This window comes from Cohnella zeiphila (assembly GCF_014212055.1).
In the GTDB taxonomy this organism is placed as follows: domain Bacteria; phylum Bacillota; class Bacilli; order Paenibacillales; family Paenibacillaceae; genus Cohnella; species Cohnella zeiphila.
The window spans coordinates 461,373-518,468 of the sequence record NZ_JACJVO010000009.1; the positions used below are offsets into that span (position 1 = coordinate 461,373).

Here is a 57,096-nt window from a genome sequence, read left to right on the forward strand (position 1 = left end):
CGGTGCTGTTCCTGTATCCCCGCGCCCCGGCGTTCGCGCTTCCGGCCGCCGCCTTCGCGGGAGCGTTCGCTGCCTTCGCCCTCCTGCTGACGCTCAGCCGGAGACTGAGACTCGGTCCGGCCGCGCTGGCGCTCGTCGGGGTCGCGGTGGGGGCGGTGTTCCAGGCCGGCACGCAGTATTTGATCGTCCGGCATCCGACGGACATCAATCTGGCGCTGCTCTGGCTTACCGGAAGCCTATGGGGCCGAAGCTGGAGCCACGTCCTGCTGCTGCTGCCGTGGATCGCCGCGCTTCTGCCGCTCGCTTGGTCCGGATTCGCCAAGCTGAACCTGCTTCAGCTTACGGACGAGGTAGCCGTTTCCCTCGGTCTGCGCATCGTCCGCGAACGCCTCTGGCTGATTCTGCTGGCGGTCGCGTTGGCGGGCATCGCGGTGGCGGCCGTCGGCGCGATCGGCTTCGTCGGACTGGTCGCGCCGCACATGGCCCGCCGGATCGTCGGAAGCCGCCACCAATGGCTCATTCCGCTGGCCGCGCTGCTCGGCGCCGACCTGATGCTGCTCGGCGACGTTCTGGGCCGCGTCCTCATCGTGCCGCGCGAAGTCCCGGTCGGCATTATGAGCGCTGTGATCGGCGCGCCTTATTTCGTCTACCTGCTGCGGAAGGCCAAGGATGCCGGCGCGAGGGGACGAACCGGGAATTGACGGACATGCGGACGCTTTTCGGCGGCCATAGGGCGAAACTATGAAAACGATAGCTTTTAGGTATTTTGCCACATGGGCCGAAGTGTGCTACAAATGATATAGTCCATCCATGTGACAATCGCGAAACGGGAGTGAATATCCATTATGGCAGAAGTGAAGAAGATCGCCGTCATCGCGGGCGACGGCATCGGCCCCGAGGTCGTGGGCGAAGCGATTAAAGTATTGAAGAAAACGGAAGAGCTGTTCGGATACAAGTTCGAGCTCGAGCACGGCCTGTTCGGCGGCATCGCCATCGACGAGAAGGGCACGCCGCTGCCGCAGGAGACGCTCGACATCTGCAAGAAAGCGGACGCGGTTCTGCTCGGCGCGGTCGGCGGCCCCAAATGGGACAACAATCCGAAGGAGCTGCGTCCGGAGACCGGCTTGCTCGGCATCCGCAAGGCGCTCGGCCTGTTCTCCAATATCCGTCCCGCGGTCGTGTTCGACTGCCTGAAGGACGCATCCACGCTTAAGCCGGAAGTGCTTGAAGGCACCGACCTGATCGTCGTGCGCGAGCTGACGGGCGGCATCTACTTCGGCGAGAAGTTCCGCCGCGAAGGCGCGAACGGCCAGGAAGCGGTCGACACCTGCGTTTATAATGTGCAAGAAGTGGAGCGCATCGTGCGCCAGGCGTTCGAGATCGCGCAGAAGCGCAGCAAGCGGCTGGCTTCCGTCGACAAGGCGAACGTGCTGGAGACGTCCCGCCTGTGGCGCGAGACGGTCAACCGCATCGCGCCGGAATATCCGGACGTCGAGCTGGAGCACGTGCTCGTCGACAACTGCGCGATGCAGCTGCTCCGCCGTCCGTCCAGCTTCGACGTCATCGTCACCGAGAACATGTTCGGCGACATTCTGAGCGACGAAGCCGCGATGCTGACCGGTTCCATCGGCATGCTGTCCTCCGCTTCTCTCGGCGAAGGAAGCTTCGGCTTGTACGAGCCGGTGCATGGTTCCGCGCCGGATATCGCGGGCCAAGGCATCGCCAACCCGATCGCGACGATTCTGTCCGTGGCGCTCATGTTCCAGCTTACTTTCGGTTATGCTGAAGCGGGGCAAGTCATCGAGCGCGCCGTCAAGAGCGTGCTGGATGCCGGCCATCGCACCGGGGACATCGCCGTCGACAAGAGCAAGGCGATCGGCACGACGGCGATGGGCGATCTGATCGTGGCCGCCATGAGCCGCTAATGCTGATGGCAACAACTTATTTATAATTATTCTAAATAAGTAGTCATTCCATATTGATTTCGGTTCTCAATGATGGTAGGATCATAGTTGAGAAAACAAGCCCGGCTTATGGTCGGATACACAGGAGGTTAAGACTCATGGCAGAACGTTTGGTGGGCCGCCCGGCTCCGGATTTTTCGCTTGAGACCGCTCTTGGAGACGGTCAAGGTTTCGGCAAGGCTTCTCTGTCCGATTACAAAGGCAAATGGCTGGTCTTCTTCTTTTACCCGCTCGACTTCACCTTTGTATGTCCGACCGAGATCGTCGCGCTGTCCGAAGCGGCCGATCAGTTCAAAGCGTTGAACACCGAAATTCTCGGCGCCAGCGTCGACAGCATCCACAGCCACCGTGCGTGGATCAACACGCCGAAGACCGAGAACGGGCTGGGTAAGCTGAACTTCCCGCTCGCTTCCGATATTACGAAGCAGACGGCCAAGGATTACGGCGTTCTGATCGAGGAAGAAGGCGTCGCTCTGCGCGGCCTGTTCATCATCGATCCGGAAGGCGAGCTCAAATACCAAGTCGTCAACCACAACGACGTCGGCCGCAGCGTGGAAGAGACGCTTCGCGTGCTTCAAGCGCTCCAATCCGGCGGGCTGTGCCCGATCAACTGGAAGCCGGGGGACAAGCACCTGGTGGCCAAGTAAATCCTGCGTTACGTCCGGCTTAAGGACGCATGCCTTCGCGCATGCGTCTTTCCTTTTTGCCGGCGATCCGATAAGAACGGGCCATGGTAAAACTTTTCCGGCAGGAATTCCGTCCGATTAGAGAGAATATAGTGAATAACGCATCATTTTATTGGCGCTCAGCCAGGTTTGGGAATGGTTACGGGACTTGTTCCGGGGGAGGAATGACGATGAGTTTCTGCTGCGGGGCCAGCATGATCGGAACGAAAGGAACGCTCAAGCATTACCGGACCAGAATCCATAACGTTCCGATTCTGTTCTGTCCGGTATGCCACCGGGTGGAAGTGCATTACCTGGTGGAGAACGAGTACGAGATTCTGGCGGAGTACGCGCATGGCGACGGTGCATCGGAAGTCGACTTCCACGACTACGTCGACGAGTCGGATAAAGCCCTCAATGAGAATTGCGTCAACAACGAGGACGAAGATCCGATGGCGATCGTGCAGAACCAGATCGATATGTCGCTGGACCTGCTATCGTTCGCGAAGGAGCTTGGCGACGGGGAGTGGGAGCAGCAGCTCAAGAAGAGGCTCGGCATTCTGGCGCAGCGCCGGCACAAGCTGAAAATGAAGCGGACGACCGGCGGCACGCTTTGATGAGAATCGGACGCGGGACGCGGTCCGGCGAGGCAGGGAAATCCATTCCGTCCGGCATCGCCCCTCTAACCGCCATTCACGGCATACCGGTTGTACCGGACTGTCCGGTCGTTTTTTGACGACGAGGCTCCGGGAACGATCGCAAGCTGTTCGAAGGCGGAGGAGGGGCTTTTTTGGCTTGCGCGGCGGTTTAAGTTTCACGGATCGGGATCGCGGGTTATTTCATAAGGGAATTAGGCGGCAGGCATATCTTGCCGCGAAATACATAATTTTCGGGACGGCCCCCTCATCCGGGAGAAGATCGGCGAATGATATGGACGTGGGGTGAGCTTTTGCTACTCTTATTGTGGAGAAAATGGACCGGACAAGGCGGCGCCGCTCCGGCCGCGGACCATGAGGCCCGCACGCCGGAGGAGGTCGTAGCGGCCATTCAGCAAGGGGACGAGGCTCTCCGGAACGACTGGATCCGCCAATATCAGCCTTTCATTGCCAAGACGGCGAGCCGGTTCGGCAAGCGATACATCGATCCTTCCCGCGACGAAGAGTTCAGCATCGCGCTGGCGGCTTTCGACGAGGCGATCGGCAGCTACTCTCCGGAAGGGGGCAGCAGCTTCCTCGGCTTCGCGGGCCAAGTGATTCAGCGCCGGCTGATCGATTACGCGCGCAAGGAGCGGCGCCACTTGACGGCCGTGCCTTACAGTGCGCTGCAGCCGCAAGACGACGAGGCCGGCTCTGTGCTCGCCAAGCTTGAGGCGAAGGAAGCGTTGACCGTTTATTCGCGGGAACGGACGGCGGAAGAGCGGAAGGAAGAGATTGCGTCGCTTCAGGCGGAGCTTGCGCCATTCGGCGTCTCCTTCTACGATCTGAGCGAGCAATCCCCGAAGCATCACGATTCGCGGGAGATGCTGCTTGGGATCGGAGCGAGACTGGCGCAAAACGCCGCTTTATTTGGCATGCTCGTCAAAAAGCGTCAGCTGCCGCTTAAGGAATTGAGCGAATTGGAGCAAGTGTCGAGGAAGACGCTGGAGCGCCATCGTAAATACATCATTGCCGTCACGCTGATCGCGGGCGGCCCGTATCCGATACTGCGGGAGTATATCCGCGTCTCGGCCGCGAAGCAGGAAGGAGAGTCGTCATGATCCGGGCGGTCATCATGTCGTTTAAAGGTTCCCGGGCGATCGTTCTCGCGGAAGGCGGGCGGTTCATGCGCGTTCCGCGCCGGCCCCAGTATGAGATCGGCGACGAGATCGAGCTGGAACCCGAGGAAGCCGCGGGGGACAGGCGGCGCGCCTTCTTGCCTGCGGCGGCCTGGAGGAAACGCGCCTTTTTGCCTGCCGCGGCTTGCTGCGCGGCGGTCATCCTGCTTGCCGCCTCCGTCTGGTGGCCGCATACGCCGCCGGTCGTCGCTTACGTGACGCTGGACGTCAATCCGAGTCTGGAGCTGGGCATTGACGGCAAGGAGAAGGTCAGATCGCTGGATGCGCTCAACGCCGACGCCGAACCGATCGTGGCCGGCATCTCCTCCTTCAAAGGCAAGGACGTCGAGGAGGTCACGGCCGAGCTGGCGCAACAGCTGGCTTCCCGGCACCTGCTGCACGGCGGGACCAGCGAGGTCGTGCTGGCCAGCGTTCCGATGCGGGAAGTCAGCGGACAATGGGAAGCCGAAGTGACGGACAAGATGAAGCGGGCGATCGAAACGGCGGGTTCGAAGCCGGCGGATCCGGGAACGGCGAAGCCGGACGATGGAGACTCGGCCGGCGCTTCCGGGACCGGTAAGGGCGAAGCCTCTGCGTCTCCGTCCGCATCTGCCGGTCCGGGAGGCGGAAACGACGATCAGCGCGCTTCGGGAGGAACGCAGGGTCAGGCGGAACCGGACGAAGCGGACGGCAAGAACGGGTCTTCCGCAGAAGGGGAAGCGCCGGCGACGGTACCGGTCGTGACGACGGTCTCCGTTCCGAAGGAAGTTCGGGACGAGGCTCGCAAGAACGGACTGTCGGCAGGCAAGATGGCGTTCTGGCTGAAGGCGGAGAACGAAGGCCACGACGTGGAATTGGAGACGCTGAAAAAGGAGCCGCTCAAAAAAATTGCCGCCGAATGGGGCGGGGTTCGGGAAGTTTTTGACGAAGACGGGAGTGGGAACGGAGACGGAGACTCGACATCCGCCGACAAGTGGAAGCAGCTGCTCCAGCAGTCGCTTGCCAAGCAGGGCGAGAGCGAGCCGTCGGCGTCCAAGGGAGAGAACGGCGCCAAGGACGCTTCCAAGCACGCGAGCGCGGGCGACAAGGATGGCAAGTCGAACGGCCGTCAGCCCCCGGCCAAAGGCGGTTCGTCGCAGCAGCCGGGCAATCAAGCTCAATCGGATGCGAAACCGCAGTCTCCTCGCGGACCGTCCAGCCCGTCGAAGCGGGACGGAGAAGGCCGTTCTCCGTCCGGCAAGAGCGGCGCAAGCGGCTCGGCGGACAAGCCGTCCGCCGGCGGCAAGAGAACGGACGACAAGGAGAACGGCCAGGGCGGGCAGGGGAGCCGGGTCCGCTCGTCCGGCTGGGGAGCAAGCGGCGCGGGTCAGGCGGAATCCCGCGAAGAACGTGCGGAAGAGCTGGCCAAGTCCGCCGCCAGCCGCATCGCGGAACTGGCGAAATCCGGCGACTTTCATGCCGGAGACGGGAAGCGGGGCCAACCGAACCGCTCGAAGGAAGAAAGCTCCGGACGGGATAAAAGCGGGAAGGCGGCAGGCGATAAGACGAGGTCCAAAGACCGATAGAAAGCCGACAGGGAAGGCGACGATTCGACATTCGGGTTTCGGGAACGTCGACAGGATCTCTCATTGACAGTTTCGGGGTTCGACGCCTATGATGAATGTGAATTTTGTCGGGATGTTCCGTAACTGATCAATTATCGGGAGGACCCCCTTCATGCAAAGGTGGAGAACCCGCTACTTCCCGGCGCTGGCCGAATTCGCACTGGGCGGCGAAGAGAGTTCGAGCCGGGAACTGGCGTCATTGCGATCGATTCTTCCAGGCGTTTCCACCGAAGAACTTCTTTGGCATCACGAAGAGAGCGTAAGGTTCCTGCTCTCGAACGCCGAACCCGAGGACCGGATGACCATTATGCACCGGTCTCTTTTGTTTCTCATGGAAATGCTCGCCCTGCTCCGCCTTCGGCAATCGGCCGACGAGGAGATTGACAAGGATCGGCTGCGGGAAGCGGCCATCGACTCGATGCCGATCGACGAAGAACGCCCGGACCGGTTCGAGACGGTGCTTCAGCATATGGACAGCGGCATCGCGCTGTTCGATTCGGAAGGCTACCTCCGCTTTTTGAACGTGCAGATGTCCCGTTTCCTCCAGACGCCACGGAAAGCGCTGGTCGGCAATTCGGTCCGCCAACTGATGTACCATCCCTTGCTGCGCAAGTCGATTCGGAAGATCTTCGTCCGCATGCTCAAAGAGATGGTCTACCATCGCCGGTATCATGCCGAGTTCCAAGACTCGAACGGCAAATTCCTGCTGATCAGCATCACCCAGATCGACGAGTTGGACGGAGACTATCTTATCAGCGTGAAAGACGTCTCGGAGTATAAGCAGATCGAGCAGACTGCCTTCCAGAACGACAAGCTGGCGATGCTGGGCAAGATCGCGGCGGCGATCGCGCACGAGATCCGCAATCCGCTGACATCGATCCGGGGCTTCATCCAGCTGCTGAAGCCTTACCTGGAATCGATCGGCAAGCAGGAGTACGCCCGCATCATTCTGTCGGAGATCGACCGGGCGAACGATATCATCTTCGAATTCCTCAACTCCTCGAAGCCGACGGCGCCGATGAAGCAGACGCTGCGGGTCGCCTCTCTCGTCAAGGAGACGATTCTGCTGACGGAGAGCGAAGCCCACATGAAGGGCTGCGAATTGTACGGCGAGAACAACGATCCGGCGATCTCCATCGCCATCGACGTCAAGCAGATCAAGCAGGTGCTGCTCAATATCGTCAAAAACGCGATGGATGCCATCCACGAAGCCGGAGACGAGCGCAAGGGCCGGATCGAAGTATCGTCGCGGCGGGAAGGCCGGTTCGCCGTCATTCGCATTCGCGACAACGGGAAAGGGATGGACCGGACGACGCTGAACCGGCTGTTCGATCCCTTCTTTACCACGAAGGAAGAAGGGACGGGCCTCGGCTTGTCGGTCAGCTACCGGATTATCCGCAACCATGGCGGGACGATCCAGGTGGAAAGCCGGGAAGGCGAAGGAACGGAATTCAAAATCTATTTGCCATTGGTGATCGAGAGGGAGTAGAATCGGGATGAATCGATCGTCGGCGCGGGCTTGTTCCCGGCCGCCGAAGCTGTGAGCGCAAGATTCGACATCGTGGTGGGGGAACCGCATGCTTCGCAGACAACCGAATTCGTTCCGAGGACTTCTCTCGCTCAGGGGAAGCCGTCTCATCGATTCCGCGACTCGAAAAGGATTGAGAACGTCCTTGCGGGAAGGAATTCCCGCGAATATCGTTGCCAATCTTCTCGGCGGTCCGTTGCAGACGGCTTATTTGCTTTACCTCGGGTTCAGCTCCGAGCAGATCGGCCTAATCGCAGCCATTCCTTCGCTTACCCTCGTGGCCCAGCTTTTTATCGCCGTTGCGATGCAGAAGTGGACCAACCGGCGCCTCGCCGTCTGCCTTCTCGGCGTTACGCACCGCACGCTATGGGTATCGACCGGCCTCATTCCGCTACTTTTTCCGGAGAGCGACCGGTTCTGGGCCTACGCATCCCTATATTTGATCAGCTTCGTCTGTGCCCAATCGAGCGGCGTCATCTGGACTTCGCTCATGGCGGATATCGTGCCGCCGGCGGTGCGCGGCCGATATTTCGGCATCCGCAACACGGTCCACTGGGCCGTCGCCAGCTTGACCCTGCTCGCCGGAGGCCAGTGGATGGAGCATGCCGGCGGAAGCGGACACGGATTCGCTTACCTTTTCCTGGTCAGCGCCGTCAGCGTCGTCTGGAACGGCTGGGAGCTGGCTCGTTACCGGAATCCGCCATTCGAGCGCTCCGATGGAGGAAGCATAGCGAAGCTGCTTGCCAAGCCTCTAAGGGACCGTTCGTTCCGATCCGCGACGATGTTCATCACCGTTTTTCTTCTGCTGCAGAACGTCGTCGTTCCGCTTTTCTCGTACGCCATGCTGAACGTGCTTCGCCTGAGCTATAGCACCGTCACCTTGATTACGATGTTCCAAAATATCGTCATGATGTTCAGCTATATTTATTGGGGCAATCTGAACGCGCGGGCTCCGGCCCGCAAGCTGCTGCTCTGGACGTTCCCGATCGTTTCCGCCGCCTGCGCGGCGTGGCTGGGGATGGGGATCGCGCCCGTCCTGCTCGTGCTGCTCGCGTCGCACCTGTTGCTCGGAATCGGCCTGGGCGGCTATAACCTGCTCGTCTTTAATTTTCTGATCGGAGATACGCCGAAGGGAGACCGTCCGGTCTACGTCGCGCTGTTCTCGGCACTGACCGGGCTGTCCGGCTTCGTCGGGCCGATCGTCGGAGGGTGGGCTTTCAAAGAAGCGGAAGGATATCCCGATTGGGTGGCCCGGTATGGGATCGTGGCGGGCTGCGGCCTGCTGCTCCTTGCGCTTGCGCTGTTCGTCGCCCCTGCGACGTTCAAAAGCAAGGAAACTAATAAAAACCAAACAATTACGAGTCAATTTCCTTAACAATTGTAGATTATTGTAAGTACCGGATGCGGCCCAGAGACGCCCGCCCGACTTTTAGCGCGAGGAATGGAGGCAGCCGGCTGGAGATGGACAGAATGGCGTGGTACCGATCGCTCTTCGAGGAAGCGGTTTGCAAGCTCGAGCCGATGTGGGAAAAAGACGATTCCTGCACGGGCGGATCCCGCTGGCGCAAGAGAAATTATCCGTTCGAGGAGCAATTCCAGCTGACCCGATTGGAACGCGAAGTTCCGCTCGCGATCATGTATTCCTTCCTTCTGCCCGAAATCTACCTGCAGGCTTCGATCTTCGAAGAATTGCGAAGATACGAGTCCGGATTCGAGCTCTCGTACATTCTGATGGACCGGATGCTTCGATTGGTCATTACGCTGCCCGTGGACGAGCTTCGCGGCACGCTTCTCGGCTTTATCCATCAAGCCAGAGCAGAGTTCATGGACATTCTGGATTGGATCGTCAAGCGGGCGAACGCGGCGCCGCTTCGCGTCCTCGCTGCCCAAAGATAGATTCATAGAGCCAGCCGGTGTCGAACGTTGACGCGGCTGGCATTTTGTTCCTTGGCCGATTCTGGTAAACTATCCTTAACGGAACGGCTGGAGGGATGCTTCATGGATCTATCGGACATTACGGTGCTCGATTTCGAGACGTCGGGGCTCAATCCGGCCCGCGACCGGATCATCGAGATCGCGGCGGTTCGCTGTCACGAAGGCCAGATCGTCAGCCGTTACAGCACGCTGGTGCGGTTTGAAGGCTTCATACCTCCGAAAGTGACCGAACTTACGGGGTTAAGCTCGGCCGACCTGGAGAACGGGCTGGACGAGGAGACGGCCATGCGCATTCTCAACCGGTTTATCGGCAGCAACGTGATTGTCGCCCACAACGCGGCGTTCGATCTCGGGTTTCTCCATTACGCCTTGATGAGGCATGCGGGCCGGAGCTTCAGCAACCGATTTCTCGACACGTTGACCATCTGCCGCGACCGTCAGCCTTATCCGCATAATCTCGGCGAGATGTGCAAGCGCTACGGCGTCGAGCTGGACGGGGCCCACCGGGCGTTGGCCGACGTGGAAGGATGCTGGGAGCTGCTGCGGAAGCTGAACGAAGAAAGCTCGGTCGAGCCCTATGTCAACCGGCTTGGCTATTTGCCCAAATACGGGCCGCCGGCCTGGTATCCGCCCCAAGCGGAGCTGCAGGCCGCGACGATCCGTTACGCCTGACGGATGGAAGCTTGACGGCTTCCGAAGAAAGGATGATCTCCGAAGCCTCGGCTTTCGGGTATCATCCTTTTCGGCTTGCCCCTTCACAGCAAGACGAATTGGGCTTACAATACCGGAATGCGACGAATCGCTCAGGAAACGCCGGCCGTGTCCGGCCCCGGAAAGGATATGCTCCATGAGTCAACCCGCTCTGAAAGAAAGGCAAATACCGGCTTCGGCCGGCTTGTCCCGAGGCTTGCTGCTGCTGATGGCGTTCGCCTCGGGCGCGACCGTGGCCAATCTGTACTACAACCAGCCGCTGCTGGCCGACATCGGCAGGTCGTTCGGCGTCGGCCCGGACGCCGCCGGGCTCATCTCGACCTGCACGCAGATCGGATACGCGATCGGCATGTTCCTGTTCGTGCCGCTCGGGGACATTCGCGAGCGCCGCGGGCTCGTCTCCATCCTGCTGGCGCTGGTCAGCTTGTCCCTCGTCGGCGTGGCCACCGCCCAGAACTTGACCTGGATCTACTTCGCGAGCCTCGCCGTCGGCTTGACGACCGTCGTTCCGCAGATTATGGTGCCGATGGCGGCCTCGCTCGCGGAACCGGAACAGCAAGGCAAGGCGGTGGGAACGGTGATGAGCGGCCTGCTGCTCGGCATCCTGTTCACGCGGACGGTGTCGGGCCTGATCGGCGGCACATGGGGCTGGCGCGTGATGTACTGGATCGCCGCGGGCGCGATGCTGGCGCTGCTCGCCCTGCTCCGGGCGAAGCTGCCCGCGAATCGGCCGCAGGCGACGATGGGCTACGGGACCCTGCTCGCTTCGATGGGGAGCCTGATCCGAAGGTATGCCGTGCTGCGCGAATCCGCGCTGATCGGCGCGTCGAACTTCGCGGCGTTCAGCATCTTCTGGACGGCGCTGTCGTTCTACCTGGAAGGGGAGCCTTACCATTACAGCAGCCGGGTCGCCGGCCTTTTCGGCCTGATCGGCGCGGCCGGCGCGTTCGGAGCCCCGATCGTCGGGCGCTTGGCCGATCGGTGGAAGAAAGAAACGATCGTCGGCGCTCTCGTCGCGTTGAATTTGCTCTCGTTTTTGCTGTTTGGCTTGCTGGGCGTTTATTTGGCGGCGCTGATCGCAGGCGTCGTTCTGCTCGACCTTGGAGTGCAAGGGACTCAGGTGGCGAACATGACCCGCATCTACGCGCTCGACCCGCCTTCCCGCAGCCGCCTGAACACCGTGCAAATGGTCTCGACGTTTCTCGGAGGAGCGATCGGCTCGTCGCTGGGCAGCTATTGCTGGCGCCATTGGGGCTGGAGCGGGGTGTGCTGGGCCGGCGGCGGCGCGCTGCTGGTCGGGCTCCTCGCCTGGCTGGCGGGACGGCTGCGCCGTCAGGAGAACAGCTGAGACAGGTCCGAAGGCCGGCCGCGGGCGATAAATTCGCCGGGGGACATCGAGCTGTATTTTTTGAAAATGCGAAAAAAATAGGACGTGTCGTAATAGCCTAAATATTGCGAGATGCTGGCGATGGTCATATCCGAATTCAGCAGCAGGTTGCACGCTTCGAGCACGCGAAGCTGGTGCATGTAACGGATCGGGGATTGGCCGAACACCTCTTTGAACAAGGCCGTCGTATAATTCGGCGATCGCCGGATGAGCCGGGCGAGCTGCCCGATCTCGATCGGCTCGCGGTAGTGCTCCAGCAAATACTGCCTGACGGTCTGCGCATACTTCATCTTCATGGGAGTAACCTCCGGCTTCTCCAGCTCGCGGGAGAGAATGCCGAACAGCTCCTGAACGATCCCCAGGCAGATCAGCTCCCGAAAGCTCTTGCTCCCCCGCATCTCTTCGTACAGCCGTTCGCAGCGCCTCTGCGCATAAGGAAAATGGGCGAGCCGGAACCGGAGGAATTGCTTCCGATCGAGAAAAGGAACGCCGGTCGGAAGCTCGCAATCCAGGTTAAACAGAACCGTATACTTCTGGTGCGGCGTTCCCGCCCAGTTCTCGCCGCTCCGCCTGGTCGACTTCGGAATGTAAAGCAGTTCCCCTCTCTCCGCGACGACCTCGCTTCCGTTAATGTCGTAGCGGACTTTCCCTTCCGTCACGAGCACAAGAACGTTGTGGCCGATCTTCTCCATTTGCGTACGCCAGTTGGGAATGAAATGATCGAAATGTACACTCATCAATTGAATCATAGATAGCGCCTTTCTATACAATTTTCGCTTAAATCCTAGCATAGCCAATAGATTTCGTAAACGATTGTCGAATAATCTTTGCCTTGTTGGAATTATTGATAAGAGAAATGTACCTATCAAAATCGAAATGTACGTGGACGCTCGGCGGATCCCGAATCTATAATACAGCTACGGCAAGAAGAGAAAGCGCTGACATCGGTCGGGCGCCGGAAGGGGATTTGCGATCATGAGAATTTTGCTGCTGGATTTGGATTCGACGAGACCGGATCATCTAGGGTGCTACGGGTACCCGCGCAACACGTCGCCGAACATTGACAAGATGGCCGCTCAAGGGGTCCGCTTCGACAACTACTACACGTCCGACGCGCCTTGCTTTCCGTCGCGAACGGCGCTGATGACCGGACAATTCGGCATTCACAACGGCGTCGTCGGCCACGGCGGAACGGCGGGGGACGTACGCCACGAAGGAGCGGAACGGGGGTTCCGCGACCGGCTGGCGTCCGAGAGCTTCCCGGCGCTGTTCCGCAAGGCGGGGCTGCGCACCGCGCTCGTCAGTCCGTTCGGGGAGCGGCATTCGGCCTGGACTTTCTATGCCGGCTTCAACGAGATTCACAATACGGGCCGGGGAGGGATGGAATCGGCCGAGGAAGTGACGCCGGTCGTGCTCGACTGGATCGAACGCAACGCGCAGCAGGACGATTGGATGCTGTACGTCAATTACTGGGATCCGCACACCCCTTACCGCGCCCCGGAATCGTTCGGCAACCCGTTCGCGGACGAGCCGCTTCCGGAATGGATTACCGACGAAGTGCTGGAAGCCCATAGGAGAAAGGTCGGGCCGCACAGCGCCAGCGAAATCAATATGTACGACGACCGGACGTCGCCGGCTTATCCGCGCCATCCGGGCAAGATCGGGTCCAGGGAAGACCTGCGGAGGATGGTGGACGGCTACGACTGCGGCATTCGCTTCATGGACGAGAATATCGGCGAGATCTTCCGCCTGCTGGAGAGCAAAGGCGTAATGGACGATCTGATCGTTATCATCACGGCCGACCACGGCGAGAACATGGGCGAGCTCGGCATCTACGGCGAGCATGGGACGGCGGACCAGGGCACCTGCCGCATCCCGATGATCATCCGCTGGCCCGGCATGCGGCAAGGCATCGTCGATGAAGGTCTTCACTATCATCTCGATCTGCCGCCGACGATCGCCGACGTACTCGGCCAGAAGCCGGCGCCGAGCTGGGACGGGCAAAGCTATGCCGAGACGCTGCGGACGGGCGCGGACAGCGGCCGCGATTACTTGGTCGTGTCGCAGTGCGCCCACGTCTGCCAGCGCAGCGTCCGGTTCGGGGAATGGCTTTACATCCGGACGTACCATGACGGCTATCACTTGTTCGACAAAGAGATGCTGTTCCGCTTGTCGGACGATGCGCATGAGCAGCGCAGCCTGGCGCTAGAGCGGCCGGACGTTTGCCGCGAGGCGGTCTACCTGCTGAACGAATGGCATGACGGCATGATGGCGTCGATGCCGTTCGACGTCGATCCGCTGCGGACCGTGATGAAGGAAGGCGGCCCCTATCATGCCAAAGGGTTCCTGCCGCGTTACGCCGAGCGGCTCCGCGAGACCGGAAGAGGCGACGCGGTGCCCGAGCTGCTGCGGCGTCATCCTCGCGAGATGGCGGGCAAGGCCGGCCGCGACGGGTAAAGACAGGCGTTTCAGCCGTCCTCCAATCATCGGCGGGCGGCTTTTCGCATTCCGCCGGGACTTCTTCGGAAGGACGGTTACGTTGCCGAAAGACGGACGGAACTTGCCCTTCGCCGCCGCCGCCCTTGTCGAAGGAGAAAGGTTACTGGTATGATGGGAAGACAGCGAGCTTCTTGAAGGCGCGCTGCAGCGCCCGCCCGAATCGGACGGCTTCGGGCTCGAAGGAAGGAGAGCCGCGTATGTTGGATCACGACAAAGCGCAGGAGATGCTGGCCATGATGGCCCGCAGCGGCTGGAGAATTACCGATCAGCGCAGAATGCTGGCGCAGATTTTCGCTTCGACGGACAGCTATTTGTCGCCGAAGGACGTGTACGATCAACTGACCGTCAAGCACCCGAGCGTCAGCTTCGACACCGTTTACCGCAATTTGCGGATGCTCAGCGAGATGGGAGTGCTGGAGCAGTTTTATTTCATGGAGGGAGGCCTGAAGTTCAAAGCTTCCTGCCTTGACCATCACCACCATCATCTTATCTGCATGAACTGCGAGAAGACGCTGACGTTCGATTTCTGCCCGATGAAGGAGACGCTCGAGCTCCCCGGCAATTATAAAATCATGAACCACCGGTTCGAGATTTACGGCATTTGCGAGGAATGCCAGAAGGAAGCGGCTGAGCCGGCCGGCGTCTGAACGGCCGGGAACGCCCGGATCTCGATCGTCCCTCCTCCCTATTTTATTCGATCCGACAAGTCGGAATTCTCCCCTGCCATTCCCAGTTCTGACGTTGACGTTAAGGTAATTAAAAGATAAAATGCTTAACATGGTTACAAACAAGAATCGGCCCCCTGGACCGTTCGGGTTGGATTTCGCCCGGCATGCCGACTTCAAGGAAGCCCCGGCAGCCGAGCTTACGCCCGCCAGGGCTATTTTTTGTTGGCCGGAGCGCGTCGGCAAAGGATTTTCCAAATCGAGGTCGAAAAGAAACTAGGTCGGGATAGACCATGACAAAGATGAGGGAGGCGCTTGGCGCGCTCTTAGCCGATCGGGCCGAACGCTTCGGCGGCGGTTCTCGCGGCCTGCAAGGCCGAGGCGACGGAAGGAGGGATATGAAGCTGCTGATTCATCTGAATTTTGCATGTTTCCTCCGCGAGGTGCCTTTCCCTTAGCGTGGCGAGACGATAATGGCACCCATAAGGAATCGTCGCAAGGCAAATAAGCCGCGCTTGTCCTGTTTTTTTGAACGTATCCGTTCTATCGCGGCTATCCTATCGGATAGATATGGAAAGAGCGATCCGAACCGGTTCGCCGAAGAAAGGCACGCGACGGCAACGAAGAGAGCGGATCGAATGCATCGTCTCGCATGCTCCCGGACGCCGACGATATTCTTACATACGTGCGTCAAGGCTTTCGGTTGCGGCGGGATGGACAAGCGGTTCCGCTCTAATTGATCGATATTCAGGTCCGAATTTTCACACCGTCTTGCGCTGTCTTGCGTTTTAGGAAGGATACAGATAAGAACGCAGGCGGCGAAGAGATGCGGACAGAGGAGGCCGTATTAGTATGATCACCGAAAAACATCTGGACAGCGAGCGGCTGTTTCTGAACCGCCTGGCCAAAGCCGACCCGACTCAAATCGCAGTCGTGGATCTCGGAGAAGGGGACTCGCGTTACGTTCTCACCCACGGCCAGCTCGACAAGCTGTCTGACCGTGTCGCTCAAGGGCTGATCGACCGGGGCGTGGCGGAAGGCGAGAATGTCGCTTACCTGCTTCCGAACGGATGGGAGTTCATCGTTCTGACGCTTGGCATCTGGAAAGCCGGCGCCGTGGCTTGCCCGCTGCTGCCGGCGCTCCGTGAACGGGAGATTCCGTTTATCATGGGCAAATCCAAAAGCAAGGTGCTCGTCATTCCGACAGAGTTCCGCCGCTTTGCGTACGGCCCGCTGATCGAGAAGATCCGTCCCGAATTGCCGGGAATGCAGCATTTGATTACGATCGATTCCCGGGACCCGGATAACCTGGCGACCTGTGTCGGCGGCCTCGCCGCGCAGGAGCCGGATCCGGCGGAGATCGAGCGCAGGCGTCCCGGACCGGACTCTCCGGCGCAGCTGCTCTTTACGTCGGGGACGACCGGCGAGCCGAAAGGCGTCATTCACACGCACGGGACGCTGGGTCACGGCGTCGCCGCCCACGCTCACGGAATGGGGCTTACGTCGGACGACACCATCTGGGTTCCGTCTCCGATGGCCCATCAGACCGGATTCCTGTACGGCATGGCGATGGCCTTCTTCATCGGAGCCAAGCAGGTGTGCCAGGCCGCATGGGACGTCGGTACGGCGCGTATCGCGATCGAGCAGCACGGGGCGACGTTCGTGCAGGCGGCGATGCCGTTCCTGGCCGATCTGACCCGCGAAGAGCGTCCGCCTCAAGGACTTCGCATCTTCATCGCGACAGGCGCACCGGTGCCGCGCAAGCTGGCGCAGGAAGCGGTCGGCCGGCTGAACTGCAAAGTGGCGGGCGGCTGGGGCTCGACCGAATCCTGCATGATCAGCGTCGGATCGATTCCGAATTACGGGGATTCGTCCTGGAACTCGGACGGACAAGTCATCGCCGGCCGGGAGATGAAAGTAACCGACGAGGAAGGCCGCACGCTGCCGCCGGGGCAGGAAGGGCTGTTCAAGGTCAAGACGCCGGCGATGTTCACCGAATATCTCGACCATCCGGAATGGTACGAGGCGGCCGTCGACGCGGAAGGGTTTTTCAACACCGGTGATCTGGCCGTCATCGACGAGGACGGCAATCTGCGCCTGACCGGCCGGGTCAAAGACGTCATCAACCGCGGCGGCGTCAAAATTCCGGTCGCCGAGATCGAGAACCTGCTGTATCGGATGGACGAGCTGAAGGACGTCGCCGTCGTCGGCATGCCCGATCCGCGGCTTAACGAGCGCATCTGCGTTTACGTGACGATGATCGATCCCGACCGGTCGATCCGGCTGGAAGATTTGACGGCTTACTTGCAGTCGCAAGGCGTTACGAAAATTTACTGGCCGGAACGGCTGGAGCTCATCCGCGACATGCCGCGCACGACGACGGGCAAGATTCAGAAGTACGTGCTCCGGCAGATGATCGCAGACAAGCTGAAGTCCGAATAACATTTCATTTTTCATAGTAGAGGAGATTCCCGCAGATGAACGACGCCGCTTTCCAGAAGCTGAAAGAAGAAGTCAAAGGTTACGTGAACGGACGGTTGCGCGAGTTGTCCGTGCAAATCGAAGAGACCGGCAAGTGCGGTCCGGAAATCTGGCAGGAGCTGCGCGAGCGCGGCTACCTGCGCCTGGCGGCGCCGGAAGAATACGGCGGCTACGGGCTCAGCTTTACCCAATACTTGCAGCTGCTGGAGCTGTTCTCTCAATCTCACGGCTCGCTCCGGATGATCGTTCACGTCATCAACGGCATCTGGCGTCCGGTCGACTTCCTGGCGAGCGAGAGCCAGCGGGAGCGGTTCGTCAAGCCGCTCGTGCGCGGCGAGATCACCGCGGCGTTCGCGCTGACGGAACCGAACGCGGGCTCCGGCGCGGACATCCAGACGTTCGCGCGCAAGGAAGGCGACACCTTCGTCCTGAACGGGGAAAAATGGCTTATCACGTTCGGCGATACGACGGACTATCTGCTGCTCTATGCGAAAATGGAAGGAACGCGCGGCTATGAAGGGTCGCTTGCGCTGCTCGTTCCGCGCACGGCCGAAGGCGTCGAGATTCACGAGATGCCGGCTACGCTCGGCCTGACGGGAACGGGACACGCCCATATCGTATTGAAAAACGCACGCGTTCCGGCGGACCACCTGCTCGGCGAAGTCGGCCAGGGGCTGTCCGGCGCGCTGAACGGCTTCCTCGATCCGAGCCGCGTCTGCGTCGGCATGACTTGCGTCGGTCTCGCGCAGCGCGCATTCGATCTGGCGGTCGAGCGCAGCCGCGAGCGCGTGACGTTCGGCAAGCCACTCAGCCAGCGCCAGGTGGTGCAAACGTGGATCGCCGAGATGGCGACCGACATCGAAGCGGCCCGCCAGCTGATCATGTACGCCGGCCGGCTGAAGGACGAGGACGCTCTGACGCCGCCGCCAGCTTCGATGGCGAAGCTGTACGCGCTGGAGATGCTGCAGCGGGTTACGGACAAGGCGCAGCAAATCTGGGGCGGAATCGGCTACTTCAAGGGCTACGAGATCGAGCGCATCTATCGCGACGCCCGGGCGCAGAAGTTCGAAGAAGGCACGGCGGAAATTCAAAAAGCGGTCATCGCCAAGCACATCCTGGCGGGAGAGTGATCGCGGGATGGAGCCATCGCTGCTGCTGAGACCGGGCCGAATCGGCTCGCTGGAGCTGAAGCACCGCATTCTGATGGGCGCGATGCATCTTGAGATCGAGGGCCGTCGGGACAAGCTTCCCCAGTTGATCGCCTTCTATCGCGAACGGGTTCGCGGCGGCGCGGCGCTGATCGTCACCGGCAACGTCGCCGTGCTGCCCGAGGGAGGCGGACACGGCATGTTCTGCCTGGCCGAGCCGGACCACCGCGCTCAGCTTGCCGAGTTGGCTGAAGCGATACGCGCCGAAGGCGGTCTGCTGGCGCTGCAGCTTGCGCACCGCGGAAGGTATGCGACCAGCGCGGAAACAGGGATGACGCCGTGGGCGCCCAGCCCGATCGCCTCGCGACTGACGAAGGAGACGCCGGCGGAGATGACCGCCTCGGACATTGCGAAGCTGAAGGAAGCGTTTATCGACGGGGCGGCTTTCGCCGCTTCGGCCGGCTTCGCCGCCATCGAGATCATGGGCTCCGAAGGGTATCTGCTGAACGAATTCGTGTCGCCTCTTACGAATCGGCGCGCGGACGAATACGGACAAGGCCACGCGGGGCGGATGAAGCTGTGCCTGGAGATCGTCGAAGGCATCCGGCAGCGGGTCGGGACGGAATATCCCGTCATCTACCGAATGTCCGGCGACGACTGCATGGAAGGCAGCACGACCCGCGAGGAGACGCTGACGTTCGCCCGCGAGTTGGAGCGAAGCGGCGTCGACGCGCTGAACGTCGGCATCGGCTGGCACGAATCGGCTATCCCGACGGTCGGCGCGATCGTTCCGCCGGGAGCGTTCGGGCCGGTTGCCGGAGCCGTGCGGGCGGCGGTGTCGGTGCCGGTTATCGGCGCGAACCGGATTCATACGCCGGAAGTCGCCGAGGAGCTGCTCGTTCGCGGAGATCTCGATTTTGTCGCGCCGGCCCGGCCTTGGCTTGCCGATTCCGCGTTCGCGCGCAAGATTATCGAAGCGGACCGCGAAGCGTTGAACCAGTGCGTCTCGTGCAACCAGGCATGTCTTGACCACACGCTGGGCCGCCCGCCCAAGCCGGTCGGCTGCCTGGTCAATCCGCGCACGGGCAGGGAAGCCGAGGACGTACCGGCAGCGGACAAGCGTCTCTCCGTCGCCGTCGTCGGCGGCGGCGTCGCAGGCATGCAGGCCGCGAAGACGGCAGCCGAACGCGGGCACCAAGTCGTTCTGTTCGAAGCGGCGGACCGCTTGGGCGGGCAGTTCCTGCTCGCGTCGCGCATTCCCGGCAAGGAGACGTTCCGCGAGACGATCCGGTACTTCCGGGTCGCGCTTCAGCGGCTGGGCGTCGAGGTTCGGTTGAATTCGGCGCCTGACGAGAAGGAACTGGCGGCGTTCGACCGGGTCGTCATGGCGACGGGCGTGCGGCCTTACGTTCCGGAAGCGCTGGAAGGCGCGGATTTGCCACTGGTGTGTACATACGCGGAGCTCCTGTCGGGAGCCCGGCCGTTCGGGCGCAATATCGTCGTGATCGGCGGCGGGGGCATCGGGAGCGACGTGGCGCACTATCTGGCCGAGAAAATTCGCCTGCGGCCGGAAGTGGAGACGTTCTTCGCCGAACGGGGACAGGACGCGCAGCGGCCTGCCGAGAGCCGAATTACGCTCGTCTCCCGCTCGGAGAAGGTGGCCAAAGGCGTCGGGCCGACTTCCCGCTGGGTACTGCTCGGCGAGCTCAAGCGGCGCGACGTACGCGTCATGAAGGGCTATCGCTGCTCCGCCATTACGGCGGAAGGCGTCTGGGTCGAGAACGGCGAGGACAAGCAGTTCGTCCCGGCCGATCAAGTCGTGCTCTGCACGGGTCAGCGGTCGCGCATCGCGCCTGATGACGAGTTCGGCGACAAGCTGCCGGAGGCCAGCTGGGTCGGCGGCGCGATCGACGCGGCGGAGCTGAACGCGGCCCGGGCCATCCGCCAGGCGTACGAAGCGGCCATTGAATTATAAATACAAAGCGCGGCCCATAAATGGATTATTTTCCGAAAGGATGAGAATAAGAATGTCTTCCTCCATGAAAGGCAAAAAAGTACTCATTACCGGCAGTTCGCGCGGCATCGGACGCTCCACCGCCCTGGCGTTCGCCCGGGAAGGCGCCGATGTGGCGATCCATTATCGGAGAGACGAAGATGCGGCGTTGACGGCGGCTGAAGAAGTCCGCGCCCTGGGCGTTCAAGCGCTGGTCTGCAAGGCCGAGCTCGAGTCGGCCGAGGAGATCGACGCGATGTTCGACAAGATCGCGCAGGAGTGGGGAGCGCTGGACGTCTTCATGGCCAATGCCGCCGCCACCGCTTTCAAGCCCGTTATGGAGACGAAGGGCTACCATATCGACAGAACGTACGAAGTCGTCATCAAGAGCGTCCTCCACGGCGTCCAGCGCGCCGTTCCTTTGATGGAAGGCCGCGCCGGCCGCGTCCTGACCATCTCGAGCCTGGGCAGCCAGTTCGCGCTCCCCAACTACTCGAACATCGGTTCCGCCAAGGCGGCGCTCGAGTCGCTGACCCGCTATCTGGCGGCGGAACTCGGCCCGAAAGGAATTACTTGCAACGTCATTTCGCCCGGCGTGGTCGAGACCGATTCGGTTCGTTTCTACGCCAAGGACGCTTTCCAAACGTTCAAAACGAACGTCATCAGCCGCACTCCGCTCGGACGATTGACCCAGCCCGAAGACGTTGCGGGAGTCGCTTTGTTCCTGGCTAGCGACGCAGCCGGCTTCATCACCGGCCAAGTTCTCGGCGTGGACGGCGGCCTTACGCTGATCGCGTACGGTCCCGACGGCCGTTAAGCTTCATTCGAATAGGCAGTACGACCCAATCCCCGCGATTCCGCGCTTACCGGCGCCGGCAGCGGGGATTTTTTTCGCGTTTCGCACGGTATCCCCGCCGTTCGGGCGTAGAGTGCTTATTTTATGCTTTCTTTCGAAATCCCCGTCGCTTAGGCGTAGAGTGCTACCGCTTATTTTCCGCTTTTTTTTCAAAATCCCCGTGCCTCAGGGATGGAAAGGTCAGGGCTCGGTTTACCTGTCGCGCTGGCGTGGAAGTCGTTTGCTGTTGTTCGAAATCCATGTCCCTCAGGAAAACTGTGCTTGCGGCCCGGTATCCCCACCGCTCATGCGAAAAGTGCTGATGCTTATTTTACGCTTTCTTTCGAAAATCCCCATTGCTCAGGCGCAGAGAGCTGCCGCATATTTTACGCTTTCTTTCGAAATCCCTGTCGCTCAGGAGGAGAGTGCTGACGCGTATTTTTCGCTTTCCTCCGAAATCCCCGTCGCTCAGGCTTAGGGTGTTACCGCTTATTTTACGCTTTCCTTCGAAATCCCAATCCTTCAGGAAGGGGCTGGCTTTGGATTGCAGATTGGGGGAGAGGTCGGAGGTCCGATCAATCGAATAGGCGGTTGATCTCTTGCGGAGACGCCTGAGCGAAGGGGATTTCGAATCCCGGTCCGAAAAACGACAATGCTCGCGGGAGGAAGGGGCGAAAAAGCCTGCGGCGAAGGAAGGATCGTACGGACAAATGAGCGGAATGCGGAGATTGACTGCAGAGGATGCTTCTTGGTTGCGGGGAAGTATCATCATTGGCGGGTGAAAGCAAGGAAGCCCGCAGTCCTGAGCCTCCAGTGGATCGGAGGCTTAAGGCTGCGAGCTTCCTTGTAAAGCGAAACGCCAAGAACTTCGGCTCCCTCCCCGGAGAGAAGGAAGCCAGGGCTTGGCAGAGCGGGATCAGCCGCGCAATAAGGCGGGATCGATCGCGGGCACGAGGCCTTCTTGGGCGGCGCGGCCCAGAAGCGCTTCGATGGCCGCGTAGCCGTCTTCGCCCAGATCGGCGGTGAATTCGTTGACGTAGAGGGCGATATGTTGGTCGGCCACTTCGGGAGCCATCTCCTGGGCGTGGCTCATCACGTATTCGCGCGACTCCCGGGGATGCTCCCAGGCGTAGCGTACGGACGCGCGCGTCCACTCGGCGATGGCCGAGACGTCCAGGTCCCGGCGAGCGATAATGGCGCCAAGCGGAATCGGCAGGCCGGTGTCTTCCTCCCACCAGCTGCCCATATCGGCCATGAGGCTCAAGCCGTATTGGGGATACGTGAAGCGGGCTTCGTGAATGACCAGCCCCGCATCGATCTCCCCGCGCCGGACGGCGGGCATGATCTCATGGAAAGGCATGACGACGATCTCTCCGATGCCTCCGGGCACTTTTTGGGCCGCCCATAGCCGGAACAGCAAATAAGCGGTGGAGCGTTCGCTCGGTACGGCGACCCGCTTGCCCGCCAGCGAAGCGGGGTCGGCGGAGTCGGACAAGGTCAGTACGAGCGGACCGCACCCGCGCCCGAGCGCTCCTCCGCATGGAATAAGGGCGTAGTCCCGCAGCACCCAGGGCAGGGCGGCATATGAAATTTTCAGAACCTCGGGACCGGTCCGGTCCGCGGCCCAGTGATTGGTGATGTCGATGTCCGCGTACGTGACGTTTAGCGCCGGAGCGCCGGGGATGAGCCCGTGAACCCACGCGTGAAAAGCGAAAGTGTCGTTCGGGCAAGGGGAAAACGCGATATTCATGGCAGTACCTCCGTGAAAATAGAAATTCCGGCTTCCAAAGCCCGCAGCGCCTCGGGAATTTTCCAGGCGGCCCGGTTCCGCGGGCCGACCGCGTTGGAGACGGCGCGCACCTCCAGCACCGGCACGCCGAACAGGGCGGCGGCAGCGGCGACGCCGCCGCCTTCCATGCCTTCGGCCGCAGCGCCCGGCACGCGCTCGGCCAGAAGGGCGGCCGTCTCCGCCGTGCCGGTGGCGGTGGACAGCGTCAGGATCGGCCCGAACGCAGCGGGCCTCCACGCAGCCGAGATCGCCTGCGCCCACCGCTCGGCCAAGCCGGCATCGACCGCGGAACGCGCCGAGCCGAAGCCCAGCTCGTCCACGCCGGCGAAGCCGTCCGGCGTCTCCGCGCCGAGATCGGCGGAGACGATCTCGCTGGCGATGACCAGCGCCCCGATGTCGGCGCGCCCGGCGAAGCCGCCGCCGATGCCGGCGCTGACGACAAGGCGGTAGCGCCCCCCCGCGAGCGCAGCCGCCGTGCGGGCTGCCGCCGAGGCGGGACCGACGCCCGCCAGACGAACGTCGAAGCCGCCGGCCTGGCCGATGCCGCGAAGCACGGCCTCTCTCTCCGCCTCTACGGCCGTCATGACAAGCACGTCCAAATTGTCGTTCATTGGATTGAACACCTCCATTTTACACCCTATGCTCCCAATGCCGTTCACAAAATGTTTTGCCTAATCCGGCCGGATCGGTTACAATTACTTTAGAATTATTCTAAATAAGAACCAGCTTCCGTGCGAGAGCCCATCTGTCAACGATACGGCCAGGCAGGCCGATTTGTAAAGCGGGAAAGGCGGGCGATACCATGACCATTGACGAGAATATCGGCAGGATTAATCGGCAATTGCTCAATAAAGGCTATAAATTGACTCCGCAGCGGGAAGCGACTTTGCGCGTGCTGCTGGAGAACGAGCGGGACCACCTAAACGCGGAAGAAGTGTTCATGCTGGTCAAGGACAAGTACCCGAACATCGGTTTGGCTACGGTGTACCGTTCGCTGGAGCTGCTGAGCGAGCTTCATATCGTCGAGAAAATCAATTTCGGCGACGGCGGCGCCCGCTTCGATCTGCGGAGCGAAGACCAGCCGCACATGCATCATCATCTGATCTGTACCCGCTGCGGAGCGGTGGAGGAGATCAAGGACGACTGGCTGATGCCGATGGAGAATCGGATCGAGCGGGAGTTCGGTTTTACCGTACTGGATCACCGGCTCGATTTTCAAGGCATATGCAAGGAATGCGGAGCCAAAGAGCGGGAGAAAGACTGCAAAGCGGTCTCTTGAGCGGACTCAAACCGACGTTCGGCCGAATGGCGGACGATCGGATAAGTTGCCGATTCGTCAGGAGAAATGCATAAACATCGCAGGAAGGCGTTCCGATCGGGAACGTCTTCTTTTTTATTGTTTAGGAAATGATGCGATTAAATTTCCTGTGGATAACCGGGGGCTCCCCCAAAAGGAATCGGATTTAACTTCAGAGCATCGCTTCACTTTTGGGGGGATTTGTTCTGGGCGCAGCGAGGATTCGATCGGGGACGAATAACGGAACGACGGAATCGAAACGATAGCAACAAGAACCCGATTTAGAATTTAACGTTGACGTTAACGTTAAGAAAAGCTACAATGATTGTGTAAGGTTTTTGAATCGGGGGGATGGCATGGATTTTTACAAAATCGACGAAGTCGCCAAGGAAAGCGGACTGACCAAACGGACGATCCGTTATTACGAGGAGATCGGCCTGCTGCCCGCTCCCCAGCGCAGCGAAGGCGGGATGCGGCTTTATACGAGTCATCACATCGATATCCTGAACAAGCTGATCCGGGCTCGGGATGCGCTCGGCTTTTCCTTGCAGGAGCTTCAGCTTTATATGAGCACCTCGGACATGCTTGAGGAGAAGCGGCAGCATTATCGCAAATTGACGGATACGTTGTCGGAAGACCGGCGCAAGGAACTGCTCCGCGACATGGACGAGACGCTGGTCAAGCAATTGGAACTCATTGAAGCCAAGATGAAAAATATTATGGCGATCAAAAGCGAATTCGAAGAGCTTAGAGAACGAATTCGCGTTCGGCTGGACTCGATGAAATAGCCCGTCAGGGCTCTTTTTTATGGCCCTTGTCGGCTTTTGACGCATACTGATCAGCTTAGGGGAGGCAAATCGTATCATGAATTCGGATCATTCGGCCATCGAACAACGCAAGAGCGGAGGCGGGCTGCTGTCTCAGCCCAAAGCCGTCTGGGCCGTCGCCTTCGCGTGCGTCATCTCTTTCATGGGGCTTGGCCTCGTCGACCCCATCCTGCCGGCGATCGCGAGCGACCTTCACGCGACGCCCAGCCAGGTGTCGCTTTTGTTTACGAGCTACAACCTCGTCACCGGCATCGCCATGCTCATCACCGGCATGGTATCCAGCCGCCTCGGCATCAAGTGGACGCTGCTTACCGGCATTCTGTTCATCATCGTGTTCGCGGCACTCGGCGGCACGTCGGGAACCATCGGCGGCATCGTCGGCTACCGGGCCGGTTGGGGGCTCGGCAACGCGCTGTTCATCGCGACGGCGCTATCGGCCATCGTCGGCCTGTCGAAGTCGGGAACGGCCAAGGCGATCATTCTGTACGAAGCGGCGCTCGGGCTCGGCATCTCCGTCGGCCCGCTGCTGGGCGGCGAGCTCGGATCGATCTCATGGAAAGGTCCGTTCTTCGGCGTCAGCGCCCTGATGCTCATCGGCTTCCTGTTCATTCTGTTCATGCTTCCGAAGCTGCCGAAGCCGACCAACAAGACGACGCTGGCGGATCCGTTCAAAGCGCTCGGTTTTCCGGCGTTGCTGACGCTAGGAATCGTCGCGTTCCTGTACAACTTCGGCTTCTTTACGCTGATGGCTTACTCTCCGTATGTAATGGATCTGGACGAACACGGGCTCGGCTACGTCTTTTTCGGCTGGGGCATCCTGCTGGCGATCGCGTCGGTCTTTATCGCTCCTTGGGTGCAAAAGCGGTTCTCGCTCGTCGCGTCGATGTGCGCGATGCTGTTCCTGTTCGCGCTCGATCTGGCGGCGATGGCTATCGGTACGGTCAACGGCTCGCCGGATACCGTCATTGTCGCGGTCATCGTCGCAGGTCTTTTCCTCGGGATCAACAATACGCTCATCACGACGGCGGTCATGCAGGCCGCTCCGGTGGAGCGATCCACCGCATCCGCCGCTTACAGCTTCGTTCGATTCCTCGGCGGCGGCATCTCGCCTTGGCTGGCCGGCAAGCTCGCCGAATGGTACAAGCAAGAGACGCCGTTCTACTTCGGCGCGTTCATGGTCATCCTCGGCGTGCTTGTCCTCTGGGTCCGCCGCCGTCACTTGAAGCATATCGACCGAACGACGGCCGCGCATTGACGACAGGCGCGAGCGCGCTTTAAAAGGAAATTCCGCTTTCGGCGCTTCCATCGGTTATAATGGTGTTCAAATGACGAGGTGAAGCGCCAAGTGGACTATTTATTCGAGACCGTTCCGCGGAATTACGAGACGTTCGCCAGCGGAAGGGTTCTGTACAACGCCCGCGGGACGACGGCGTTCCCGGTCCGGCTCGCCAGCGAGATTGCCCAAAGATGCTTTCGCATCCTGGAGGGCAAAGGCGAGCCGGGCCCTTATTCCGTATACGACCCTTGCTGCGGCGGCGGTTATCTGCTGACCGTCGTCGGGCTGCTGCATGGCCCGCGGATCGGAAGCTTGCAGGGCTCCGACGTGGACGGCGAAGCGCTCGGCATTGCCGCGCAGAACTTGTCGCTGTTGACGAAGGACGGATTGGATCGGCGCAAAGATCAGCTTAGGAAGTTATACGAGCTGTACGGCAAAACGTCTCATCGCGAGGCGCTGGCCAGCGCGGAGGAGCTGGACGAGAGAATCCGTTCGTCCGGAATCGAGCGGATCGCCACGTTTCAAGCGGATGCCACGTCGCCGGAGAACCGTGCGGACATGCCCGGCGGCGTGCATCTCGTGATGACGGACCTTCCTTACGGCAATCTGGCCGAATGGCGGAGCGAGAGCCGGGACCCGCTGCCGGAATGGTTCGAGACGGTTCGCCGAACGATGATACCGTCCCGATCCGTTCTGGCGGTCGTCGCGGACAAGGGACAGAAGCTGGCGCACGGGAAGTTCAGACGGCTCCAGCATCTGAAAGTCGGCAAAAGGCAAATCGCCCTGTTTGAACCGCTGGCATGAGGAAAGGATGAACGGCTTGGCACGAAGGCGGAAAAAATCGATTTGGGCGGTCTTGACCGCAGCTGCGCTGCTTCTCTCCGCGTGCGGAAGGGAAGACGGCGGAGAAGGAATGCCGTCGGCATCGGGTTTTGCGGCTTCGCCGGGCTCGACGGAATCGGCCGCACCGGCAGCCTCCGAGACGGCTCCTGCGGCCGACTCGTTCGAATTGAAGGCGGATCGGACCGAACCGCCGCCGGAAGGAGCGAAGCTGGAGCCGATGGGCGAGGACAATCCTCTTTATATCGCCCCGGGCCGTCTGGACGCGAGCATTCGCATCGGCTTTCGCCTCGACAAGCGGGGCGACTTCCTGATCGCCGAAGGATCCGGCACGCTTACCGTCGGGAAGCGGGACATTCCGTTTACCCTCGATCAGACGTCGGTTATGCGGACGGCTTCCCTGTCGGGTGACAGGGAGCTTGTGTTCGGCGCCCTTCAGGCGGATACGAAGACCGAGCCGGCGTCTTTCGCGTTCCGCATGCGGTTCGTGCCGGAGACGAAGGAACTGGAGCTTCGCCTGTCCAACGGGAAAGAACTGATCGTCTTCGGCAGCAGCGATACGCTGGCAGCCAACGAGGAGAAGGTGGAGGAAGCCGAGGCCGCTTACCGGCCGGTTCCGGGCGCGAGCCCTGCGTCGTCCTAACGGACTTGCGGTTGACGCTTTCGTTCGGCCCGGATTATAATGGGAGAAATTCCGAGCCTGCAAATCGGATATAGAGGAACGGCAGAAGAAAAGGATTGTGATGAAGATGGCCAAGATCGTTGCATTGATGGGCAGTCCCATGGAAAAATCGAGGCTCAACTACGTGCTGGACCGGGTGCTGGCGGTCGTGAGGGAAGCGGGAGTCGACATCACCGTTCTCACCGTGCGGGACTTGCCCGCCGAAGATTTGCTGCACGTGCGCTTCGACAGCGAAGCGATTCAAGCGGCGAACCGCATCGTGGAGGAAGCGGACGGCGTCATCGTCGCGACGCCCGTGTTCAAGGCTTCCTTTCCCGGCGTTCTGAAAGCATACCTCGACATGCTTCCGCAGAAAGGGCTGAGCAAGAAAGTCGTTCTTCCGATCGCCATCGGAGGCACGATTGCGCACCTGCTGTCGATCGACTTCGCCATGAAGCCGGTATTGTCCACGATGGCTCCGCGGAACATTCTGGCCGGCGTGTTCGTCCTCGATACCCAGGTGGAACGGAAGGACGACGGCACGGCCGTCATCGCGGAAGAGATCGCTTCGCGCCTGGACGATTCCGTCCGGCAGCTGCTGGAGGAAGTCGCGCTTCAGACCGGGGAACGTTCCTGAGAGATTCCTTGGCCCGATTCGGGCAAAAAATCAGGCTTTTGGGCTGCCCGATCTCTCATGTTCTCTTGTTAAAACGGCCGATTTCGTTATAAACTAGGTAGCATATCCGCATTTTCGAACGTTATCGGCAAAGGAGTCAGAATTCATGACCGTACACAGCAAGACGGCCCACTGCAAGATCGTCGACTGCACGATCCGCGACGGCGGCCTCGTCAACAATTGGGATTTCAGCGTACAATTCGTTCAGGATTTGTACGAATCGCTTAACGAAGCGGGCGTCGAATACATGGAAGTCGGCTACAAGAACTCGCCCCGCCTGCTCAAAGGCTCGGAGGACGCGGGCCCTTGGCGTTTCCTGAACGACGATTTCCTGCGCAAGGTCATTCCGGAGAAAAAGAGAACGAAGCTGTCGGCGCTGGTCGACGTCGGCCGCGTCGAGGAGAACGACATCCTGCCCCGCAGCGAGTCTCCGCTCGACCTGATCCGCGTCGCCTGCTACGCGCGCGATACGGCGAAGGCGATCGAGCTCGCCACGCTGTTCCACGAGCGCGGCTACGAGACGACGATCAACATCATGGCGCTGTCGAACGTAATGGACAACGAGCTGACCGAAGCGCTCGCGATGATCAGCGAGAGCCCGATCGACGTCGTTTATATCGTGGACTCCTACGGCAGCCTGGATCCGGACGACTTCCGCTACCTCGTCGAGAAGTTCCGCCGCGCGCTGAAGCATAAGCGCCTGGGCGTCCACACCCATAACAACATGCAGCTTGCGCTCGCCAATACGCTGGTCGCGGCCGAGATGGGCGTCGAGCTGCTGGACGCTTCCGTCTACGGCATGGGCCGCGCCGCCGGCAACTGCCATACGGAATTGCTGCTCGCGAAGCTGCCCAAAGCCGAGTACAACCTCCGTCCGCTGCTCGGCCTGATCGAGCGCCACATGGTCGATCTGCGCCAGCGCGAGGAATGGGGCTATTTGATCCCGTACATGGTCACCGGCGTGCTCGACGAGCATCCGCGCTCGGCCATGGCGTGGCGCGCGTCTCCCGAGAAAGACCAATACTTGAATTTCTACGACAAGATGACGACGCCGGAGACGTTTCCGAAAGGGTAACGGAGCTTAGCGAATCACCAAAAAAGGAGAACTGCCGATGATGCGGCGGTTCTCCTTTTTTCATATTCGGCGATCAACCGTGCAGCTCCTGAACGTCCCGCATTGGAGGTTTCCCGTACATGCGGGCATATTCCCGGCTGAACTGGGACGCGCTCTCGTAACCGACTCGAAACGCCGCATCGGAAGCCTGCGCGGATTCCGCCAGCATCAATCGCCGGGCTTCTTGCAATCGCACCGTTTTCTGGTACTGCAGCGGACTCATCGCCGTTACGCGCTTGAAATGCTTATGGAACGCCGACACGCTCATGTTCACGGACTTTGCAAGCTCCTCGATCGCCAGCGGGCGGTCGTATTGCAGGTTGATCAGCCGGATGGCTTGAGCGATGCAGTGCGCATGGCTGCCGATGATCCCAAAGGAGTAGAGGAGCGCGCCATGTTCGCCTTGAAGCATCCGGTACACAATTTCGCGGATGACGAGCGGAGACAGAACCGGAATGTCGTCCGGTGCATCGAGCAGCCGCAGGAGCCGCACCACGGCTTCGAGCAGCGCGGGCGACATTCGGTTCACGGCGATGCCGCGGCCCGGTTCCTCCGGAACGGAAGCGGGCCGATTCGATTTTTCCGCCATCTCCAGGATGACGTCGGCATCGAAGCTCAACTTCAAACTCAAATAGGGGATCTCGGGCGACGCCTCGACAATTCTGCCGAGAATCGGCAATTCGACGGATGTGATCAGGTAAGTCGAAGGATCGAACCGAAGCGTCTCGTCCGCCACCGACGCTGTCTTCGCCCCCTGAGCCACGACGCAAATCGATGGCTTGTACACGGACTCCAACGGTTCCGACAGCCGTTCGGCATTCATGAGCGACAAAGAAGGCAGGGCCGTTTGATGCGTGCCGTTCGCCGGGGCGTGGCGGCGTATCAGGAGCGCCAGTTGCTGCAGAAGAGGCTTCATGCTTGGAGAATCGTTCGTAGTATCCATAGGCGCCGGCTCCAGTCCAATAAAAGATGGTAACTTTTATTATAGGAAGCCGGAAGAGAATTAGGCAAGGAACGAACAGAATCGGTCTAACGTTCGGATGCAGCCGCCTTGTAAAATAAAAGGGCAAATCGGCAAGACGGTTCGCCGATCGGACAAAATCGCGGATAAGGGAGCGGGAAGAAATGAATTTGAACGGAAAAGTCGCAATCGTCACGGGAGCGTCGCGGGGCATCGGACGGCAAATTGCCATCCAATTGGCGCAATCCGGCGCGAAGACGGTCGTCAATTATTCCTCGAATCGCGAGAGCGCGGACGAGGTCGTCAAGGCGATCGGACAAGCCGGCGGCGAAGCGGTCGCCATATCAGCCGACGTGGGCAAGGTAAGCGAAGTGGAAAAGCTGTTCTCCGAGACGCTCGAAAGGTTCGGGCGAGTCGACATCCTGGTGAACAACGCGGGCATTATGAATAACATGCCGATCGCGGAGATGACGGAGGAGCTGTTCGACCGGCATTTCGCAATCAACGTGAAAGGGACTTATTTCGCTTGCCGACAAGCGATGAAGCTTATGGCGCCAGGTGGGACCATCGTGAACTTCTCGACATCCGTCTCGGGCGCGACGCTTCCGACTTACAGCGTCTATGCCGCCACCAAGGGCGCAGTCGAGCAGTTGACTCGCCAACTGGCCAAGGAATTCGGTCCCAAGGACATCGTCATCAATTGCATCGCCCCCGGACAAGTGGCGACCGAGTTGTTCCTGAACGGCAAATCGCCGGAGCTTGTCGATTCGTTCAGCCGAATGAACGCGTTCGGACGGCTTGGCGAACCGGAGGACATCGCGAACGCGCTCGAGCTGCTCGTCAGCGACAAAGCCCGCTGGATCACGGGCCAGACGATTCGCGTAAACGGCGGGTTCAACTGAACGACGTTGACATCAAAATCGGTTTGCAAGATAATCAATATAAGCATCAAGCGACTCGGGAAGCACCTCACAAAGCCGAACACGACAAGTGTTTCTTTGCTGAGGTGTTATTTTTTTTCAAGGAAGGGGCGCGGATATGGACTCGAAGAAAAAAGAGGCGGATCGAGTACGGGAAGGTCGGGTTACCTATCAGATGTATGCGGAGATGCCGGACGACGGGCAGCGTTACGAAATTATCGACGGCGTATTGGAGCTCATGTCTCCCAGCCCGACAGCGTCCCATCAGACGGTGGCTGTGGAGCTGTTATTTAGACTTAAACAAAGCTGTCAGTCGGATTATTTGGTCTTTGTCGCTCCGCTCGACGTGATCTTAAACGATACGACCGTGCTTCAGCCGGACCTTCTCATGGTCCGCCGCAGTAGGATGACGATCGTAACGGATCGTGGAATTGAGGGCCCTCCCGATCTTGTCGCGGAGATTTTATCTCCCCATTCGCGCAAGAGGGACAAGGTCGTCAAATCGAGAGCTTACGCGAAGCATGGCGTCGCGGAATATTGGATCGTGGACGCGGCGGCGGGAACGCTGGAACAGTACCGGCTTGGCGAAGACGGAGCTTACGAATTGCGGAACCTGTACGACGGCGACGATTCGGTCGTATCGGACAAGCTTCCGTGCGTTTCTTTTCCGGTAAAGGAACTTTTTCGCGATATTCGGCAATAGGGCTGAAGTCGGCCGCCGGAATGGATGAAGATAGGGCGAGCGGTCTCGACAAAATGGGACGAATCGACTATGGTGATGTAAAAGCGAATGAATGGAGGAGAATTCCGATGCCGGCAAATGCGCAACAGGTGGAGAAGCTGCTGGCTTCGCTGCAGGACCGGCCGAGTCTGCCCCCGCTGTCGCCGCAACGGCTGTGGAGCTTCGCGATGGATCGCGACATCGCGGCTTTTCGCGACGGTTCGGACCTGGAATTTCGGGATTCCGCGGAAGGGCATGCGCTGACGGCGGCGCTGTACTTGGCGAACGACAGCCTGGATCGGGCCCACGAGCTCGTGCAGGCGCACGAAGGACATCCGACGTGCGATTGGGTGCACGCGATCGTTCATCGAAGAGAAGGCGATTACGCCAACTCGAAATACTGGGTGCGCCGCGCGGGCGCGCATTCGGCATACCACGGCTTGCAGGCGCGTGCGTCCCGGCTGCTCGGCGAGAGCGACAACCCGGCGGAAGCCTCCGCCCCGCTCGCTTCGGCTCTGGAGAAGATCCGCACGCAGGGAGAATGGAACGCCTATCTGTTCGTCGACGCCGTCTCCATGCAGGAGAGCGGCGGCGGGGACGAAGCGTCCCTCCGTCTGCTCGAACGCTTGCAGCAGCTGGAATGGCAAATATTAATGCGCTATTTGAACGGATTGCTTCGTCTGGACGGGCGCCAAGAGGAAGAACGGCATGAATCGGGAGGCTAAGAAAAAGCTAACCCGAAGCCGATTGACCGAGGCGGCGGTAACGCTTTTCGAGCGGCAGGGGTACGAAGCGACGACCGTGCAGATGATTGCCGACGCGGCCTCGGTAGCCAAGGGAACGTTTTTTAACTATTTCTCCTCCAAAGAAGAGCTGATCCTCGAATTACAAGGGCTGCTGCTCGCGAGGGAGATCGAGAGCAGGCGGGGACTGCCGGGGGCCGTGCTGGACGACTTGAGGCAGAGTCTGATGGATTATTGCCACTCTTATCCGATGAGTCCTTCCGTCACCCGCGCCGTGTTCCAAGGCATTTACGGCAGCCCGAACGTCGGACGCGCGCAGGCGGAGCGAAGCAAGCAGTTCCGGCATTACCTGGCGTCGATCCTCGAGCTCGGCCAGCAGCGGGGCGAAATCCGCGCCGATATCGACGCCGAGGATCTCGCGCGGGTCGCGATCCAGACTTACTACGGCGTGCTCATGTCCTGGGCGCTCGACCCGGAGACGGCCCCGCTGCCGGAACGGATGGATCTGGCTTTCGGCCTGTTCGTCCGCTCGGCGGGGTCCTAGTCTCGGGGAGCGCCGGCAGCTCGCGAGGCGCATGAGAGATGTCTCATGCGATGCCATGGAACGCCGTTCAGTGCGCGGAGGCGTAGCCTTCCAGTTCGCCTACGCCGCGGATGGCGGCGGCCGCATGCCACGGATTCGGGTGGAAATAGCCGTCGCCCTTGAGAACGCGGCCTCCGATCGTGACGGCTTCGACGACCACGTCGATTTCCACGGTATTCGCGAAACGTTCGAGCAGCTCGCGGTCGGAGATTCCGTCGATGTCGACATACCAGGACCGGGTTCCGTATTCGTTCACGACCGAAAGACGGGCTTTTCCGAAGGCCAGCGCCCAGGATTCTTCGTTCTGGGACAGGCGCAAGGACGCCAAATCGTAATGTTCCACGGATGATTCTCTCCCTAGGAATGCGGGGATCGGCCCCGCGTGTATGATAGACGCAGTGCCGGCGGCGCAGGTTCGTATCGCGGCGGTCCCCGGAGGGACGATCGCGGGCGCGACGGCGTTTTTCTGTTGATTGTAGCCGGAATCGGACGGGATGGCAAACCCCGCCGCGCCTATTTGTCATCAAATGGCCATACTTCTCCTGGAACGCTCCGTCCCGTTCTCCCACCCGCCCTACCTATGCTTGCTGCCGGGTTTTCCCCGTCGTTATGCCTATTCGGCGTCTCCGCCCGCCTCTTTCCGACCTGTCCATCGTCCCTGATCGGCCGGCCGGCGTAGTGAAAAAGAGCCGGTTGATCGGTCCTTCGGAACGGGGTACGATGGAGGGGGACATTCGGGCCCGCGCGACGTGCGGCGTCGTTGCCGCCGTCGGCGGGCCGGTCGGAATCAGGGAGGTTTATCCAGATGTTGACGAAAGTGAAACCGAAAGCCGGCAGCCGGTGGAGGAAAGAAAGTTTCATTCGCGGCTTCGCGCTTTTGATTGCGGTGCTGGCGCTGGCGGCGGCGTGGATGCCGAAGGCGGCGGACGCCCATGCCGTTCTTGAGAAAGCGACGCCGACGCAGGACGCCCGGATGGACACGAGTCCGGCTTATGTGGAGCTGCTGTTTAACGAACGGCTCGACAATTCGGCCGAAAACAAGCTTCTCGTGCTGGACAGCGCCTCCCGTTCGGTGACCGGCGCCAAGGCGGAACGGACGCAGGAGGGCAAAGGACTCAAGCTGACGCTGCCGAAGCTGAAGGAAGACCATTACACGGTTACCTACGACGTCATCTCCGCGGACGGACACCCGGTGTCCGGCGCTTACGTATTCACGGTCGGCAATCCGCCGCCGCTTCCGGATTCGAGCGCGCTCGATCCCCATGCCCAGGTCGGCCATGCCGGCCACGATCATGGCGGCGGCAGCGGGCTGACGGTACGCGATTTCATTCTGTACGCCGCCCGGATCGTCTATTACGCGGGCCTGCTCGGGCTGGCCGGCTTGCTGCTGTGGAGCCTGCAGCGGGCCGCGTCTCCCGCCGTTCGCGACGCCCGCGAAGCGGCGATCGGCTTCGCAGGCAAGTTCGAGCTGTGCGCGACGCTCGCTTACGTCGTGCTGAGCCTCAACAACCTGGCGCTGGGCGATCCGATATCCGAGTGGGGCCGAATTCTGACCGGCACGACGGTCGGCAAGCTGTACGCAGCCCAACTGCTGCTGGCCTTAGCGGCCCCGCTGCTGCGCGGAATGAACGTCTATGCCCGCGCGTTCTGGGTTGCCGTCGCGCTGTTCGCGGAGGCGTGGAGCGGTCACGCCGCCGCTTTCGATCCGATCTCCTACAGCGTCGGCTTGGACTTCGTCCACTTGGCCGCCGCGTCGGTCTGGGGCGGAGGTCTCGTGCTGCTGCTGCTCGTCTGGCGCAAAGAGCGCACGGAAGCGGGACGGTTCGCGCTGTTATTTTCCAAATGGGCGCTGATCTCGTTCCTCCTGCTCTGGATCACGGGCGTGCTGAGCGTGCTGGACTTTTTGCCGTCGCTTCGTTATTTGTTTTACACGACCTGGGGTTCCTGGCTGCTGGCGAAGGCGGGGCTGTCCGTGCTCGTCGTGGCGACCGCGTTCCTCATCCGGCTGCGTTTGCGCAAAGGCCATTTGCCGGCTTCGGGGCTGCTGCGGGCCGATGTCGGGCTGCTGGCGGCGATCGTGCTCGTGGTCGGCATTTTGACCTACCAGAACCCGCTGCCGGCGAACGAGCCGCTCCATTACCACGAGATGGGCAACGATATGCACGTGACGCTGGAGATCTCTCCGAACGCGCCGGGCGACAACGAGATCGGCCTCAAGGTATGGCTCCCCGAGAAGACCGGCCTTCCGAAAAAAACGGTGCTCCGGCTGCAGCCGCTGGACCGCAAGGACGTCGGCTTTATCGAGGTACCGCTGGAAACGTATGAGGATACGAACGATATCGACGATTTTCCGGGATTCGTGAAGCAGCTGTACAAGGCCGGCGGACCGTATCTGCCGTTCGCGGGCAAATGGATGGCGCAAATCCGGGTGACGGATTCGGCCGACAACGAGCTGGTGAGAGAGACGACTTTCCGCATTTATTGACCGGGGAGGCGGCGAGATGAGCGATACCAAAATCAAATGGCTCATCCTGCTGACGCCGACGGTGACGATCGGCCTGTGGGAATACGTGCGGCACGTGCTGCTGCTGCCTTATATGTCGATGGAGCTGGGCAATTTCCTGGCTCCTTTTATCGTGCTTGCGGTCACGCTCACGGTAGTGCTTCGGTTGTTCCGGCGTCTGGAGGAATCGCAGCTGGCGCTGCAGCGGGAAAAGGCGTCGACCGCTTCGCTGGAGGAGCGGGAGCGGCTGGCCGGAGAGCTTCACGACGGCATCGCGCAGTCGCTGTTCCTGCTGGCGGTGAAGCTGGATCAGCTCGACCGCGCGGCGAAGGAGGAGCCGGTCCGGAAGCTGGCGGAACAGCTTCGCGCGACGGTGCGCGACGTGAACGACGACGTGCGGCAGGCGATCGCGAACTTGCGCCTTCCTCCGTCGTCCGAGAACGCGGCGTGGGTGAGGCCGCTTCGCGAGCTGCTCGGGGAGACGGCGGGCGTCATAGAGGCGAGGGCGCAGTTCCGGTGGACGATCCCGGACGACAGTCTGACGGACCGGGAAAAGGTGGAGCTTCACGCCTGCTTGCGCGAAGCGCTGATCAACGTGCGCAAGCATGCGAGGGCGAGGTCGGTCGTCGTCGTCGGAGAGCCGGACGGGCAAGGGGGCTTTCGCTGCGCGGTAGAGGACGACGGCACCGGTTTCCGGGGCGACCCGTGGCAGGCGCAAGGCCGGTTCGGTCTGCGCATGGTGCGGGACCGCGCGCGGCGGATGGGCTGGACGTTCGTCGCGGAACGGCGCGGCGAATGGACGGTCGCCGAGCTTCGGAAGAAAGGGGAGGATCGGGATGCAGCCGTTTCGGGTGCTGCTCGTGGACGATCATAAGCACGCTCGGCAGGGAATGCGGGAGATCGTGTCCGAGGACGACGATTTTCTCGTCGTCGGGGAGGCGGCGAGCGGCGAAGAAGCGCTGGCCCTGATGGACCGCGCGACGCCGGAGCTCGTGCTGATGGACATCTCGATGCCGGGCATGGGCGGCCTGGAGGCGGCGAAGGCGATCAAAAGCCGCTACCCCGAAGTCAAGATCGTCATGGTGACCGTGTCCGACGACCCGGCTCACCTGTTCGAAGCGTTGAAGAAGGGGGCCCAAGGCTACCTGCTCAAGAACTTGAACCCCGCAGCCTGGCGCGAATATTTGCGCGCGATCGCCAGCGACGAGGCGCCGCTCAATCCGGAGCTGGCGCTGTCGATCCTGCGCGAGTTCGCGGGCCGCTCGATGGCCGCGGACGCCCGGGAGCGGGGCGGCGCGCGGGACGGTCTCCTGCGTGAAGGCTTGACGCCGCGGGAGACGGAGATTCTGCAGGAAGTCGCCCGCGGCCGGACGAACCGCGACATCGCGTCCGAGCTCGGCTTGTCCGAACATACCGTGAAAAACCACCTCAAAAACATTTTGCAGAAGCTGCATCTCGACAACCGGGTGCAGTTGACCCGGTACGCGTTCGAGAGCGGACTGGTCGACCGTTCCTGACTGTCTCCGCCAAGCGCCTTCCCCCGCAACAATTTTGTCACCGGTTCGAATTCCGCCTAGCCCTTTCTGGTCATCCTGACCGCCCGGGAGTTGGCTATACTGGGAACATCCCGAACGAATGCAGAGAGAGGCGGATGTTTCCCATGAAGATGAAAAAAGGCGTATCGATCTTGCTCGCGTTATTTCTGGCGCTCGGCTTTGCCGGCGTCGCCAGCGCGCACGTGACGGTTCAGCCGGGCAAGGTGCCGGCGGGATCGTACCAGGTGTTTACGCTGCGCGTACCCTCCGAGAAGGAAGCGGCTACGACCCAGGTCAAGGTGGAAGTGCCGGCGGACGTCGACGTCTCCCGGTTCGAGCCCAAGCCCGGCTGGACCTACGAGACGGAGAAGGACGCGGACGGCAAAATCGTTTCGTTTACCTGGAAAGCGGACGGAGACGGTCTCGGCGCTACGGAATTCGGCCAGTTCAACTTTCAGGGCAAAGTGGCCGACAACGCGACTTCGCTTAGCTGGAAAGCTTATCAGACCTATTCCGACGGAAGCGTGGTCGAATGGACGGGCGCTCCCGACGCCGACACCCCGGCTTCCGTTACGACGGTCACGGCGGCGGACGCTTCCGGCGAAGGCGCCGCGGCCGGCTCGACGGACCGCGATCCGCTCACGCTGACGCTCGCGATCGTCGGCGCCGCCGCCGGCATTCTGGCGCTGCTGGTTTCGCTTCTTCGCCGCCGCAAGGCGTAAAAAGGCGGGGGCACGGAACAACACGATTTTTCCGCGTTAAATGGCCGGTGCAGGCTTCGGAAGGCATCTAACGCGGTTTTTCCGTGTTAAACTTTTGCAAAAGCTCCTATGACATGGATTAACACGAATTTTCCGCTCTAAAAGGCCGTCGCAGGCCTTCAGCGGCTGTTTAACTCGATTTTTTCGCTTTATAAGACTTACGCAATCCGTTTTCGATCATCTAACGCGGTTATATCGCGTTAGACGGCGGGGGCTTCGCACACAAGCGGAGCCTTTTTACGTTTAAGAGCCTTTTGGGCGTCCGACCACGCCCCCTGCACTTGCGGTCGGCCCGGGATTCCCCTATAATGGAACCTAACATTCGCATAAATGCGACGATGGAGACAAGTAAGCAGCGCCTTCCTCTCAGGGAGGGAACGCCGGGACTGGAAGCGTTCCTAGGAAATCAGGCTGCCGAAATTCCCTCCGGAGCAGTCCCTTGAACCCGGCAGCCCGTCAGGAGCGGGCCGGCAGTAGAGGCGAACCGGCAGCGGCCCGTTACGTCCGCGCGCAAGCGGGAACGCTCCGGACGCCGGCCGAACGATAAGGCAAGCGCGCGAACGTTCCAATAAGGGTGGTACCACGGTCCTTTCGTCCCTTCCTAGCGGGGGGAGAAGGGCCTTTTTTTATTTTTTCCGGACAAGGAGAGACGCGTAATGAGAGACAGGTTGGAACAACTGCGGGGCGAGGCGCTCGAGCGGCTTCAGGCCGTATCCGATCCCGGGACCTTAAGCGAGCTGAGGGTGCATTATCTTGGCAAAAAAGGCCAACTCACCGAGATTCTGCGCGGAATGGGCGCCCTGAGCGCGGAAGAGCGGCCGGTGATCGGCCAGGTGGCGAACGACGTGCGCGCGGCGATCGAAGCGGTCATCGCCGAGAAGCAGGAGCAGTTCGATCGCGCCGAGACGGCCCGCCGCCTGCAGGCGGAGACGATCGACGTGACGCTGCCGGGCAAGAAGCCGGTTCGCGGCGGCATTCATCCGCTCACGAAGGTGACGCAGGAGATCGAGGACATTTTTCTAGGGATGGGTTACCAGATCGCGGAAGGGCCCGAGGTGGAGACGGACTTCTACAACTTCGAGGCGCTCAATCTCCCGAAGAACCATCCCGCGCGCGACATGCAGGATTCGTTTTACCTGACGGACGACATTCTGCTGCGCACGCATACGTCGCCGGTACAAATCCGCGCCATGCGAGCCGCCGGCGGCAAAACGCCGCTCAAAGTCATCTGCCCGGGCAAGGTGTACCGGCGCGACGACGACGACGCCACGCACTCGTTCATGTTCCATCAGATCGAAGCGCTGGTCGTCGGCCCGAATATCCGGATGAGCGACCTCAAGGGGACGCTGCTCCAGTTCGTGCAGGCGCTGTACGGTCCCAAGACGCAAATCCGGCTTCGCCCGAGCTTCTTCCCCTTCACCGAGCCGAGCGCCGAGGTGGACGTGACGTGCTCGCAATGCGGCGGCAGCGGCTGCCGGATGTGCAAGCATACCGGCTGGATCGAGATTCTCGGCTGCGGCATGGTGCATCCGAAGGTGCTCGAATACGGCGGATACGATCCGAAGGAAGTAACCGGCTTCGCCATCGGCATGGGCGTCGAACGGATTGCGATCCTGAAGTACGACATCGACGACATCCGTCATTTTTACAACAACGATCTGCGATTCCTCGGGCAGTTCGCCCGAATGTGAGGAAAGGAGAGAACCGGAACCTATGAACGTATCTTACCGTTGGTTGAACGAATATATCGATCTGAACGGCGTCGAGCCGAAGAAGCTGGCCGAGATGATGACGCGCGGAGGGATCGAGATCGATTCCGTTCCGTCCCGCAATCTGGGAGTAAGCGGGGTCGTCGTCGGCTATGTCAAAACGCGGGAAAAGCATCCCGACGCCGACAAGCTGAGCGTGTGCACGGTAGACGCCGGTACGGGCGAGGATCTGCAGATCGTATGCGGGGCGCCCAACGCGGCCGCCGGCATTAAAATCCCCGTCGCGCTGGTCGGGGCGAAGCTTCCGGGCGGACTGCAGATCAAGCGCGCGAAGCTGAGAGGGGTCGAGTCGCAAGGGATGCTCTGCTCGGCGCGCGAGCTCGGCATCAACGACAAGCTGCTGCCGAAAGAGCAGCAAGAAGGGTTGTACGTCCTGCCGCAGGATTCGGAAATCGGCCGAGACATCCTGGACGTGCTGGCGCTGGACGATTCCGTGCTCGAGCTGGACTTGACGCCGAATCGTTCCGATTGCCTGAGCATGCTCGGCGTCGCCTACGAGGCGTCCGCGCTGACCGGCCGTCCGGTTCGTCTTCCGGACTTGTCGCTTCGCGAATCGGAAGGCAAGACGAGCGATCGCGTTCAAGTCTCGATCGCGGACCAGGAGCTGTGCTCCCGCTATTCGGCCCGCCTCATCCGGGGCGTCAAGATCGGACCTTCGCCGCTGTGGATGCAGAACCGGCTGATCGCGGCCGGCGTCCGGCCGATCAGCAACATCGTGGACATCACCAACTACGTGATGCTCGAATACGGGCAGCCGCTGCACGCGTTCGACGCCGCGAAAGTGGCCGGCGGCCGGATCGAAGTGCGTCTCGCGCGCGAAGGCGAAATTCTGGTTACGCTTGACGGCCAGGAGCGCAAGCTGGAGCCGCACATGCTCGTCATCGCCGACGCGGAGAAAGCGATCGCGCTGGCCGGCGTCATGGGCGGACTGAACTCGGAAGTGACGGCGGACACCGTCGACATCATCCTGGAGTCGGCCCGGTTCGACGGCGGCTCGGTGCGCCGCACGTCTCGCCAGCTCGGCCTCCGTTCCGAAGCTTCCGCGCGTTTTGAGAAGGAAGTCGATCCGTCGCGAGTGCCGGAAGCGCTGGACCGCGCGGCCGGACTGATGGTCGCCCTGGCCGGCGGAACGGCCGCGGAGGGCGTTGCGGAAGCGGTCGTCTCGCTGCCGGAGCCGGTTGCCGTCGACTTGTCGCTGGATCGCGTCAACCGGTTTCTCGGCACGTCGCTCCCGGCGGACGAGGTGCGCACGATCTGGTCGAGGCTCGGCTTCGAGGCGAAGGAGGCGGCGGAAGGCGTCTGGCGCGTGACGGTGCCGACCCGCCGCGGCGGCATCTACCGCGACGTCGACCTGATCGAGGAAGTGGCGCGGCTGCACGGCTACGACGAAATTCCGACGACGCCGATCGAAGGGCCGACGACGACCGGAGCGTTGACGAAGCCGCAGGCGATCCGCCGCGAAGTGCGGAACGTCCTGGCCGGCGCCGGGTTGTACGAAGCGATCTGTTACAACGTAACCTCTCCCGAACGGGTTGGCCTGTTCCCCTCGTTGAACGGAGATGAAGACGGCGTGCGGGCGATTCCGCTCGCGATGCCGATGAGCGAGGAGCGCAGCCTGCTGCGGACGTCGCTGCTGTCGAGCCTGATCGAGGCGGCGGCGTACAACCAGTCCCGCAGAACGGGCGACGTTGCGCTGTTCGAGATCGCCAGCGTGTTCCACGCGAAGGAGCTGCCGCTGGCCGAGCTTCCCCAGGAAAAGCCGCGGCTCGCGTTCCTGCTGGCGGGCAGCCGCGTTCCGGCTTCCTGGAACCGGCCCGCCGCTCCGGCGGACTTTTATGAAGCGAAAGGCGTTCTCGAGGCCGTTTTCGAGCGGTTAGGTCTCGGAGACCGCGTCTCGTACGAGGCGGCGCAGCCGGAAGGCTTCCATCCGGGACGCACGGCTGCCGTGAAGCTGGAAACGGACGGAGGCCCGGTCGCGCTGGGCTACGTCGGACAGCTTCATCCCGACCTGCAGAAGGAGTTCGATCTGGGCGATGCGTTCGCGGCCGAGATTGACTTGGCGGAAGTGTACGCGCCGGCGGGCGCCGGCATCGTCTATCGCTCGCTGCCGCGCTATCCGTCGGTCGAGCGGGACTTGGCCGTCGTCGTCGGCCGGGAGACGGCCGGCGCGGCGCTCGTCTCCGCCGTACGCAAGGCGGCGGGGGACTTGCTGGAGTCGGTCCGCGTGTTCGACGTCTATACCGGCGAACGGCTCGGTGCGGACAAGAAAAGCGTGGCGCTGGCGCTCGTCTACCGTCACGCGGAGCGGACGCTGACCGACGAGGAAGTCGCGGAGGCGCATCGTCTGGCCCTGGCAGAATTGGAACAATCTTTCGGAGCCGAACTGCGGAAATAAGCAGGAAACGGCGGGAACCGCAGCGAATACATCATGACGCCTATTATTGCCGTTTTGCCCGGTTCGGGCGGAAAGGCCGATTTCCAGGAGGCGCGCGATGAATTCGCTGCGATTTTTTTCTTTCGGATAGAGGAGGTAAGAACCGTGAATGCAGACGATCGGACACGCGTAACGGTTGACATATTCGGAACGCAATATACGCTTGCGGGCCATTCGAGCCCGGATCATATGAGAAGGGTCGCTTCGCTGGTAAGCGAGCAGATGAACAAGATCGCGAACGGCTCGCCGCGGCTGGATCTCTCCAAGCTTGGTGTGCTCGCTTCGGTCAACATGGCGGACGAGCTGCTCCGTCTCCGTCGGGAGAACGAGCGGCTGCTGCAGGAGGAGACGGAGCGCAAGCGCCTGGCCGAGGAACTGGAGGCCGCCCGCGAGGAGAGGCTCGCGGAACGGAAGCGCTTGTCCGAGGAACTGGAGACCGCCCGCGAGGATTGGCTCGCGGAGCGGAACCGGCTGCTCGGCGATCTGGAGGAAGCTGCCCGACGGACCGCTTCCGAGGCGGAAGAACGGCAGCGCAAGCACGACGAGGACCTTCAGGGACTGGTCGCCTCCTGCGAGGAGCGCTTGGCGGCGGCCGAGCGGAAGCACCAGGACAAGCTGGAAGCGCTGCGGGCCGCGCGGGACGCGGAAATGAGAAAAGCGGAGCAAGATGCCGAGGCGCGGCTTGCCTCTGTCCGGAGCGAGCTCGAGACATCGAAGGCGGCGCTGGCCGATGCGGTCGCAAGCCATGAGCGGGAGCTGGAGGATTTGATCGCTTCCCACGCCGAAGAGGTGAGAACGCTCGAGGAAGCGAACGAATCCCAGCTCGAGGAGCTGGCGGCAGAGCAGATCTCCAAGCTGGAAGCCGCGCGTTCGAAAGGCGAGGCGGAATTGCGGTCGGTTCGGACCGAGCTGGGCGAACGCCTGACCGCGCTGCAGGCGGAAGCCGAGGCGCTTCGGGCGGAGCTGGAAGAGACGAAGGCCGAACGGGACGAGTCGGACAGACGGTACATAGAAGAGATCGAGCGTTTGAAGAGCTCCGGCGAGAAGGAGATCGGCCGCCTCGCGGCCGCTCACCGGGAGGAGCTAGAACGGCTTGCCGCGTCGCGGGACGAGGAGATCAAGCGGGTCGGCGACCTGCGCGATTCGCAGTTCGAGGAGCTCCAGGCGCGGCATGCGTCCGAGCTCGACGAGCTGCGGAAGGAGCACGAGGATTACGTGCAGCTGCTCATGGCGTCTCATGCCGAAGAGATCGAAGCCGGCATCGGGACGTACGAGAAAAAAATCCGCGATCTGAACGAAGAGCGGGATGCGGCGCTGGAAGAGGAGCGGACGCTGCTGACGAACCGTTCCGAAGCGCTGCTTGGCGAATACTCCCAGCTGCTCGAGAAGAGGCAGGCGGAGCACGACGCTCATCTGGAGAAGCTGCGCACGGATCACGAAGCGCAGCTGGAGAAGTTGCGATCGGAGCATGAAGCCCAGCTAGAGGCGGCGCTTGCGGAGCATCGACGAGAAATGTCCGAACGGACCGCGTCGCTCCGGGAAGCGCAGAGCAAGCTGGAGGCGGAGCTCAAGTCGTTGCGGGCGGACAGCGAACGCTCCTTGGCCGAACAGGACGAGGCGAACCGGGAAAAGCTTCGCAAGCTGGAGTCGGATCTCGAAGCGGAGCGTATTCTGGCGTCGGAAGAGCGGGACCGAATGGAGACTGCGCTGGCCGAGTGGGAAGAAAAGGAGAAAGAATGGCGCCTCTCTCGCGAGCGTCTGGAGAGCGAACATGCCCGTCTTGCCGAGATCGCGGAGCGTCTGCGAAGCGAGATCGAGGAGCAAGGTCAAGTATGGCAGGAATCCGAGAACGAGGCCGCAAGCCGTTACAAGGCCGAGAGATCGGCTAGAGAGCGCGCAGAGCGGGAACGGGACGAGCTCAGCCGCCTGCTGGAGGAATTGGCCGAACAGGAGAAGGGCGAGTCGGCTGAGGCCGATCGGATGCGGGAACGGCTCGAGCGGTTGGACCGGGAGTGGAGAGAAGCGAAGGCGGAAGCCGGAATGCTGGAGACGAAGCTGGCCGAGCTCGGCGAGGAAGCCGAGCGTCGACGCCTGGCTGCCGAGTTGGCGGAGCGGGAGCTCGAGGAGATGCGGCTGCAAGTCGCCATCGTGGCGACCGAGGATGCGAAGCTGGTATCCGATCGCGAACAAGAGCTGACCGAACGGTCGGAAGAACTCGAGGCGTTGAAGCGCGAGCTGGCTGCCCGAAGCGAAGAATGGCAGGGCCAGGCTGAGGAGCAGGCGGAACGGGCCGAACGGCTGGAGACGGAGCTGCTGTCGGTGCGGCGCGAATTCGAAGCGCTGCAGGAAGAATACGCCAAGCTGCAAAGCGAATACAACGAATGGATCGATATGCTCGAAGAAGAAACGTGAGTCCGCGCAAGGACTCCAATCGGAAAAGACGGCCATTTTCCTCGCATGCGGGGATCACGGCCGTCTTTATTATTTCGCGAACTTACTGGACGATCAGCTTCGCCGTCATGTTCAGGTGTCCGGTGCCGCAAACAATATCGCATTTCATCTCGTATGTACCGGCCTTAAGCGTCACGATCTGCGAAGTTTTGGCGTTGCTGAGCTTGACGCCGGCGTCCTTGATCTGCAGGCCGTGGGCTCCTTCTTCGCTAACCAGCTTGATCTCGACCGGCGTGTCCTTCGGAATCGTATACTCCGTCTTGTCGAACTGCCAATTCGACGCCTTGACGACCAACTGCTCCGAGGCGGCGGTTGCAGCCGGCGCGGACGAATCCGACGCTGAAGTATTGTTCCCGTTGCTTCCGCTTCCTCCGCACGCCGACAGCGCCAGCGCCAGCGCCGCGGCAGTCAGCAAAATCGCCCATTTTTTGTGCATGACCCGAATCCCCTCCGGTTTCTCATCTCCGACGGGAACGCGGCCCGTCCGAGCCTAATCATACCATAATGGAAGAGGCTGGGCACGGGGCGGGTTGAGCGGACAAACGCGCGGCAAGGCCTCCCCTGCTTTAGGGGAGGCCTGCACGGCGGAGCGGATTAGTCGCGGTCGTGGCTGTGGGCGGCACGGAACGGGTTCGCGATCGGGATGAACAGGTCGATAATCCCGATGACGAGCGCGGCCAGAATCGCGCCCAGCCAAGTCGCGTGAACGTGGCCGACAACGAATTGAGCCAGCCAGATCACGACCACGCTGACGATAAACCCGACGATGCCTCGTCCGAACGGCGTCACCCGTTTGCCGAAGATGCCTTCGATGATCCATCCCAGAACGGCGATGACCACGGCGAGAAGCAGCGCGCTCCAGAAGCCTCCGACCGAGAAGCTGGGAACGATGTAACCGATGATCATCAGCACGATCGCCGATACGACAAAACGAACCACATGACCGAGGAAATTCATGCGTTTTCTCTCCTCCAATACCGATTTGGCGTTCCGGTTCTCACCGGTCATGAGCATAGTGTATCCTGTTGCCGCCAGGCTATGAGTGGAAGGTTTCGCAAGCGGCGGCGCGTAAGCTATAATGGGGAAGAGAGGAGTTGGACCTCGCGTGAACGACAAGGCGCTCTACACGCTGGAATACGATAAAATCATTTCGCGACTGGCGGAGAAGGCCGCAACTTCCCTCGGCAAAGAAGAAGCCGGGAAGGTGCGGCCCTCCTCCGACCTTGCGGAAGTGAAGCGCAGGCTGGCCGCGACCGATGAGGCGGTCCGGTCGGTCGCGCTGAAGGGAAGTCCGCCGTTCGGGGGCGTGACCGACGTGCGGCCGGCTTTGGCCCGGGCGAGGCTGGGCGGCGTCCTCGGACCGTCGGAGCTGATGGATATCGCCGGGCTCATCATGGGCTCGAGGCGAATCCGCAAATATGCCGCCCAAGTGGGCGATGAGATCGCCATCCCGCTGCTCGCCGACCTCTGCGAGCCGCTTATCGACGCCAAGCCGTTGGAGGACGAAATTCGCCGGTGCATCGACGAACAGGGAGACGTCATGGACTCCGCGAGCCCGGAACTCGCCTCCATCCGGCGGGAAATCCGCGTCGGGGAAGGCCGGGTGAGGGAGAAGCTTGACTCGATGATTCGTTCGTCTTCGGTGCAGAAGATGCTCCAGGACGTGCTCATTACGATCCGTGGCGATCGATACGTGATTCCGGTCAAGCAGGAATACCGCTCGCACTTCGGGGGGATCGTCCACGATCAATCCGGGAGCGGCGCGACGCTGTTCATCGAGCCCGAAGCGATCGTGCAGATGAACAATAAGCTCCGGGAAGCCAAGCTGAAGGAACAAAAGGAAATCGAGCGCATCCTGCGGCGGCTCAGCGAACTGACCGGAGCTCAGGCGGAGCTGCTGTCGTCAGACGCCGAATCGCTCGGCTATATCGATTTTATTTTTGCCAAGGCGGCGTTGGCGGATTCGATGTTCGGGACGCTGCCCGCGATGAACGGGGAAGGGAAGCTTCGCTTGAAGCGGGCGCGCCATCCGCTGATCGATCCGAAGCAGGTCGTGCCGATCGACCTGGAGATGGGCGAGGACTACTCGGCCATCATCGTCACCGGGCCGAACACCGGCGGGAAGACGGTATCGCTCAAGACGGTCGGCCTGCTCAGCCTGATGGCGATGACCGGATTGTTCGTGCCGGCCGACGACGGCAGCTCGCTGTGCGTGTTCGACGGCATCTACGCGGACATCGGCGACGAGCAAAGCATCGAGCAGAGCCTGAGTACCTTTTCGAGCCATATGACGAATTTGATCGGGATGTTGAACCAGGTCACCTCGCGCAGCCTTGTTCTGCTCGACGAGCTGGGCGCGGGCACCGACCCGGCGGAAGGCTCGGCGCTGGCGATCGCCATTCTCGAGCACCTTCACCGCATCGGCTGCCGCATCGTCGCGACGACGCATTACAGCGAGCTGAAGGCGTACGCCTATAATCGCGACGGGCTGATCAACGCGAGCATGGAGTTCGATGTGGCGACGCTCCGGCCGACGTACCGGCTGCTTGTCGGCGTGCCCGGACGAAGCAACGCGTTCGCGATCGCCGAGCGGCTCGGTCTTCCGAAGGAGATCATCGACCATGCCCGAGGCGAAGTGAGCGAAGAAGAGCTCAAGGTCGACTCGATGATCGCTTCGCTCGAACGGGATCGCCGCAGCGCCGAATCGGAACGCCAGGCGGCCGAGCGGGTGCGGCGGGAAGCCGACGAGCTCAGCCGGAAGCTGGAGGAAGAGCGCTTCAAGTTCCAGGAGCAGAAAGCGAAGCTGTTGGAAGAAGCTCGCGAGGAAGCGCGCCAATCGGTAGCCAAAGCGCGGCGGGAAGCCGAGGAGATCATCTCCGACCTGCGCAAGCTGGCGTTGGAGGAAGGCGCTTCCGTCAAAGAGCACAAGCTGATCGAAGCCCGGCGGAGGCTGGAGGAATCGGTGCCGGATCCGGTACAGAAGCCGCGCCGCAAAGCCGAAGGCAAGGCGGCGAAGATCGAGCCGGGCGACGAAGTGAAGGTTTACAGCTTGGGCGGGCAGAAAGGACACGTCGTTGAACTGACTTCCGGCGGCGAGGCGCTCGTGCAGCTGGGGATTCTGAAGATGAAGGTCGCCTTGTCCGATCTGGAGCCGGCCGGAAAGCAAGCTGGCGCTCCCGCCAAAACGGCCGTCCACGTCGCCACGGTGAAGCGGACGCGGGACGACAACGTCGCCACGGAGCTCGATCTGCGCGGAACGACGCTCGACGAGGCGCTGGTCGAGACGGACCGTTTTCTCGACGAAGCGTTTTTGGCCAACTTGGGAACGGTTTACCTGATTCACGGCAAAGGTACCGGTGCGCTTCGAACCGGCATTCAGGAATATCTGCGCAAGCACAAGCACGTCAAAAGCTTCCGTCTCGGCAACTACGGAGAAGGCGGAGCCGGCGTGACCGTGGCCGAGCTGGTCTGATAAGCGGGAGGTGCGGGAGAAGAGATGGAGAACTCCGGTGCGGTCGATTCCTTAATGTCTCATCCGCTCGCGGCGATGCTGGCCTATTTCTCGGTCGGCGTGTTGATGCTGATCGTCTGCCTGGCTTGCTTCGAATGGGTGACGAAGTACGACTGCTGGGGCGAGATCCGCAATGGCAATCTGGCGGTCGCGATGGCGACGGGCGGGAAAATTTTCGGCATATGCAACGTTTTTCGCTTCTCCATCCAGGCGCAGGATTCGATCTACGAAAGTCTCCTGTGGGCGTTGATCGGTTTTCTGCTGCTGCTCGTCGGGTACTTTCTGTTCGAGTTCCTGACCCCGGTGTTCCGGATCGACGAGGAGATCGCCAAGGACAATCGGGCGGTCGGCCTGATCGCCTTGATCCTGTCGGTGTCGCTCTCCTACTTGATCGGGGCGGCGGTAACGTACGGCTAATGGAATATGCACGCTGCGGAGGTTTGGTCATGAAATATTTGTGGGGTACGTTGTTCGCCTGCGCGATCCTTTTTTTCGCGATCGGGGTCATCTATATGATAAGGGAGGGTTAACATGGCGGTTATCGTATGCCCTTGGTGCCAGAGCGAAATTCCGCTGGAGGAAGGCCAGGAACCCGATCGTTATTGTCCGGTGTGCGACAATGAGCTGGGCGGCTACCGGACGATGACGGTCGATATCGACGGGATCGACGAAGAAGATGCCGAGGTCGAGCCGGAGGACGATGACGACGACGAAGCGCTGACCGGCTGGGAGGAAGACGACGAGCTGCGCGAGAAAAACGAAGCGGTTCTGCTGTACGAAGAGACGGTCGAGAAGCTGCTGGACGAACAGGAGATTGTGCCGGAATGCCCGCACTGCCGCGAGTATATGCTGGAGGCGGGGGAAACGATCGTCGGGGCGAATTCGTTCCGTCCCCGCTCGCCCGAGCTTCTCGGCGAACCGATGCTCGTTCCGCCGTTCGCGCTTACGCTGTACGTGTGCCCGTCTTGTTTTGCGGTCACTTATTCGCTGGCCGAGGAAGGCCGCGGCCGGATGGCCCAGAAGCTAAGCCAAGATTTGGGTGAAGGGCGTTGAGCCGGGTCTATCGTTCGGTAACCGAGCTGGTCGGCGATACGCCGGCCGTTCGTCTGAACCGGCTGGTCTCCGACCGGGATGCGGAAGTATTGGTCAAGCTGGAGAAAATGAACCCGAGCGGAAGCGTCAAGGATCGTGCGGCATCGGGACTGATCGCGGACGCGGAGGAGCGGGGGCTGCTCGGACCGGGCTCTCTGATCGTGGAGCCGACGAGCGGCAACACCGGCATCGGCCTTGCGATGATAGCGGCCGCCAAAGGGTATCGCCTGATCCTGGTCATGCCCGACAATATGACGCCGGAACGCATCTCTTTGCTGAGGGGTTATGGGGCCGAAGTGGTGCTGACCCCGGCCGCCGAGAAAATGCCGGGCGCCATTGCCAAGGCCAGACAGCTGCTCGCCGAGCATCCCGGAAGCTTCATGCCGAACCAGTTCGAGAACGCCGCCAACCCGAACATTCACCGGCGGACGACCGCGCTGGAAATTCTGAAGCAGACGGACGGACGGCTCGATGCGTTCGTCGCGACCGCGGGCACCGGCGGCACCATTACCGGAACCGGCGAGACGCTGAGGTCCAAGCTGCCGAACTTGCATATCGCCGTCGTCGAGCCGGACGGCTCGCCGGTGCTGAGCGGCGGCAAACCGGGTCCGCATAAGCTGGTCGGGACAAGCCCCGGCTTCGTCCCTTCCATTCTGAATACGAAAGTTTATGACGAGATCATCCGCGTTACGGACGAAGACGCGCTGGAGACGACTAGGCGGCTCGCCCGCCTCGAAGGGCTGCTCGTCGGTCCTTCGTCCGGCGCCTCGGTATGGGCCGCGCTGCAAGTCGCTCGCCGCCTGGGACCGGGCAAGCGCGTTCTCTGCATCGCTCCCGACACGGGGGAACGGTACTTGAGCATGGGGATTTTCTAAGCTAGAATGAAGAAAAATCATGAGCCTGAAGGCCCGCCGACGCGAAGCATGCGCCGCTTTTTCCCGGAACGATGTTCCGCGAGAAGGCGGCGTTTTGTTTTTGTGGCGGGTTTGCAGGGCCGATTAGGGGGAGCTTTATGAAGAAAGGTAAACCCGGACCGTCACAAATCGTCGGTCGATCCTCACGACCTAATCTGTTGGCACATTCACCCAATCAGCTGAGTCGTTCGTCCGTCGTTCGTGAGAATGTTCCCAAAGTCCGAAAATCGGCGACCGCTCGACATGCATCTGGTGCGGAGCTGGCCGCCAATGCCGCTTCCTTTGCTTATCTGCCATTCGAGACAGCACATCCCATATGGCTCAAAGACCATGTGGCTGCCAGCTCCGGCGAACGCAGAAGAAGACTGGAGGAGGGAGGACACGGCCACGCCGAGAAGGAAATGCTGCGCACGGTTTGGTTGCCGGCGTTCGGCCATTTGGAGCACCTTCACCCCGAGTTTGAAATCACCGATTTTCAAGGCGGATCCCGATTTATCGATCTGGCCTACATTCGTCCGCCCCACCGCGTGGCGATCGAGATCGACGGCTATGGGCCTCATTGGAAGGATGCCTCTCGCCGCCAATTTTGCGACGAACGCGTAAGAGCCGCTCACCTGATCAACGACGGCTGGATCGTCATCCGAATCGGATACGATGACCTGAAGGACCGTCCTCGTCTCTGGCAGCAAATTTTGCAGCAGTTGATCGGCAATCTTTATGGACAGGTCAGGACTCAAGATGCAGAACTTTATAGCCAGGAGCAGGAAATCCTTCGTCTTGCGGCCAGATTGGAACGAGCAATCAGGATTTCGGATGTTCGAGCCTTCATGCAATGCGGATACATTGTCGCCAGAAGGCTGATTCGACAATTAGAGGATAAAGAACTTTTACTGCCAGTCGGAGGAGGACTGAGTCGCGCTCATTGTTGGGTAATTAAGGGCTCCCAACAGCATTGATAAGCAATGTTGACGATCAACATTTTTCGCGGAGTGTTTCATCTGAAATCAGACCAAATGTCGCCGAAGCTGCGTACAGGAGCGGAAGTTAGTCTGAAATCAGACCAAATGTCGCCGAAGCTGCGTACAGGAGCGGAAGTTAGTCTGAAATCAGACCAAATGTCGCCGAAGCTGCGTATAGGAACGGAAGTTAGTCTGAAATCAGAGCAAATATCGTCGAAGCTGCGTACAGGAGCGGAAGTTAGTCTGAAATCAGAGCAAATGTCGCCGAAGCTGCGTACAGGAGCGGAAGTTAGTCTGAAATCAGCTCAAATGGTAACTGGACGGTACGACTCAGGGCAAACAACATAAGGCTGAGGGAGGAGCATGCGTCAGCAGTCGAGTGCGAATAGATGCATAACAGGACGAACGGGGGGCAAACTACGCTCGTTGCATACCATGGAAAAAGGAGGAACGACTCTTGAATCTGCTACCGTTGACGGCCAAGGAACTCGAGTATATCGCCGATTCCATGTCGAATGAGGATTTGATGATCAAGCAGTGCACGGCAGGCGCCGCGATCTGCACCAACCCGCAAATTCAGCAGGTGCTGAATCATCAGGCGCAGGTACATACGCAGCATTACCAATCGCTGCTGCAATGCCTGCAGATGCATCAATCGCTCGCGCCGACCCAGCCGCAGTCCTAACTTGTCCCTGCCTTATCCGGGGGACGAGTTCGGCAGGTCCTCAACTCGGCCTTCCCCGGAGCGAAGGCAGAACCATCCCTCAATCGATACGAAGGAGGCTAGATCACGAATATGAACGCATCCGCAAACTTTCTTCCGGACGAGGATTTGGCGTACACGGTGCTCTCCGACCTGAAAAGAGTGACGAGAGAGTACGCGACCGCCGCGACCGAATCGAATTGCCCGTCCATCCGGCAGCATTTTACCCAGCTGTTGAATACGTCGCTGGCGATGCAAGGCGAGCTGTATACCGCCATGAGCCAGCAGAAGATGTACAACACCGCCTCTCCGGCGCTTCGCCAGGAGATCGACAAGCAAATGAAGGAATACCAGAACACGCAGCAAAAAACGAACCAGTTCGTGCAGCAGCGCAAAACGATGGCTCAGGGCCAGCAAGCGCAGTATGCCAACTGGAATAACCAGCAGCAATGGCAGCAGCCTCAATGGCAGCAGCAACAGCCGCAATGGCAGCAGCAACAGCAACAGCAGCAATGGCAGCAGCCGACGCATTTCGCGCAGCACCAGCAAGATCCCCGCCATCAGCAGCCCGGCCACTTCATGTAAGTGCATCCGCGCCGCGCGAACGCATCCCCCGGCCGCTTCCTCTCGGGAGCCGGCGCCGGGGGATGCTTTGTTTTTCGCGGAAATGCCGCTTTCCATCAAGCCTGTATTTGATGTAATATGAGAGGTATTCAGGAGGGATCCCCATGAACGAATTCAAATCGCAAATATTGGATCTGCTCAAGGAAGACGCGCGTCTGTCCCCGGCCAAGATCGCCACGATGCTCGGAGCCGAGGAAGCGGACGTGTCCGCCGCCATCGACGAGATGGAGAAGGAACATGTCATCGTCAAATACGCGGCGGTCGTCAACTGGAGCAAGGTGGACGACGAGAAGGTAACCGCGCTGATCGAAGTGGAATGCTCGCCGGAACGCGGCCGGGGCTTCGAGAGCATCGCGGAACGGATCTACCTGTACCCCGAAGTGAAGTCGGTGTACCTGATGTCCGGCGCGTACGATCTGTGCGTGGAGATCGACGGCAAGAACTTGAAGGAAGTCGCGTCGTTCGTCTCGAACAAATTGTCCACCATCGAATCCGTCATTTCTACCAAGACGTTTTTCATCCTTAAAAAATACAAGCAGGACGGCATCATATTCGAAGAATTCGAGGACGATCACCGACTTCTGATCTCGCCGTGACCTCACCGGAAAGAAGGAACGTTAGTCCATGAAGAGCGATGTGGAGAACAAGCCCGGCATCCGGGAGGAGTCCGGGGGCATGAAGCGGTACTTGACCGGCGGCGCGCGCGCCATCCCTCCGTCGGGCATCCGGCGGTTTTTCGACCTCGTCAGCGCCAGCAAGGATAGCAGCATCATCTCGCTCGGCGTCGGCGAACCCGACTTCGTCACGCCGTGGCGGTATCGGGACGCGGCCGTCTATTCGCTGGAAAAAGGCAAGACGCAATACACGTCCAACGCGGGCATGCCGGAGCTGCGCGAAGCGATCGCGCGGTATCTGGAAGACCGGTTCCGCCTTTCCTACGATCCGGGCGACGAGATTCTCGTCACCGTCGGGGGCAGCGAAGCGATCGACCTGGCGATTCGGGCTTTGATCGAACCCGGGGACGAGATGCTTATTCCGGAGCCTTGCTACGTGTCTTACAATCCGATCACGACGCTCGGAGGCGGAGTCCCGGTCGGCATCGAGACGTTCGCCAAGGACCAGTTCAAACTGACCGCGGAGAGCTTGCAGGCGGCCATTACGCCCCGGTCGAAGCTGCTGATTCTGTGCTACCCGAGCAATCCGACGGGCGCGATCATGACGTACGAAGACCTGCTGCCGATTGCCAAAGTGGCCCTTGAGAACGACCTGATCGTCCTCTCCGACGAGATCTACGCCGAGCTGACCTACGGGCCGAAGCACGTCAGCTTCGCGTCCTTGCCGGGCATGAAGGACCGGACGATCGTCGTCAGCGGCTTTTCCAAGGCGTTCGCGATGACCGGCTGGCGCATGGGCTACGCCTGCGGACACCCGGATCTGATCGGCGCCATGCTGAAGATCCACCAGTACACGGTCATGTGCGCGCCCGTCATGGGGCAGGTCGCCGCGATCGAGGCGCTCACGAACGGCATGGAAGAGATGCACAAGATGATCGAGTCGTACAACCAGCGGAGACGGCTGGTCGTGAAGGGTTTCCGGGAGATCGGGCTCGCCTGCCACGAGCCGCAGGGAGCGTTCTATGCGTTCCCGTCCATCGAATCCACGGGACTTTCGTCGGAAGAGTTCGCTTCGCGCCTGCTGTTGGAGGCGAAGGTCGCAGCCGTTCCCGGGCACGTGTTCGGCAAAGGCGGAGAAGGTTTTCTGAGGTGCTCTTATGCGACATCGGTTGCTCAATTAACGGAAGCGCTGGAGAGAATTGGCGATTTTTTGAACAAAATACGATAAAATTGAAAAAAATATGCTTCAATTATTATCTTTTTACTGCATGTTCTGCTATAATTACCCTTGTTTTTCAACCCGTTGTGATGGCCATTCGTCATGGAAAGGGGAGAGAGCATGGAGGCGGCGGAACATCATACCGAGACAACCGGTCATCATGCCGTGGTCCCACCTGTCTCGTCCAAAATGGAAGAACCGCATACGGCCCGCATCGGTGACAATTGCACTCTAGCGGATGAAATCGATGAACTGAGAAGGCGAATGACGGAAGAATTCCTGAAGGAAGAGTCGTTCACCTCTGAATCCGTCATGGAGATCAGCCGGCGGCTGGATCGCAAAATCAATGAATATATGAGACTGAACTTCGTCCATAATCGGTAAGCCCGGGTCGCTCGCGTACCCGGGTTTTTTTCTTGAATTTCGGGGTTTACGCAAATGTACCCGGCAAAGCGTAAATGCCGGGCGCTCCGGCAGGGCTATTTAATGCGCGGGGAGCGGGGGCTCGTTCTTTTGGGGGCTTCCGCCTTTATGATATAGTAAGAGAGAATGGATGAGAGCCTGGGGGAGGAAGCGGTCATGCTCTGGATCGTCACCGGCGGAATCGGCTGCGGGAAATCGGCGTTCGCGATGCGCTTTGCCGTCGCGCACGGGCGGGAAGCGATCCGGCTGGTCTGCCCCTCCTGGCCGTCGGACGGAGAGCCGGGCGAGCTCCTGAAAGCCTTGGAGAAGTCTGCGCAACCATGCGGCGGGGACGATGTGGCATGGACTTCTTTTCCGGCGGACCGGTCGCTGGCGGACCGGCTGAACCGGATCAATCTGCAGACGAATCCGTTCCGCGCGAACCTCAAGGTCGTGCTGCTGGACAGCCTGTCGGGCTGGTTGCGGCGGGAAGTGGCCGACGTTCGAAGCGAAGAATCGGAGCCGGGCGGTGCGGCGGAACGGGAAAAGAACGGAGCGGACGGGCGACGGGACAAGCCGGAGGAGAGCGCTCGGGAGTTCCGGGAACGGACGGAGCGGCTGGAAGCTTCGCTTGACCGGCTCGTCCGGGGATTGCTGGATTTCCAGGGGCGCCGCGTCGTCGTGACGGAGCAGGCGAGCGCCGGACTGGCCGCCGATCCGTGGGAGCGGTGGTTCGTCCGGGCGCTGGCGGAGGCGAACCGGAGGCTGGCCGACCGGTGCGACGGAATGCATCTGCTCGTCTCCGGCATGGCGCTGGATTGGAAAGGGCTGCGAACGAAACGGGGGAACGCCGATCATGAAAATATATACCCGAAGCGGTGATAAAGGAAAGACTTCGGTCATCGGGGCGCGAGTCCCAAAGGACGATATACGCGTCGAAGCGTACGGAACGGTAGACGAGCTGAATGCGTTCATCGGACAGGCCGCGGTCCGGATCGGACAGGAGAGCGGGGAAGGCTGGGAACGGCTGGCCGAGGAATTGGCCGTCATCCAGCAGGAACTGTTCGATTGCGGATCCGACCTGAGCTACGCGAATCCTCAGCCGGACCAGCTCAAGGTGACGGCGGAGATGACGGAACGGCTGGAGACATGGATCGACCGGCACGAGCAAACGGCGCCGCCGCTTACGAGATTCATTCTTCCGGGCGGAAGCGAGGCGGCTGCCCTGCTGCACGTGTGCCGTACGGTATGCCGCCGCGCGGAGCGGCGCGTCGTGACGCTGGCCGCATCCGGCCAATCCTGCCCGGAAGAGACGCTGCGCTATTTGAACCGGCTGTCGGACTATTTCTTCAACGCGTCCCGGACGGCGAACGCGCTGCTGGGCGTCCCGAACGTCGAATACGAGCGGGGGGCGCGGGTGTTCGGGCGGAAGGACGCGAAGGAATGAACGCGAGTTACCGCGCGCCGGTCGTTCTCGTGGTGGAAGCGGCCGACGATGGGCGGATGCTGCGGGACGTTCTGCGCGACCGTCTGGGCATCTCCCGGCGGCTGTTCGTCAAGCTGAAGCAAACGGAGGAAGGGCTCGCGGTCAACGGGGAAAAAGCGTACCCCAGCCACCGGCTGACGGCGGGAGACGTCGTGGAGCTGCGCATGGAAGAAGAGACGTCGGACGATATTTTGCCGCAGCCGATACCGCTGGACATCGTCTTTGAGGATGAGCATCTGCTCGTGCTGAACAAGCCGGCCGGCCTCATCGTGCATCCGACGACCGGCCATTACGCGGGCACGCTGGCGAACGGCGTCGTTCATTATTGGCGCGAGAAAGGCGAACGATGCCGATTCCGGCCGGTGCACCGGCTGGACGGAGACACGTCCGGACTCGTCATCGTCGCCAAGCATCCGTACGCCCATCAACAGCTGTCGGTTCAGATGGCCGCGAACGCCGTCGAGAAAAAATACCGCGCCTACA

The 57,096-nt window shown here is 60.9% G+C and carries 55 protein-coding genes (2 of these 55 running past the window's edge); 48 read left to right on the plus strand and 7 right to left on the minus strand.

Going from position 1 to position 57,096, the window contains the following annotated elements; translation table 11 throughout:
- The 11 genes from H7C18_RS09160 to H7C18_RS09210 all read left to right on the plus strand — a co-directional run.
- Positions 1-701 carry the 3' portion of a FecCD family ABC transporter permease gene (locus H7C18_RS09160; protein ID WP_185128715.1) on the plus strand. Its footprint begins 298 nt before the window's first position, so only the last 701 of its 999 coding nucleotides appear in the window; its start codon lies off the left edge, out of view; it ends in the stop codon at positions 699-701.
- A 144-nt stretch (positions 702-845) separates the two neighbouring features.
- Positions 846-1,925 carry a 3-isopropylmalate dehydrogenase gene (leuB, locus tag H7C18_RS09165; protein ID WP_185128716.1) on the plus strand — a complete coding sequence of 360 codons (1,080 nt, stop codon included), beginning with the start codon at positions 846-848 and terminating at the stop codon, positions 1,923-1,925.
- A 137-nt stretch (positions 1,926-2,062) separates the two neighbouring features.
- Positions 2,063-2,611, plus strand: coding sequence for a peroxiredoxin (locus tag H7C18_RS09170; protein ID WP_185128717.1), 549 nt, complete (start codon positions 2,063-2,065; stop codon positions 2,609-2,611).
- Positions 2,612-2,820: 209 nt separating this feature from the next.
- The gene (locus H7C18_RS09175; protein WP_185128718.1) at positions 2,821-3,246 is read left to right on the plus strand and encodes a hypothetical protein; all 426 of its coding nucleotides are present in this window, start codon (positions 2,821-2,823) and stop codon (positions 3,244-3,246) included.
- Positions 3,247-3,554: 308 nt separating this feature from the next.
- Positions 3,555-4,385 carry an RNA polymerase sigma-I factor gene (gene sigI / locus H7C18_RS09180; protein WP_238357564.1) on the plus strand — a complete coding sequence of 277 codons (831 nt, stop codon included), beginning with the start codon at positions 3,555-3,557 and terminating at the stop codon, positions 4,383-4,385.
- On the plus strand, positions 4,382-6,007 hold the full coding sequence (locus H7C18_RS09185; RefSeq protein WP_185128719.1) for an anti-sigma-I factor RsgI family protein: 1,626 nt from the start codon (positions 4,382-4,384) through the stop codon (positions 6,005-6,007). The genes sigI and H7C18_RS09185 overlap by 4 nt, the downstream gene beginning before the upstream one ends.
- 151 nt (positions 6,008-6,158) lie before the next feature.
- The gene (locus tag H7C18_RS09190; protein WP_185128720.1) at positions 6,159-7,535 is read left to right on the plus strand and encodes an ATP-binding protein; all 1,377 of its coding nucleotides are present in this window, start codon (positions 6,159-6,161) and stop codon (positions 7,533-7,535) included.
- 88 nt (positions 7,536-7,623) lie between these two features.
- Positions 7,624-8,949, plus strand: coding sequence for an MFS transporter (locus H7C18_RS09195; RefSeq protein ID WP_185128721.1), 1,326 nt, complete (start codon positions 7,624-7,626; stop codon positions 8,947-8,949).
- Positions 8,950-9,035: 86 nt separating this feature from the next.
- Positions 9,036-9,470, plus strand: coding sequence for a hypothetical protein (locus tag H7C18_RS09200; protein ID WP_185128722.1), 435 nt, complete (start codon positions 9,036-9,038; stop codon positions 9,468-9,470).
- Positions 9,471-9,572: 102 nt separating this feature from the next.
- The gene (locus tag H7C18_RS09205; protein WP_185128723.1) at positions 9,573-10,181 is read left to right on the plus strand and encodes a 3'-5' exonuclease; all 609 of its coding nucleotides are present in this window, start codon (positions 9,573-9,575) and stop codon (positions 10,179-10,181) included.
- 175 nt (positions 10,182-10,356) lie between these two features.
- The gene (locus H7C18_RS09210) at positions 10,357-11,568 is read left to right on the plus strand and encodes an MFS transporter (RefSeq protein WP_185128724.1); all 1,212 of its coding nucleotides are present in this window, start codon (positions 10,357-10,359) and stop codon (positions 11,566-11,568) included.
- On the opposite strand, the gene H7C18_RS09215 is transcribed toward H7C18_RS09210, so the two are convergent.
- On the minus strand, positions 11,553-12,356 hold the full coding sequence (locus tag H7C18_RS09215) for a helix-turn-helix domain-containing protein (RefSeq protein WP_185128725.1): 804 nt from the start codon (positions 12,354-12,356) through the stop codon (positions 11,553-11,555). The genes H7C18_RS09210 and H7C18_RS09215 overlap by 16 nt on opposite strands.
- A 226-nt stretch (positions 12,357-12,582) precedes the next feature.
- On the opposite strand from H7C18_RS09215, the gene H7C18_RS09220 reads away from it, so the two are divergent.
- The 6 genes from H7C18_RS09220 to H7C18_RS09245 all read left to right on the plus strand — a co-directional run bounded on the left by H7C18_RS09220 (position 12,583) and on the right by H7C18_RS09245 (position 21,210).
- A complete protein-coding gene (locus H7C18_RS09220; protein ID WP_185128726.1) occupies positions 12,583-14,064 on the plus strand; it encodes a sulfatase family protein in 1,482 nt (493 codons plus the stop codon).
- 239 nt (positions 14,065-14,303) lie between these two features.
- The gene (locus H7C18_RS09225) at positions 14,304-14,753 is read left to right on the plus strand and encodes a Fur family transcriptional regulator (RefSeq protein ID WP_185128727.1); all 450 of its coding nucleotides are present in this window, start codon (positions 14,304-14,306) and stop codon (positions 14,751-14,753) included.
- A gap of 870 nt (positions 14,754-15,623) precedes the next feature.
- Positions 15,624-17,213 (plus strand): AMP-binding protein, encoded by a 1,590-nt coding sequence (locus H7C18_RS09230; protein ID WP_185128728.1) that lies wholly within the window; start codon positions 15,624-15,626, stop codon positions 17,211-17,213.
- A 35-nt stretch (positions 17,214-17,248) separates the two neighbouring features.
- Positions 17,249-18,382, plus strand: a complete 1,134-nt coding sequence (locus tag H7C18_RS09235; protein WP_185128729.1) for an acyl-CoA dehydrogenase family protein — start codon at positions 17,249-17,251, stop codon at positions 18,380-18,382.
- A 7-nt stretch (positions 18,383-18,389) separates the two neighbouring features.
- Positions 18,390-20,375 carry an oxidoreductase gene (locus tag H7C18_RS09240; RefSeq protein WP_185128730.1) on the plus strand — a complete coding sequence of 662 codons (1,986 nt, stop codon included), beginning with the start codon at positions 18,390-18,392 and terminating at the stop codon, positions 20,373-20,375.
- Between the two features lie 64 nt (positions 20,376-20,439).
- Complete coding sequence (locus H7C18_RS09245) at positions 20,440-21,210, plus strand: SDR family oxidoreductase (RefSeq protein WP_185128731.1); 771 nt, start codon at positions 20,440-20,442, stop codon at positions 21,208-21,210.
- Positions 21,211-22,144: 934 nt separating this feature from the next.
- Here the strand turns inward: H7C18_RS09245 and H7C18_RS09250 are convergent.
- Both H7C18_RS09250 and H7C18_RS09255 read right to left on the minus strand, forming a co-directional pair.
- Positions 22,145-22,978, minus strand: a complete 834-nt coding sequence (locus tag H7C18_RS09250; RefSeq protein ID WP_185128732.1) for a 1,4-dihydroxy-6-naphtoate synthase — start codon at positions 22,976-22,978, stop codon at positions 22,145-22,147.
- Positions 22,975-23,628, minus strand: coding sequence for a futalosine hydrolase (locus tag H7C18_RS09255; protein WP_185128733.1), 654 nt, complete (start codon positions 23,626-23,628; stop codon positions 22,975-22,977). Before H7C18_RS09255 ends, H7C18_RS09250 begins: the two co-directional genes overlap by 4 nt.
- Positions 23,629-23,825: 197 nt before the next feature.
- On the opposite strand from H7C18_RS09255, the gene fur reads away from it, so the two are divergent.
- The 7 genes from fur to H7C18_RS09290 all read left to right on the plus strand — a co-directional run bounded on the left by fur (position 23,826) and on the right by H7C18_RS09290 (position 29,669).
- A complete protein-coding gene (fur, locus tag H7C18_RS09260; RefSeq protein ID WP_185128852.1) occupies positions 23,826-24,296 on the plus strand; it encodes a ferric iron uptake transcriptional regulator in 471 nt (156 codons plus the stop codon).
- A gap of 374 nt (positions 24,297-24,670) precedes the next feature.
- Positions 24,671-25,102, plus strand: a complete 432-nt coding sequence (locus H7C18_RS09265; RefSeq protein WP_185128734.1) for a MerR family transcriptional regulator — start codon at positions 24,671-24,673, stop codon at positions 25,100-25,102.
- Between the two features lie 76 nt (positions 25,103-25,178).
- Positions 25,179-26,396, plus strand: a complete 1,218-nt coding sequence (locus tag H7C18_RS09270; RefSeq protein ID WP_185128735.1) for an MFS transporter — start codon at positions 25,179-25,181, stop codon at positions 26,394-26,396.
- Between the two features lie 90 nt (positions 26,397-26,486).
- Positions 26,487-27,221 (plus strand): hypothetical protein, encoded by a 735-nt coding sequence (locus H7C18_RS09275; protein ID WP_185128736.1) that lies wholly within the window; start codon positions 26,487-26,489, stop codon positions 27,219-27,221.
- 16 nt (positions 27,222-27,237) lie between these two features.
- Positions 27,238-27,900 (plus strand): hypothetical protein, encoded by a 663-nt coding sequence (locus tag H7C18_RS09280; RefSeq protein ID WP_185128737.1) that lies wholly within the window; start codon positions 27,238-27,240, stop codon positions 27,898-27,900.
- 106 nt (positions 27,901-28,006) lie between these two features.
- Positions 28,007-28,555, plus strand: a complete 549-nt coding sequence (ssuE, locus tag H7C18_RS09285) for an NADPH-dependent FMN reductase (protein WP_185128738.1) — start codon at positions 28,007-28,009, stop codon at positions 28,553-28,555.
- A 145-nt stretch (positions 28,556-28,700) separates the two neighbouring features.
- Positions 28,701-29,669 (plus strand): aldolase catalytic domain-containing protein, encoded by a 969-nt coding sequence (locus H7C18_RS09290; RefSeq protein WP_185128739.1) that lies wholly within the window; start codon positions 28,701-28,703, stop codon positions 29,667-29,669.
- Positions 29,670-29,742: 73 nt separating this feature from the next.
- Here the strand turns inward: H7C18_RS09290 and H7C18_RS09295 are convergent, their stop codons facing one another.
- On the minus strand, positions 29,743-30,651 hold the full coding sequence (locus tag H7C18_RS09295) for an AraC family transcriptional regulator (protein WP_238357565.1): 909 nt from the start codon (positions 30,649-30,651) through the stop codon (positions 29,743-29,745).
- 182 nt (positions 30,652-30,833) lie between these two features.
- Between H7C18_RS09295 and H7C18_RS09300 the strand changes: the two genes are divergently transcribed.
- The 4 genes from H7C18_RS09300 (at position 30,834) to H7C18_RS09315 (ending at position 33,597) form a co-directional block, all read left to right on the plus strand.
- A complete protein-coding gene (locus tag H7C18_RS09300) occupies positions 30,834-31,571 on the plus strand; it encodes an SDR family oxidoreductase (RefSeq protein ID WP_185128740.1) in 738 nt (245 codons plus the stop codon).
- Between the two features lie 136 nt (positions 31,572-31,707).
- Positions 31,708-32,292, plus strand: coding sequence for a Uma2 family endonuclease (locus H7C18_RS09305; protein ID WP_185128741.1), 585 nt, complete (start codon positions 31,708-31,710; stop codon positions 32,290-32,292).
- 107 nt (positions 32,293-32,399) lie between these two features.
- Positions 32,400-33,035 (plus strand): hypothetical protein, encoded by a 636-nt coding sequence (locus H7C18_RS09310; RefSeq protein WP_185128742.1) that lies wholly within the window; start codon positions 32,400-32,402, stop codon positions 33,033-33,035.
- Complete coding sequence (locus H7C18_RS09315) at positions 33,019-33,597, plus strand: TetR/AcrR family transcriptional regulator (RefSeq protein WP_185128743.1); 579 nt, start codon at positions 33,019-33,021, stop codon at positions 33,595-33,597. Before H7C18_RS09310 ends, H7C18_RS09315 begins: the two co-directional genes overlap by 17 nt.
- A gap of 67 nt (positions 33,598-33,664) precedes the next feature.
- Here the strand turns inward: H7C18_RS09315 and H7C18_RS09320 are convergent, their stop codons facing one another.
- Positions 33,665-33,979, minus strand: a complete 315-nt coding sequence (locus tag H7C18_RS09320; RefSeq protein WP_185128744.1) for a hypothetical protein — start codon at positions 33,977-33,979, stop codon at positions 33,665-33,667.
- A 462-nt stretch (positions 33,980-34,441) separates the two neighbouring features.
- Between H7C18_RS09320 and H7C18_RS09325 the strand changes: the two genes are divergently transcribed.
- The 7 genes from H7C18_RS09325 (at position 34,442) to zapA (ending at position 45,050) form a co-directional block, all read left to right on the plus strand.
- The gene (locus H7C18_RS09325) at positions 34,442-36,121 is read left to right on the plus strand and encodes a copper resistance CopC/CopD family protein (RefSeq protein ID WP_185128745.1); all 1,680 of its coding nucleotides are present in this window, start codon (positions 34,442-34,444) and stop codon (positions 36,119-36,121) included.
- Positions 36,122-36,137: 16 nt separating this feature from the next.
- Entirely contained in the window at positions 36,138-37,013 is an 876-nt protein-coding gene (locus H7C18_RS09330) for a sensor histidine kinase (RefSeq protein ID WP_185128746.1), read from the plus strand.
- Complete coding sequence (locus tag H7C18_RS09335; protein WP_185128747.1) at positions 36,976-37,656, plus strand: response regulator; 681 nt, start codon at positions 36,976-36,978, stop codon at positions 37,654-37,656. The genes H7C18_RS09330 and H7C18_RS09335 overlap by 38 nt, the downstream gene beginning before the upstream one ends.
- A gap of 149 nt (positions 37,657-37,805) precedes the next feature.
- On the plus strand, positions 37,806-38,396 hold the full coding sequence (locus H7C18_RS09340) for a YcnI family copper-binding membrane protein (protein WP_185128854.1): 591 nt from the start codon (positions 37,806-37,808) through the stop codon (positions 38,394-38,396).
- A 695-nt stretch (positions 38,397-39,091) separates the two neighbouring features.
- Positions 39,092-40,126 carry a phenylalanine--tRNA ligase subunit alpha gene (gene pheS / locus H7C18_RS09345; protein ID WP_185128748.1) on the plus strand — a complete coding sequence of 345 codons (1,035 nt, stop codon included), beginning with the start codon at positions 39,092-39,094 and terminating at the stop codon, positions 40,124-40,126.
- Between the two features lie 22 nt (positions 40,127-40,148).
- Positions 40,149-42,599: a phenylalanine--tRNA ligase subunit beta gene (pheT, locus tag H7C18_RS09350; protein WP_185128749.1), complete on the plus strand. Its 2,451-nt coding sequence runs from the start codon at positions 40,149-40,151 to the stop codon at positions 42,597-42,599.
- A gap of 144 nt (positions 42,600-42,743) precedes the next feature.
- Entirely contained in the window at positions 42,744-45,050 is a 2,307-nt protein-coding gene (gene zapA / locus H7C18_RS09355) for a cell division protein ZapA (RefSeq protein WP_185128750.1), read from the plus strand.
- An 82-nt stretch (positions 45,051-45,132) separates the two neighbouring features.
- Here zapA and H7C18_RS09360 read toward each other — a convergent pair whose 3' ends face one another.
- Together H7C18_RS09360 and H7C18_RS09365 are read right to left on the minus strand one after the other, a co-directional pair.
- On the minus strand, positions 45,133-45,525 hold the full coding sequence (locus H7C18_RS09360; protein ID WP_185128751.1) for a cupredoxin domain-containing protein: 393 nt from the start codon (positions 45,523-45,525) through the stop codon (positions 45,133-45,135).
- Positions 45,526-45,683: 158 nt separating this feature from the next.
- Complete coding sequence (locus H7C18_RS09365; protein WP_185128752.1) at positions 45,684-46,046, minus strand: phage holin family protein; 363 nt, start codon at positions 46,044-46,046, stop codon at positions 45,684-45,686.
- 148 nt (positions 46,047-46,194) lie between these two features.
- On the opposite strand from H7C18_RS09365, the gene H7C18_RS09370 reads away from it, so the two are divergent.
- From H7C18_RS09370 to H7C18_RS09430, 13 genes are all read left to right on the plus strand, one after another.
- Entirely contained in the window at positions 46,195-48,561 is a 2,367-nt protein-coding gene (locus tag H7C18_RS09370) for an endonuclease MutS2 (RefSeq protein WP_185128753.1), read from the plus strand.
- Between the two features lie 24 nt (positions 48,562-48,585).
- On the plus strand, positions 48,586-49,017 hold the full coding sequence (locus H7C18_RS09375; protein ID WP_185128754.1) for a DUF350 domain-containing protein: 432 nt from the start codon (positions 48,586-48,588) through the stop codon (positions 49,015-49,017).
- Positions 49,018-49,131: 114 nt separating this feature from the next.
- Complete coding sequence (locus H7C18_RS09380; protein ID WP_185128755.1) at positions 49,132-49,653, plus strand: hypothetical protein; 522 nt, start codon at positions 49,132-49,134, stop codon at positions 49,651-49,653.
- Positions 49,650-50,567: a cysteine synthase A gene (gene cysK / locus H7C18_RS09385; RefSeq protein ID WP_185128756.1), complete on the plus strand. Its 918-nt coding sequence runs from the start codon at positions 49,650-49,652 to the stop codon at positions 50,565-50,567. Before H7C18_RS09380 ends, cysK begins: the two co-directional genes overlap by 4 nt.
- A 137-nt stretch (positions 50,568-50,704) precedes the next feature.
- Positions 50,705-51,562: a DNA-binding response regulator gene (locus tag H7C18_RS09390; protein WP_185128757.1), complete on the plus strand. Its 858-nt coding sequence runs from the start codon at positions 50,705-50,707 to the stop codon at positions 51,560-51,562.
- 460 nt (positions 51,563-52,022) lie between these two features.
- A complete protein-coding gene (locus tag H7C18_RS09395; RefSeq protein ID WP_185128758.1) occupies positions 52,023-52,250 on the plus strand; it encodes a hypothetical protein in 228 nt (75 codons plus the stop codon).
- A gap of 111 nt (positions 52,251-52,361) precedes the next feature.
- Positions 52,362-52,853, plus strand: coding sequence for a spore coat protein (locus tag H7C18_RS09400; protein WP_185128759.1), 492 nt, complete (start codon positions 52,362-52,364; stop codon positions 52,851-52,853).
- Positions 52,854-52,996: 143 nt separating this feature from the next.
- The gene (locus H7C18_RS09405) at positions 52,997-53,488 is read left to right on the plus strand and encodes an Lrp/AsnC family transcriptional regulator (RefSeq protein WP_185128760.1); all 492 of its coding nucleotides are present in this window, start codon (positions 52,997-52,999) and stop codon (positions 53,486-53,488) included.
- Positions 53,489-53,567: 79 nt separating this feature from the next.
- Positions 53,568-54,734 (plus strand): aminotransferase class I/II-fold pyridoxal phosphate-dependent enzyme, encoded by a 1,167-nt coding sequence (locus H7C18_RS09410; protein ID WP_185128855.1) that lies wholly within the window; start codon positions 53,568-53,570, stop codon positions 54,732-54,734.
- Between the two features lie 111 nt (positions 54,735-54,845).
- Positions 54,846-55,109: an aspartyl-phosphate phosphatase Spo0E family protein gene (locus tag H7C18_RS09415; RefSeq protein ID WP_238357566.1), complete on the plus strand. Its 264-nt coding sequence runs from the start codon at positions 54,846-54,848 to the stop codon at positions 55,107-55,109.
- 165 nt (positions 55,110-55,274) lie between these two features.
- Entirely contained in the window at positions 55,275-56,009 is a 735-nt protein-coding gene (locus H7C18_RS09420; protein WP_185128761.1) for a bifunctional adenosylcobinamide kinase/adenosylcobinamide-phosphate guanylyltransferase, read from the plus strand.
- On the plus strand, positions 55,984-56,574 hold the full coding sequence (locus tag H7C18_RS09425) for a cob(I)yrinic acid a,c-diamide adenosyltransferase (RefSeq protein WP_185128762.1): 591 nt from the start codon (positions 55,984-55,986) through the stop codon (positions 56,572-56,574). The genes H7C18_RS09420 and H7C18_RS09425 overlap by 26 nt, the downstream gene beginning before the upstream one ends.
- A protein-coding gene (locus H7C18_RS09430) for an RluA family pseudouridine synthase (protein ID WP_185128763.1) crosses the window boundary here: on the plus strand, positions 56,571-57,096 show its 5' portion. It continues 476 nt past the right edge of the window; 526 of the gene's 1,002 nt are visible here — the first part of the coding sequence; its start codon is at positions 56,571-56,573; the stop codon falls past the right edge of the window. The genes H7C18_RS09425 and H7C18_RS09430 overlap by 4 nt, the downstream gene beginning before the upstream one ends.

Bases quoted from the DNA above. Each gene is read 5' to 3' on its own strand.
- leuB (WP_185128716.1), top strand. From the start codon at position 846: ATGGCAGAAGTGAAGAAGATCGCCGTCATCGCGGGCGACGGCATCGGC.
- H7C18_RS09170 (WP_185128717.1), top strand. From the start codon at position 2,063: ATGGCAGAACGTTTGGTGGGCCGCCCGGCTCCGGATTTTTCGCTTGAG.
- H7C18_RS09175 (WP_185128718.1), top strand. From the start codon at position 2,821: ATGAGTTTCTGCTGCGGGGCCAGCATGATCGGAACGAAAGGAACGCTC.
- sigI (WP_238357564.1), top strand. From the start codon at position 3,555: ATGATATGGACGTGGGGTGAGCTTTTGCTACTCTTATTGTGGAGAAAA.
- H7C18_RS09185 (WP_185128719.1), top strand. From the start codon at position 4,382: ATGATCCGGGCGGTCATCATGTCGTTTAAAGGTTCCCGGGCGATCGTT.
- H7C18_RS09190 (WP_185128720.1), top strand. From the start codon at position 6,159: ATGCAAAGGTGGAGAACCCGCTACTTCCCGGCGCTGGCCGAATTCGCA.
- H7C18_RS09195 (WP_185128721.1), top strand. From the start codon at position 7,624: ATGCTTCGCAGACAACCGAATTCGTTCCGAGGACTTCTCTCGCTCAGG.
- H7C18_RS09200 (WP_185128722.1), top strand. From the start codon at position 9,036: ATGGACAGAATGGCGTGGTACCGATCGCTCTTCGAGGAAGCGGTTTGC.
- H7C18_RS09205 (WP_185128723.1), top strand. From the start codon at position 9,573: ATGGATCTATCGGACATTACGGTGCTCGATTTCGAGACGTCGGGGCTC.
- H7C18_RS09210 (WP_185128724.1), top strand. From the start codon at position 10,357: ATGAGTCAACCCGCTCTGAAAGAAAGGCAAATACCGGCTTCGGCCGGC.
- H7C18_RS09215 (WP_185128725.1), bottom strand. From the start codon at position 12,356: ATGATTCAATTGATGAGTGTACATTTCGATCATTTCATTCCCAACTGG.
- H7C18_RS09220 (WP_185128726.1), top strand. From the start codon at position 12,583: ATGAGAATTTTGCTGCTGGATTTGGATTCGACGAGACCGGATCATCTA.
- H7C18_RS09225 (WP_185128727.1), top strand. From the start codon at position 14,304: ATGTTGGATCACGACAAAGCGCAGGAGATGCTGGCCATGATGGCCCGC.
- H7C18_RS09230 (WP_185128728.1), top strand. From the start codon at position 15,624: ATGATCACCGAAAAACATCTGGACAGCGAGCGGCTGTTTCTGAACCGC.
- H7C18_RS09235 (WP_185128729.1), top strand. From the start codon at position 17,249: ATGAACGACGCCGCTTTCCAGAAGCTGAAAGAAGAAGTCAAAGGTTAC.
- H7C18_RS09240 (WP_185128730.1), top strand. From the start codon at position 18,390: ATGGAGCCATCGCTGCTGCTGAGACCGGGCCGAATCGGCTCGCTGGAG.
- H7C18_RS09245 (WP_185128731.1), top strand. From the start codon at position 20,440: ATGAAAGGCAAAAAAGTACTCATTACCGGCAGTTCGCGCGGCATCGGA.
- H7C18_RS09250 (WP_185128732.1), bottom strand. From the start codon at position 22,978: ATGAATATCGCGTTTTCCCCTTGCCCGAACGACACTTTCGCTTTTCAC.
- H7C18_RS09255 (WP_185128733.1), bottom strand. From the start codon at position 23,628: ATGAACGACAATTTGGACGTGCTTGTCATGACGGCCGTAGAGGCGGAG.
- H7C18_RS09265 (WP_185128734.1), top strand. From the start codon at position 24,671: ATGGATTTTTACAAAATCGACGAAGTCGCCAAGGAAAGCGGACTGACC.
- H7C18_RS09270 (WP_185128735.1), top strand. From the start codon at position 25,179: ATGAATTCGGATCATTCGGCCATCGAACAACGCAAGAGCGGAGGCGGG.
- ssuE (WP_185128738.1), top strand. From the start codon at position 28,007: ATGGCCAAGATCGTTGCATTGATGGGCAGTCCCATGGAAAAATCGAGG.
- H7C18_RS09290 (WP_185128739.1), top strand. From the start codon at position 28,701: ATGACCGTACACAGCAAGACGGCCCACTGCAAGATCGTCGACTGCACG.
- H7C18_RS09295 (WP_238357565.1), bottom strand. From the start codon at position 30,651: ATGGATACTACGAACGATTCTCCAAGCATGAAGCCTCTTCTGCAGCAA.
- H7C18_RS09300 (WP_185128740.1), top strand. From the start codon at position 30,834: ATGAATTTGAACGGAAAAGTCGCAATCGTCACGGGAGCGTCGCGGGGC.
- H7C18_RS09305 (WP_185128741.1), top strand. From the start codon at position 31,708: ATGGACTCGAAGAAAAAAGAGGCGGATCGAGTACGGGAAGGTCGGGTT.
- H7C18_RS09310 (WP_185128742.1), top strand. From the start codon at position 32,400: ATGCCGGCAAATGCGCAACAGGTGGAGAAGCTGCTGGCTTCGCTGCAG.
- H7C18_RS09315 (WP_185128743.1), top strand. From the start codon at position 33,019: ATGAATCGGGAGGCTAAGAAAAAGCTAACCCGAAGCCGATTGACCGAG.
- H7C18_RS09325 (WP_185128745.1), top strand. From the start codon at position 34,442: ATGTTGACGAAAGTGAAACCGAAAGCCGGCAGCCGGTGGAGGAAAGAA.
- H7C18_RS09330 (WP_185128746.1), top strand. From the start codon at position 36,138: ATGAGCGATACCAAAATCAAATGGCTCATCCTGCTGACGCCGACGGTG.
- H7C18_RS09335 (WP_185128747.1), top strand. From the start codon at position 36,976: ATGCAGCCGTTTCGGGTGCTGCTCGTGGACGATCATAAGCACGCTCGG.
- H7C18_RS09340 (WP_185128854.1), top strand. From the start codon at position 37,806: ATGAAAAAAGGCGTATCGATCTTGCTCGCGTTATTTCTGGCGCTCGGC.
- pheS (WP_185128748.1), top strand. From the start codon at position 39,092: ATGAGAGACAGGTTGGAACAACTGCGGGGCGAGGCGCTCGAGCGGCTT.
- pheT (WP_185128749.1), top strand. From the start codon at position 40,149: ATGAACGTATCTTACCGTTGGTTGAACGAATATATCGATCTGAACGGC.
- H7C18_RS09360 (WP_185128751.1), bottom strand. From the start codon at position 45,525: ATGCACAAAAAATGGGCGATTTTGCTGACTGCCGCGGCGCTGGCGCTG.
- H7C18_RS09365 (WP_185128752.1), bottom strand. From the start codon at position 46,046: ATGAATTTCCTCGGTCATGTGGTTCGTTTTGTCGTATCGGCGATCGTG.
- H7C18_RS09375 (WP_185128754.1), top strand. From the start codon at position 48,586: ATGGAGAACTCCGGTGCGGTCGATTCCTTAATGTCTCATCCGCTCGCG.
- H7C18_RS09380 (WP_185128755.1), top strand. From the start codon at position 49,132: ATGGCGGTTATCGTATGCCCTTGGTGCCAGAGCGAAATTCCGCTGGAG.
- H7C18_RS09390 (WP_185128757.1), top strand. From the start codon at position 50,705: ATGAAGAAAGGTAAACCCGGACCGTCACAAATCGTCGGTCGATCCTCA.
- H7C18_RS09400 (WP_185128759.1), top strand. From the start codon at position 52,362: ATGAACGCATCCGCAAACTTTCTTCCGGACGAGGATTTGGCGTACACG.
- H7C18_RS09405 (WP_185128760.1), top strand. From the start codon at position 52,997: ATGAACGAATTCAAATCGCAAATATTGGATCTGCTCAAGGAAGACGCG.
- H7C18_RS09410 (WP_185128855.1), top strand. From the start codon at position 53,568: ATGAAGCGGTACTTGACCGGCGGCGCGCGCGCCATCCCTCCGTCGGGC.
- H7C18_RS09415 (WP_238357566.1), top strand. From the start codon at position 54,846: ATGGAGGCGGCGGAACATCATACCGAGACAACCGGTCATCATGCCGTG.
- H7C18_RS09420 (WP_185128761.1), top strand. From the start codon at position 55,275: ATGGATGAGAGCCTGGGGGAGGAAGCGGTCATGCTCTGGATCGTCACC.
- H7C18_RS09425 (WP_185128762.1), top strand. From the start codon at position 55,984: ATGAAAATATATACCCGAAGCGGTGATAAAGGAAAGACTTCGGTCATC.